We start from the raw sequence: 57,671 nt of genomic DNA on the forward strand, positions 1-57,671 counted from the left end.
AGTTGATGATGGGATTGTCGTCATCTCATTTGCATTTACCCAAGCAAGTACGATTTGCGCAGGTGTAGCGTCATGTTTTTTCGCTATATCCAATATCACATCATCTTTGAGGGCTTCACCTACGGCAAACGGCATATAGGCGGTAACATGGATATCATGTTGTCCACAAAAAGCGCGCAATTTAGTATTGGTAAGATACGGATGAACTTCAATTTGATTGGTGAAAATTTCTCTCGCGTCGAGCGTTTGCATCGCCTCTTTCAAGTTGGCAATGGTAAAGTTTGAAACACCAATGTGTTTTGCTAAACCAAGTTCTTTTACTTTTTTGAGCTCAGTTAAATATTCACTCATTTTTTCTCCATTACTCGGAGAAGGCCAGTGAATAAGTAATAAATCAACATAATCTAGTTGTAGCTTTTCAAGGCTTTGTTTAACACTATCAACAAACTTGGCTTTGTTTAGTTTGTCATTCCAGACCTTAGTAGTAATAAAAATTTCACTGCGGGGCACAGAGCTGTCTTTAATTGCTTTACCGACTTGCTCCTCATTACCATAAATTTGCGCTGTATCTATGTGTCTAAAACCAATATCAAGCGCCATTTGAACTGAATTGTAAGCTGTCTTTCCTTCTAGGCGAAATGTACCAATACCTAAATCTGGCATTTCAATAACATGTTGTGACATAACCTCTCCTTTTAAAGTAATTCGTTATAAGCTTACTTACTTCACTGAGGCCAAATTTTAGAGTTTCAAGGAGGGATTTAAAATAAGTTAACTTAACAGGAAATTATTCACCGTAAATAAGTACTTCCTAAATTGCTCAAGATTACCTATAAACATGTATATAGATAATACACACGCCCTCATTGGGAGTTTTATACTCTTCTATTTATTAAATTAGTCTAAGTGCTCATAGTGACCGCGGTACACTTCAAAGGTTTTCACTACCGTATGCTGCTCTTTAGTGAGATTATCAAACCAAGTATCAAAACGCTCATCATCATCCTGCTCACCCAGAGCAAGGTACTGTGCTAAGAGTTCAATTATCTCATTGTGACTGAAGCTTAAAGTATCGACATGGCTCGCAAGTGTTGAATGATCTTTATCACGAAGCGTATTCATTACATTTTGGTCCAATTGCTCAGTTTGAATTTCATCGTTCACTGCCTTACTCCTTCTTATTATATGAGCACACATACCTAGTTATAACAGCCTTATTAACAATAGCCAGCTTTTTGAATTCAAGTGGTCAGAGTTTGTTCAGACTGACTAAAATCAAACCACAAATATTAAATAAGAATTATTTTTATCTTGATCTTACCAGTTTGAACACTTATCATTTGATACATTATCACATAGCAAAAGGTTATATAATGAAACCGAATATACACCCTGATTACCAGTAAGTCGCCTTTCATGATACAGCAGCAGATAGCTACTTTATTATAGGTTCAACAATTAAAACATCGCGAACAGTAGAGCTTGAAGGCAAGACCTATCCCTATGTGCCTATCGATGTATCGAGTGACTCACACCCTTTTTATACTGGTAAACAAAAAGCTGTGGCAAGTGATGGTCGAGTTGCCGCATTTAATCGCCGATTTAAAAATTTAGCGAGCAAATAAAAAGAGAATTAAATGAAGGTATTAAGTTCATTAAAAAGCGCAAAAAATAGACCTGGGTGTCAAATCGTCAAACGTAAAGGGCGCGTGTACGTGATTAACAAAGAAAACCCACGCTTTAAAGCCGTACAAGGGAAAAAGAAAAAACGTTAAAAAGGTGCAAAGGCACCTTTTTTTATTTGCCAAATAGTAGCTCCCAAAAACCAGGTGGCTCATGAAGTTCATGGTATTTTTTTCGTAAAGTATCTATTTCTTTTAATGGTACTTTTGCCGCTAGTATTCCCTGCTTATTGGCGAGCCTTTTAGCATCTTCTGCTTTATGGATAACTTTATCGATACCCTCAATAGAAGCAGATTGATGCTGTTTAAAGTCAGCCGTTTTTGCTTTCTCTAATAGTTGAATAAACTCATCAATTGCGTGGTTGAACTCGCTCAACTCACTGGCTTGCACAGCATTTTTGTATGCTAACCCCATATTCTTCATGTTAGCTTCTAAATCGATGCCTTTAGCAAAGCTAGATAAAGAGGTAACTAAAAAAAGGGCACTCAAAACAACTCTCATACTACTTCCTATTAAAACTAACTTAGCGTTAATTATATCCTTTTTGGTCGATAGAAACGAATTTATACAGCCTTTTTTATAAGCCAAACAGCTAATCGAAACTTCTGCCAATAAGCGCTATACTCACTTCATTGTTGTATTGTTTTTAGTTGTTTATGGCAAAGGCCCTTTCTTTCTTATTTTGTTTATTTTGCATTCCCAGTGTTTTAGCACAGCATAAAGTTATTTTTATCAATCCGGGTTACGCCGATACCAATACCACAGGGCCTTTTTGGTTTGAAGTATCTGAGCTCATGCGCGATGCAGCAGATGATTTAGATATAGACTTAACAATTGAGTACGCTAATCGTAATCATATTTTAATGAAATCGCTTGTTGTTGAAGCGATAGACACTAAACCTGATATGCTGATTTTAGTGGATGAAAAAAGTGTACTCAGCCAACTACTATTAGATCTGCCAAAGTTTGATACCCCGATATACTTTTTACTAAATCGTCCTACTGATGATGAACTTGCAGCCTTAAGTAATAAAGGGCTTAATATTTCAGGCAGTGTTGTGCCAAACAATGTTCAAGCAGGAAAGTTGTTAGCTCAAAAGCTCGTAGAAAAAAATAACGGACAAGCTAACATTTATGCAATTCATGGTGACTATACAACTCACGCATCTATTGATAGACAACAAGGCATAACTGATTATATTTCAAAAGTAAATAACGCGAAATTGGTCGCACAAAGTGTTGCCAATTGGTCAGCAACGCAGGCTTACCGCCAAAGCACTGGCTTTTTAAATCACCAAAAACAAATAAACATTATTTGGAGTGCTAATGATGCGATTGCGCTTGGAGCGATTAGAGCACTTAATGACAATAAGATACGCGATAAAGTCTTAGTAGGCGCGATTAATTGGCCACTCAAGGCTGCGTCGGAAAAAATCGACATTTGTATCGGAGGGCATGTCACACTTGGTGCTCTAGCAATGGTAAACATATATGACATATTCCAACAACAGCCTTTGGAGCTACATCAAAACATTGCTATTTTTACGCCTCACACAGCTAGAACAGTCACGTTCGTTGAGCAAATTCATAGCAATAGTTTGGCGATAGATTTTAAGAAATTTAGTAAAACTGAGCAGAATTCTGAGCCGTTCTCCATAGCAGCACTCCTCCCCTAGCCTTTAAAAATAAGCTGTAAAGGGCATTTACAGCTTATAAACACTACTTATTACTTAGCCAAATAGCTTGATAAGGTGACAACACTATATTTTGCGTGTTTTCTTCTATAACTTGCCCTGAAATCAGATCTTTCCAGCTTTCAGTTTCAATCAGATTTAGATCTGCGAAGGTAAGGGTTTTTGATTCATCAGTAATGTTATAAATACAAAACATGCTCTGTGAACGATTAATACTTTGTCGCCAAAATCCAAATAGTCCATCGCTAATATGTAAGGTGTATTGCGTCGCATTAGGATGAAATGCGCTCTGTGCCTTACGAATAGTCATCAGGTTTTTCATTGCTTTAAACACGGTACGATGGTGAGTATTTTCATTACTAAGTTTTGCCAATAGCTCTGACTCTTGCCAGCGATGGCGGTTAATCGCTCGGTTATGTTGGCTATTTTCAAAACGCTCGTAATCGTTAGTAGTACCTAACAAGCTATGAATATACAGACCCGGAATACCTTCAAGCGCAAACATTATGGCATGCGCACATAAAAAGCGTTCAACCCCCCATTTGTCTGGTCCTCGATGCGTACCTTGTAATGCATCAAACAAAGCAATGTTCAATTCGTAAGGGGTATTGGTACCATCTGGTGCGGTTCGTAATGATACTTTACCACCATATTTAGCGGTCGTGCTGACCATTTCCGCTATTTGCGCTTGATCAAGTAAACCTTCAACAGGACGCAAACCAATACCATCGTGAGAGCCAATAAAGTTAAAGTAAGCTGTACCGTGCTGGGCTGGCGGCATACTCATCATCCAATGCTTCAATGCAGTGCTGTCACCACTGAGTAAAGTGTGCAATAACAGCGGTGGCAATGAAAAATTATAAATACAATGTGCTTCGTTAGCATTACCAAAATACGACAGGTTTTCTCGATTAGGTATGTTAGTTTCTGTGATAATGATCACGTTAGGTTCAACATGCTCAATTAGGGTGCGAAGCAACCTAATCACTTCGTGAGTTTCAGGTAAGTTGATGCAGCGGGTATTGAGCTTTTTCCATAGAAATGCCACGGCATCAAGGCGGAAAATACGTACGCCATTGTCTAAGTAATGACGAATAATGCCCACAAATTCATTAAGCACATCTGGGTTGGCAAAATCAAAGTCGACTTGGTCATGACTAAAGGTGCACCACACATGTTGCAAACCATCTTTAGTTTCAACTGCCTGTAAAAGAGGCGATGTGCGCGGGCGAACAACTTGAATAAGATCATCACTCGGACTCGCCGTTTTAAAATACCCTTTCCCAGGCTCTTTGCCTTGAATAAAGTTTTCAAACCAAACACTTCGACTTGAACAATGGTTGATCACTAAATCAGCCATCAACCTGACATCCTTCGAAATATCACGAATATGCTGCCAACTGCCTAACGCTTCATTCACTTGCACATAGTTCATCACCGCGAAGCCTTCATCTGAGCTATACGGGTAAAACGGCAAAATATGCAGGGCATTGAGTTCAGGCAAACATTGGTTCTTAACAAAGCGATGTAAGGTATACAAAGGCGGTTCTTCAGGCTTAGCTACCGCATCATCCGTATTAGCATGACGAATGATTGAATCACCGTAGGCAATTAAGATCATGTCTTGCTCATCCCAACGGTTTTTATGCGGCGTCGGGTCGCGGACAGGATCATCACCTTGCATGGTGTTGATTAGCCTGTTTGCGAGTTGTTCAAGGGTTGTTGGTAGTTCAACCTCGCCGTAGATACAGGTTAAATGCTGTATAACCCGTTGTTGTAAAAGCTCTAAAGTCACGCGCCTTCCCCATTAAATGTAATCTTTGTTATCAAGCTCTACGGCTTCTTCTAAGCGCGCAAACACATCTGGCATGGCAGAGGCAACACGGTTCCAGCTCGGCACAAAGGGGGCTTCCATTGGGTACTCTAGAAAGTGCTGACCCGCATTCATAATATTTTGCGCGAACATCTCAACAGCTTTTTCTTCTTGGTGAATATCGAGCGTTAAGCCATTCATGAGCGCATCGTTGTGATAGGTTTCAATAAAATCGAGTGCAATACGGTAATAGGTCGCTTTTAATGAGCGAATTGTTTCTGTTGTAAAGGTCACCCCTTGTGTAGCCAGCTTTCTAAATAAAGCTTTAGTGATATCAATCGACATTTTTGACAATCCGGTTGCTTGATTACTGAGCGATAGGTCTTGGTGTTTATGATCGTAATTATCGGCAATATCGACCTGACATAAACGGTTATGCGAGTAGTTTCGATACATCTCTGATAGCACACCAATTTCTAAGCCCCAATCACTTGGAATACGAATATCGTTGAGTACATCACGGCGAAACGAAAACTCCCCCGCTAGCGGATAACGAAACGAGTCCATATATTCTAAATAATCATTACTACCTAAAATTGTTTTAAATGAGCGCAATAACGGCGTTACCAGCAAACGTGACACGCGGCCATTAATTTTGCCCTCAGCGGTGCGCGGGTAAAACCCTTTACAAAATTCATAGTTAAAACGAGGGTGAGCAACAGGGTAAATTAAGCGTGCTAAAAGCGCTCTGTCGTAAGTCAAAATATCACAGTCATGAAGCGCAATTGACTCAACTTTTGACGTTGCCAACTTATAACCCATGCAATACCAAACATTGCGACCTTTACCTAGCTCTCGTGGTGCAACGCCCAGTTTTTGGAGTTCTTTATCGAGCGCTTGTAAACGCGGGCCATCATTCCAAAGTACTTTATGATGCTGATCAAGCTCAGCAAAAAACTGTAGTGCATGGCGATATTGGCTTTCGTCGGCGCGATCTAGGCCAATGGTAATTTGCGATAAATAAGGCACATGTTTGAGCTCAGCAATAATACTTTGCAAAGCGGGGCCTTCTAACTCACTGTAAAGCGACGGTAAAATCAGTCCCATTGGGCGTTGTTTTGAAAAGCCCAATAATTCTTTTTCTAGCTCTTCTACTGGGCGGTCAGCAATATTGTGTAAGGTCGTGATAATGCCATTTTGATAAAAATCAGCCATGAGATTGCTCCTGTTTTGCTGCAAAACGCGCTTTGATGATAGTTAACGCAGAAACTTCTTGAACCCAACCTGCTGGGGCTGGTTTTTCGCTGAGCTGCCAGGCTTTTTGTAATATTTGTGATTGCACCTGGCTGCCAGGATTATTGATTAGAATGGCGGTGTCGGCCGCTTTTAGCATGGCCACATCGTTTTGACTGTCGCCGAGGGCTATCACAGTAAATGGATTGCGATAGGCTTTTTTAAACTGATTTAACAGCCATTTTTGTGCAAGACCTTTATTGTTACCTTTGGTTAAATGAATAAAACGCCCGCCAACAAGCACTTCGTAGCCTGCTTGGCTCATAGCATCTATCAAGCCTTGCTTTTCTTCATCGTTGCCCGAGAAACAAACCGGATCTGAGTACTGGCGCTGTAAAGCCAGTTCACTTTTACCAACAGGTAGTCCTGTTAACTCGGCTATTTCTGGTGCACTAAATTGGCTAAATAAGCGCACACAATGACTGTAATCACTCGCATATTGCTTAAGATCTTCATGCAATTTATCGGTGCTTTGTGTCATAGCAAAGCGCCAATAACCTTTATATTCATCACAGCCAATCGGTTTTACTTTGAAAGTGTCTTTTGGGATATAAACGGCCGCGCCATTTTCAACAATAAAAGGATGATGATGATTTAAACCTTTTTGAATATCAGTAACTTCAGCAAAAGTTTTGCTGGTGTTAAAAATGACATTGACACCACTTTCATTCAACTTTGCCAAAAAAGGTTTGATTACCTCACACTCGTAACTATCGTGATCAAGTAATGTGCCGTCTAAGTCTGTAAAAATAAGTGGTTGTGCAATTTGGTCAGCCAGTAGTTCCATCTTGGTGATATCACGCTCGGTATCAAGCAATAATAACGCATCCACGCTGTGCGTAAGAGTGGCTAAGTTTTCACGCGTAATTCGTTCAAAATGAGAGATAAAACGCTTTAAACTCACTTCGTCAAAGGTGCCCTGCCCTTGGCCTTTTTTAGCAATTAACTTTTGCTCTTGCTCCAAGCGCCACGCATACACATCTTCAAATGAAGGCGCTTTTAACATAATGGTGTAATCAGCCATCGCGAATACATGTTGATATTCATTCGCTAAGCAACTATTGACACAACGGCGCCAAATGCCGTCGGCATCTTCTTGTTGTTCTAATTCATTAACTGGAGTTTGTAATTGATAAGGTTGCTGCGGTGTACTGGCTACACACCAGCCTTCAAAAAACACGATATCAATCGGCTTTTGGCTACTAGGCCATTGCTCTTTTGGCACTGGATCATCAGTTAGCTTATCAAATTGAGGTAATGGCACATCCACTTTACCTGCCAACAAGGCTGACAAGGTTTGCTCCATTAATTGCGTATCATGCGTCCCTGGTACCCCACGACTTGCAAACAAAGGATGAACGTCTTTAGCAAGCTCAGAGCGAGCATCGCGACTTAAATAAAAGTCATCGATTGATAATGACACGCTATTGAATTCGGTATTACTATTAACCCAGGTCACTAAAAAATCAGCGAGGGTTGTTTTACCTGAGCCTTGGCAGCCGTTGATAGCCACTAGCATAGGTTGGCCAGTTATTTTTGCACTTAAGATATCGTGCGCGAGGGGTATAAAAAACTGCTCACTTAAGTATTGATACTTCAGTGGTAACTGATGCTTCGCTAAAAACGGGGTAATATCCACAACATTTGCCTCTTGCATAATCGCTCCTACCAGTATGACATAGAGATAAATGCAGTTAGTAGACCAGTTTTATAATTCCTTATTTTTTAAATAGTTACAAAAAAAGCGCATATTTAACGCGCTTTTTTGGTGCAATATTCAAGCAGTTTCTAAATTCTAATCAGGTTGTTGCACTGCTTTGGGGAGAACAGCATTTAAGATAATCCCCAAGATTGCGCATAAGCTCACACCTTGCAAACTAAACTCGTTACCACCGATATGCATGCCACCAATACCAAACACTAAAATCAGTGCGATGATAGTCAGATTGCGAGGCGCGGTAAGGTCTTCACCCGATTTTACTAAGGTATTTAAACCAACCACGGCAATAGAGCCAAAGAGTAAAATCATAATGCCGCCCATCACAGGCACCGGAATAGTTTGTAAACCTGCACCCATTTTTGCTACAAAAGCGAGCACAATCGCAATAATAGCAGTCCAAAGCATCACCCGTGGATTGAAGTTACGGGTAAGCATTACCGCCCCCGTTACTTCAGAGTACGTTGTATTAGGTGGACCACCAAAAACCGATGCCGCGGAGGTAGCGAGGCCATCACCTAATAAAGTGCGATGTAAACCCGGTTTCTTCAAATAGTCTTTACCCGTTACTTGGCTAATTGCCATCATGTCGCCAATATGTTCTATGGCTGGCGCTATTGCCACAGGTACCATAAACAAAATAGCTTGCCACTTAAACTCAGGGTAGGTAAATGCCGGTACTGCAAACCAGTTCGCTTGAGTGACCGGATTAAATTCAACAATACCTATAAATAACGAAGCGAGGTAGCCTGCGACCACACCGGCAAGAATAGGAATGAGTTTAAATACACCTTTACCCCATACAGCAAAAATCAGCGTAACCAGTAATGATAAAGCTGAAACCCAAATAGCTTGCTCATAAGGGATTAATTGCGCACTGCCATCACCAGCTTTACCCATTGCCATGTTCACAGCGACTGGCGCTAAAGCTAAACCAATGACCATAATCACAGGGCCAACAACCACAGGCGGTAACACTTTATGCAGAGCATTTACGCCTTTAAACTTTACAATTAAACTAAGCGCAAAATAACAAAAGCCCGCCACCATTAAACCGCCCATTGTTGCAGGAATGCCCCACATTTGTACCGAGGCGATAATGGGTGCAATGAAAGCAAAAGACGATGCTAAAAAGATAGGAACTTGGCCTTTGGTAACCACATGAAACAGTAAAGTCCCTAAACCTGCGGTAAATAAAGCCACATTGGGATCAAGGCCTGTCAGTAAGGGCACAAGTACCAGTGCGCCAAATGCTACAAACAGCATTTGCGCGCCGGTAAGAATGGTTTTTAACGAAAATGGTTGATGATTTTCCACGTGAGCGCCTTACACTGTGCCAAAAATCTTGTCACCGGCATCTCCTAAGCCTGGAATGATATATCCTTTTTCGTTTAAGTGACTGTCTAATGATGCGGTGAAAATTTCAACATCAGGGTGTGCCGCAAGGGTTTTTTCTACGCCTTCGGGGGCTGCCACTAATACAATGACTTTAATATCTTTACAGCCTGCTTTTTTCAACATATCGATAGTGGCGATCATTGAGCCACCTGTTGCCAGCATTGGGTCAATAACAAGGCTTAAACGCTCATCAATTTTGCCAACTAACTTTTCAAAATAAGGCACTGGCTCAAGTGTTTCTTCGTTACGTTGAAGACCCACAACACTCACTTTTGCAGCGGGTAATAATTGCATCACGCCATCCATCATGCCAAGGCCGGCACGTAAAATTGGCACAACAGTAATTTTTTTACCTTTAATGTGCTCTACATCTAATGTTGAACCATCCCATCCTGTGATTTGCACGCTTTCTAGTGGTAGGTTTTTAGTTGCTTCGTAAGTAAGCAAAGTACCTACTTCAGACGCCAGCTCACGGAAACTTTTTGTACTAATACCTTCTGCACGCATAAGGCCAAGTTTGTGTTGAACTAACGGATGAGTAATTACATTAATAGACATAAGTAGAACCTAAATGAAATAAATTACGCCTATTTTAGCGTATAATAGCCCGCGCTACCGCAAAAAATGCGTTGTTATTGCATTAATTTCGTTAATAGGTCTAATATTAATCAAAAGGCCGAAATATTAATTTTTTTGCAACAAACTGGTGTGGCACAACATCACAATTTATTTAATTTTTAGGTATCAACGTAGCATGAAAATACATTCGCTCGTTTTTTTAATACTATTTAACCTCGCTTTTTTAAGTCCGACAGCTAATTCTGAGCCTTTAGAAATAAAAGTGATGGATGACTTTATTCCGCAAGCCAGTGGTAAGCCGAGAAATGAAGCAACAATTTTCTTACTCGAAGCTGTAAAAGAAATACAAGATGAAATAAACATCCAGTTTGTTCCCGCAAGCAGATTACGAGAGTGGAAACAACTCAGTATGCTTCCTGATGTTTGCTTATACAATAAGTTAAAAACGCCTGAACGAGAGGCTAACGCCCTATTTACTCGCCACCCAATTATGGCATTTCCTGCAAATAGGCTCATTGTATTTAATATGCCTACCTTACCTGATTCACTGTCACTGGAAAAAGCAATCAATGACTACGACCTCACAATTGGCATAACAAGTGGGCGCTCGTATTCCGTAGATATAGATACCTTTATTAAAAATAATGAAAAACACTTTTTTAAACTTGAAGGCGCAACCAATGCGAGTCGTTTGGGGCAGATGCTCTTTCAAAACAAAATAGATGCCATTATTGAATATAGAGACGTGTTTATAGACAGATATCAACGCGCTACTAGTACGGATAAAATACGTTATTTAACCATTGAGCCTGATCAAGCAGCTGTTTTTGGTTATATAGCATGTTCACCTTCGCCGCAAGGAAGACAAGCCATTGCGTTATTTGACCGTGCTCTTCAAAGTGAAAGAGTCAAAACTCTTATTAGCAAGCGGCTATCGGAGCTGTTTCCAGCTCCTGAGCAAAAAGTCATTATTGAGGCATTTAATAATGCTTATGTGCATTAATTAGCTAAAATGTGTTCCATTACCCAGCTTGTATGAAGTGCGGATTCCCCTGTCGATGGGTGTGGCGCCCCTTGGTCAAAAAACCTCGCTATATTTTCAACATGGAACTGTTGAATATGAACGGGGTTTTCGATGGAAAATTTACACTTACCAGCAAGGTTATTGAGCTCAATTGGTTTTTCATCAAATACACTAAAGCGTATTTCACCTTTGCTACCATAAATAACCACGTCATCGAAACGCTTAGCAGAGGCAAAATTCCAACTGCCAACACCTGTCACACCAGAACTGTGCTGCCAATGAGCCGTAACAGCATCAAATGCTGAGTACAACCCCTGTTGATTTGAACTAAAACCATGAACCCGAGTAAACTCGCCCAGTAAGTAAGCGAATAAGTCTAAGCCATGACTCGCTAAGTCATCAAAGTAGCCACCACGAGCAATACGTTTATCAGTGCGCCAATTATATTCACCAGACAAATCAAGCTCACTTGGCACTTTACTTAAGTGCCAACTTACATGGCGTACTTGGCCAATTTGGCCATTTTGAATAAGTTCTTTAACCTTATTAAACCGTGGTAAAGAGCGTCGATAGTAAGCGACAAATAATGGTTGCTTAGCATATTTAAATGCCTCAACAATTGCATAGCTCTCTTCGTAACTAGGAGCGAGTGGCTTTTCTATGCAGCAAGGTTTGCCTGCTTTGGCAACTTCGAGCGCCAATTCTTTATGACTATCGGGTGGCGTTGCTATATAAACAGCATCAACCATTTCATCGTTTATTAGCTCGCTGTTAGTTGCGAATACTTTGGGTACAGTATGGCGTGTAGCATAATCATGCGCTTTGTTTAAATCTCTGCGCGTAACGCCAATAAGTTCAATACCCTTTACTTGCTGATAAGCAGGGCCACTTTTTACCTCAGTTACCGCTCCACAGCCAATAATGGCAAAACGAATAGGCTTATTCATCGTATTCCTTATTTTTGTTCAGGTATTCATTGAATTGTTTTTGCATATAACCATTTATCTTTACATGCTGAGGGCTCCAACCTGCTAAAAACCGATAAAAATCAGCCCATGCATAACACCACAGTTCACGCCAACTACTGATCAAATCGTCTGCGTTTATAGTGCCCTGATACTGTTTAAGTGCTGTATTTAACTCTGCGAAATATCGATTTAGGTAGGTATGCGCATTTAACTTTAGTGCGCTCTCATTTAAACAACTTCCCAAAAAGTACATTACATCGATAACGCCAACCCCTTTTCCAACATATTGAAAGTCATAACCAAGTACATGATTAGTCTGTGAGTTGATAGCAAAATTAGCACGCTTTGCATCCCCATGTATTAGTGTTTGATATTTGCATTTATAAAGTGCGCAATCAATATGTACAGCTGCGGCTTTAAGAGGTGAGTCGGGCATTCGCGCGTATTCATCAGGACGCGTGGCTAAATGCCAATAACTGCCTCTGGGCCATAACCCCTCGCCTGGGGTTGATAAATGAAAAGCATGAAAGTGCGCTAACCATTTAAGTATTGCATGAATATGTTGAGTGTGGTCTTGAGCTTGCTGATAGCCAAACGCTGTAAAATCATCAAAAATTAAAGCAAATTGATTTTGCTTCTGTATCTGATTAAAACAAGGAATGGCGGCAGCTTGGTCTGGTAAAGATGAGCTGTATTGCTTATACCAATTGTATTCAACTAAATAAGATTGCTGCTTTCTGGCTAGGGCAAATTGACTTTGCTCAATTCGCGAGTGTTCAATGAAATCAGGCATAGAAATCAATTTAATGACCCGTGTTTCATCGTCTAATCGACAACGAATAATTTCGCCACAGCCGCTCCATAGAGTGCTAATCACATTAATAACTTCAATATCTTGATAGTTATTTTTTAATAAAGAATAAAATTCTGACATCAACAAACAATATAAAAATACACAGCCAGATTATGTCAGGCAAACCAATAAAAAAATAGGCCTGTTAAGGCCTATTCATTATGTGCTACCACGTGTAGTTTACAGTCAAACTAACGGTACGTGGATCACCCACAAATAACTGCCCGTAACCATAACCACCACTCCAGTGCTGTTTATCGAGTGCATTATCAACAAGCAATGCAGCACTCCAACTTGGTTTCTTGAAGTATATACCTGCTTGCAACAGTGTATACGATGGCAAAACAGCTTCGTCGGTTGTATTGCGCTTATCAACATAGCTTGCCCCCGCCGCTAACTGCCATGTATCGTTTAAGCTATATTTACTCCAGAGTGTGGCTGAATTTTTTGGTGCATTTTCTTTTTGTTTACCAATTAAAAGCGTATTCGTGTCTTCAGTTATTTCAGCCCTATTGTAGGCGTAATTAGCAATCACTAACCAATTATCAGAGAGCTGCCCATTAATATCGATTTCGAAACCTGTGGCTTGCTCCTCACCCCTTTGACGAAAAACTCGGTAACCTAATTGCTGTGAACGAGCAAAATCTTGTACTAACACATTCTGCTTTGTTATTTGATAGATGGACGTTGTTAGCAACACCTTTTCGTCAAATAACTTTGCCTTATAACCAATTTCGTAGAGGTAACTATCGATTGGTCCAAATGGCCCACCTTGCTCTTTGGTATTTAAAAATGTGGATGGGGGTTCAAAGCCAGTTACCCAACTGGCATAGACACTTGAGTCTTGAGTAAGATTATAAACAACACCTAAGCGAGGTAAGAAATCACTGTCTGAACTTTCATTGCCATTTAGATCTGTTAACTTATAATCTTCGCGACGTACACTGGCTAAAATTGACCAGTCATCGAATTTAATATGATCTTGAATGTAAAGGCCGTTACTTTTTAATCCACCACCAAATTCAAAACGGTCGCCTAAATTGTAACTTGCTATATCGGGTTGCTCATAGGTTGGATTTAAAATATCAAATGTACCTGCCGAGCGACTCATTCGTTGCGCATTGAGTTTATGGTTATCAATGTAATCGCCACCAATGACAATATTGTGCTCAACATCACCGATATAAACTTTGCCTGTTATGTAAGCAGTCACATTATCTGAATCGGCATCAATATCCCGGTCTGTATACCAAACATTAAATACGGAGTCTGATCCATCAACATATGTCGCTGCACGATGCTCAACCAGCTTTTGCTCACTATCTAAATGCATGTATTTAAAACCCAATGACCAGTAATCATTAAAATGATGGTCTAAAGTCACACTTGATGATAACGAGGTTGTATCTAGCTTATCCCCTGGCTGATTTGACGATAAAGATATAGGCACCTGAGATAAATCGGTCGCGTTACGTAAATTGGGTTGACCGCGGTCGAGTAACCCCTTGCTGTCAGAGTAAACCACCTCAACATTAATTTTAGTATCGTCGCTTAGTAAATATGTAAAACTGGGTGAGAGTAATAAACTCTCATTAAAAATATTATCTCTGAACGTTTCTGAATCTTCGTAGCCAGCATTAAATCGATAAAGCCAACGATCATTGCTAGCTACCTTGCCTGTTGTGTCTAATGCGACATATTTATCAGAATAACTACCAAAGCGAGCACTAATGCTATGGCGGCTTTCACCAAGCGGTTTTTTAGTTACTGTATTAACCGTGCCACCAGGGCTTGCATCACCAAATACAGCAGAAGCAGGCCCTTTAATTACTTCGACACGTTCAACATGAGCAATTAAGGTTTGATTCCAAAAGTTATTATGAGTACGCATACCATTGACGCGGCGATCGTCTTGGCTGCGAAACCCCCGAATTGTAATGTCATCATACACAGAGTATTCATTCGCGCCGCTAATAAAAGATGTAACATCGTTTAAGCGCATCATTGCTTGATCCTGTATCACCTCCTTGGTTACTGCGCTTACTGATTGTGGGATCTCAAGAATATCAGCAGCAGTGCGGGTAACTGAATAACTGTAATCAGAGAATGTTGTTTGCGCACTTCGCCCTAAAACCTCTATCACTTCAATATCAGAAAGTGCTTTTTTGCTTGGCTGCTTTTGAGTTTGCGACACGGCTTGTGTGGTAACAAATGCAGCTGATATTAGTAAAACCAATTTTTTAATTTTCATTTTCCTTCCTTGTACCTATAAAAGAGCAAGAGATTAATTAAAAATAATTATCATTTCAATTGTATTTTAGGTGTGTGAGAAAAAATGAAACCAAAAAATGAACTTAGTTAGTAATAACTTTTATAGAGGAAGTGTGGGAAGTCCAATGAGCAGCCGCGAACCTTTGATATCGGCTTGAGCTGCTACTTCTAGTTTGAACTCTCTACTATATGTAGACATAAAAGACCCCCCAGTGATTGGAATATTCAACTATTGGGGGTCACTTCACTATAAGACTTTGGACTCAATTAAGGTTACTTTAGCTGTGGTTTAGGTTTGCACAGATAAATGTAGCTCAAATACCTTGCATTACTATGTTTCAGAAAAATGTGTGAACTTTTTCAATGACGATATATCAGACAACTTTTTTTGAGATTGCTGATCTATTAATAAGATATTACTAGCTCTATCTTGGCTATCAAAAAAGCCGCCTGAATATTCCTGTAAGATACTAAAATCTTGATAATTCAAATAATTTAGAGGGTATAAGCCCTTAATTGCTCCTTGTTCTATGTCTTCTGGTTGTACTAACCACTTAGCTTCTTCACTTTCAACTGTTACCGATATACCGCCAAATAGTTTTTTTGCACTTTGTTTTCTGTAATAGGTAAATAGTCACTCCGCAAAACTCGACTATAACCATATACTAAATCCCCAGCACTTGAGATATCTTTAAACAGCTGCACTTCTTTTTTAAAGTTTAAATATGTGAATACCTTATTCACTGTCAAGATAGCCCTGCTTTTTACGTCATAAAATCCAAACTTTCTAAATGCTCAGCACACAACGTTACCTTCTTTTGAGAAAAACACTTTATTTCCTTTACTTCCTCATAATTTAAAGAAAATTGTACAACTTCAGAATCGCTATATTGCAGAAAAGTATCAAAGTTATCATACTATCTCAGTAAGCCATGTCACTTTAAAACAGCAGAGCAAGCTACTTGAGCCAGCGCCACTACATAGTGGCACTAACACAGATTGCACAGTCTGCTGCTAGTAAGTGCGCAGTTCTGCTGGGGTTGACTGCGCACTTAATAACTTTTAATTTTCCAAAAGCTTCAAACAATTAATTTTTGGTGAATCTACTAGCCTGAATTCAATAATATGGAGTAAATAGTTTCTAGTACCTCCATCTGATTTCCCTTTTCTGAAAGTCCCTGTCAATATTGCTTCCTGCTCAGTACATTCTGTAAAAAATTGCTCATTACCTTCGCCCTTTATTGAAACAAAAAGGAAGTGATCTCCAAAATTATCATAGTCATTTCTATTACTATAAATAGTGTCAAAACCGAAAAAACCCTCCACCGTTACTTGATGATCATTATACTTATCACGCTTATTGAGTAACTCATTAACAGAAAGAGCTCCTTGACTCTGACAACTTATTAAAACAAAAACAACGATTGAAAATACTAAAAATTTATTCATTTATTGTTTCATTTAGTTGATATTTGAATGCATAAAAACTTCTAACGCCTGAGAAAATAAAAATCAAGATTTTATTAATTCTATCTTTATACTTAAAATGGGATCACTCGGCCACAAACAGCTCGCAGCAAGAATCCTGAGAGCATAGTTTTATCTAGCCTGAGTTAGTCCCACGGCTCTAAAAAGTCTAAGCAATTATTGTTAGGTAAGTCTACCGGTCTAAATTCAGTAATATCAAATAAATAGTTACCCAATTCCCCCTTCAAATCCAATTTGGTATAAACACCTGTAATTAAAACATTTTTTGACTTGCAATGCTTATAGTACCCTTCTTTCCACTCACCAAGTATAGGAACTTTTAAAAACTCTGCGGTGAAGTTCTCATATGCATCTCTATTTTCATAGAAAATCCCAGCACTAAAAAAACCATTTATCGTGACTTTTTTGCCGTTTAACTCTTCAGCTCTTGAAATTACTTCATTGACTGTCAACTCTCCATAGCTTTTACAGCTAATAAAAGTCAGTAAAAAAGTTATAAGTATAATTTTTTTTGTCATTTGTTGCTCCTATCATTTTTTACATCTGAGTGAATAAATACTTCACTTCGTGAGTACATGGATGTTACATATACGGGAGCGTTCAGTCGTTTAGATAATCGCATATAATTTTCATATCGAGCTTTTACTGAACGCACTTTATAAGGGTTATATATAACGATTGCCTTCGCATTTTTAATTGGAACTGGTGATGCATCAATTAAATTCAAATGATTACTTCCAATAGCTTTTCCAGTTGGTACATCTGTACTGGGTCGAGAAGCGGTATACCCATCTCCATCTTGATAAATTGCAACTCCAACTTCCAACCCTAAACGAGCTCTATCTTTATTAGCTTTTGCCAATTCAATTTCTGCTGCAATATCTCCACTAGACCTAAGCAAAATTTTCTGGAATTCTTTATCTCCTGCATTTGGATCTTGGCTATACTTGCCAGTTTTACCTTCTGTAGGTCGTGATTGAATTCGAGTATCAAGAGGCTGGTCTTGAGAAGAGGCACTCATTTGGCCTATGCTATTGCCGCTATTTGAACCTTGAGTTCCTTCCTTGAGATTACCAATATCACTAATTGCTCCTTTATTCTTCGCTGTAATATTTATTGAAAAACTTCCATTCTTTTGTATCAGAGACTTAACTTTTTTAAAAGCAGCCTCAGTCATCTTAACTGCTACTTTCCCGCCACTCTCGGTTGTTACAACCGTATCTATGGGGCACGTCCCGCTAGAAGCACAGACTGCAGAATACCCTGTTGGGTCAGTTCCCGCTAAGGGGTTATTCATAATATATGAATAAGGGTTAATACTCTGGCTATTCGTTGGGCTTTGAATAACAGGGTCAACTGACATAAACCGACCAAGGTTATAATCGTACACCCGACCGTTCATATGAATAAGCTCAATATCATCCAAATGCTCGTGATCAGTAAAGCCACGTCGTGTTTTTGCATCTGCTAAGTCATTTAGCTTTGCGTTTCCAACCGGCATTAAGCCACCACTGGCTAAACGTGGTTTACCAAATGGGTCATAGTTGCGTTGAGTACTCACATAACCATTATAGTCTGTGATTATGCGCGCACTTTGTAAACGGTCTCTATGTGTGTAACGATTCTAATGCTTCTATTCTCTATTTAGCTTACTCAGATTGCGTATATTTTTACGGGAAGTTTAGGCAATAAAAAACCCGTGCTAAGCACGGGTTTTCGAAGATAAAGTCCTAATACTGCTCAGGACTTGCATTGTTGAATTACTCGTTTACCACACTTTTAAGTGGGTTAACTGGCTTTGCATTGTCATCAAGCAAGTTCATATCAAAGTCGAACTCATCAACACGAATCGCTTTTTCACGTTTCTTGTTGTAGTCAATCAATTTTGCATACTCTTCTTCGTTAATAACACTTGCCACAAGTGCATTATCAAGTGTTTCTGCAAAACGAACGCCCGGCTTGATTGTTTTAGCACGCAGTGCTTTTTTAACTTTTGCAAGTAAATCAAGGCATGCCATTTTCGCTTTGTACGCTTGCTCATTGATGTAATGACCATCACCTTCAATTGGTTTAACCAAATGAGTGATTTGCGCTTTAAATGCGGTATCCATTTGCGCTTGAGTCGCAAGTTCACGGATTAAATCATCGCTGATTTTAGGCATTTTCATTGAGTAGTTCATCGTAATGAAACGCATAAACTTACGAGTACCACTTGCAGGGAAGTTATCTAAAAACTTATGCAATGCTTCTTCTGCGCTTTGTAGTGCAAAGCGAGTCGCATAATGGAAGTAAGGTGCGGCTTGCTCACGTTCACTGCTTGCTACTTTTTGCTCGTAGTATTTAATCGACGCCATCGCTGCGTATAAGAAACTCATTACGTCACCTAAACGTGCAGATAACATTTCTGCTTGTTTAAGCTTGCCGCCAAGTACTAATAATGAGAAGTCAGCGTAAACTGCAAGTTTTGCAGATAGTTTATGTGCTGCTTTTTCGTATTCACGTACTTCTGGTAATGACGATTTAGCACCCGCAGTAAACGGTAATACACCTAAGCGGAAAGCACGCAAACTGTTAGATACGCTGTAGCCCACTGTTTTACGTAAGATGCTGTTGAATTCTTTATCTGCATTTTTGTCTTCGCTGTGGATAGACTCAACCATAGTTTGTAGATATGGGTGACAACGCATTACACCTTGACCAAAAATCATTAGATTACGAGTAAGAATGTTTGCACCTTCAACCGTGATTGCGATTGGTTGTGCAACATAACCACTTGCTAATGTGTTTTGTGGACCATTTTGAATCGCTTTACCCGCTTGAATATCCATTGCTGAATCAAGCACGTTACGACCAATTTCTGTCATATGGTATTTAGCAATTGCAGTGACTACAGATGGTTTTAAGCCCATGCCTAAACCTTCTGTTGTTAATACACGCATCGCTTCTTGAAGATACGTTTTACCCGCAATATCAGCGAGCTTTTCTTGGATACCTTCGAATTGACCAATCGCAAGACCGAACTGCTCACGGACTGCTGCGTACTCAGAAGCACCTTTAAATGCAACTTGCGATGAGCTAACACCTAGTGCCGGTAACGAGATACCACGGCCTGCACCTAAACAGCTAACCAGCATTTGCCAGCCACGACCGATATTCTTTTGACCACCAATGATGAAGTCCATTGGTACAAATACTTTTTCGCCGCGTGTCGTACCATTATAAAAACGGATACCCATAGGATCATGACGATTTCCAAGTTCAACACCTGGGTGATCTTTAGGAATAAGCGCACAGGTAATACCTAGGTTTTCTTTGCCACCGAGTAAACCATCAGGGTCAACGACTTTGAATGCTAAACCTAACACTGTCGCAATTGGCGCAAGTGTGATGTAGCGTTTGTCCCAAGTAATTTCTAAACCTAACACTTCTTCGCCATTGAACTGGCCACGTTTAACAACACCGATATCTGGAATGCCACCCGCATCTGAACCCGCTTCTGGGCTAGTTAGTGCGAAACATGGAATATCACGACCATTAGCAAGGCGTGGTAAGTAGTGATCTTGTTGCTCTTTAGTACCAAAGTGCAGTAATAGCTCACCTGGGCCTAATGAATTAGGAACCATCACGGTTACCGCAACCGCAGAACTCTTTGTCGCGATAGTCGCAACGATTGTTGAGTTTGCGTAAGGGCTGAATTCTAAACCGCCGAATGATTTAGGAATGATAAGCGAGAAAAAGCGCTCTTTTTTCAAGAAATCAAGAATGTAATCAGGTAGATGAACACCGTTTTGAATTTCAGAATCATCAATCATTGATAATAATTCTTTCACTGGACCATCTAAGAATGCTTGCTCTTCAGCACTCAGCTTAGCAGCTGGAACATCACGAAGTGCATCGAAATCAGGTTTACCTTGGTAGATTGAACCTTCTAACCAAACATCACCCGCATCTAACGCTTCTTGTTCTGTAATTGAAATACTAGGTAATACTTTTTTTAATTTTGTACGTAAGCTCATAATAAACTCATCCGACCAGATAGCAATACCTACATTACGTCATAAATTGAACAATAGATCAATTGGTCCAACCAGTTTTTTTAACATTTTTTTATATTTAATTTTCTTAATTATGCTAAGCACTTGAATATATTAAACTTACACGTGTACGCTCAACTGGCGTTTTTTATCCCGAAAATGTTAACAACTAAAGTATGAATACAAAAAAGCCCAACTAAAAAAGTTGGGCCGAAGATTAGGTTTGCAGTTATAACTAAAGTTCATCCTCAATCGGAAACAGCGATATAAACCAAACTTGAAAACGCCGCCACGATGAGGTTTGTGGTTCTTTTTCAAACTGTTTGTTGTTTACTGTATCAAGCCAAATTAGCTGGTCATCGTTTGGATTCTTCAATTCTACTTTCCAAGCATAGTCTGGCATTTTTTTATCAACCCAGTGCGCTAAAAAATGACTGAGTTTTTTACTATTAATTAATACGCCCATTTCAGTATTTAGGTCAAAAGAGCGCGGATCGAGATTCATAGTACCAACGAAAATTTTCTTATCATCGACCGTCATCGTTTTTGCATGAAGGCTTGCCTGTGATGAGCCCGTCACCTTACGCCCTGCTTTGCGTTTAATAGCAACTAAGTCGCTAGGTTTTAATTCCCAAAGTTTAACGCCACCACGAATTAAATCTGCACGATACTTCTTGTAACCCGCATGCACAGCAGAAACATCAGTCGCTGCTAATGAGTTAGTCAGTACGGTAACATCTACCCCTTTTTTTACCCAACTGGTTAGCAACTCAACGCCCTGTTCTTTAGGGATAAAATATGGTGAGACTATAATTGCTTTATGCTCTGGTTGGCCCATCTCTTTGAATAAAGATGGCGACATATTAGCTGATTTTTCACTCACATCATTGAGCAGCTTATCAGGGTGGTCGAAGAATAAAGTCGACTCTTGCCAATCAAACTGGATCTCATCGTTTTGTAAACGCTTCACAAACTCACTTTCACGAAGTTGCTCTACATAGTTGCTGTCTTGGTTTTGCAAAACATAGGCTCGTAAGCTTTCTGTGATATTAACAAGAGATTGTTCATCACGACTACCATGCAAATCTTCAACGGGGTACGATAATTGATGATTCCAATATAAATCAAACGCTTTTGATGCTTTGGGTACAATGTCACCTGCGCTCATTACGTCTAAATCAATAAACTCTGAGTGATCTTCCGCGGAAAAATATGCATTACCAATATTTCTGCCGCCAGTAATAAAAACTTTATTATCAACAATAAAGCTTTTGTTATGCATTCGTCTTGAAAGCAGGCTGTAATTACTCACAAAACCCAATGCTCTAAAGCGGCGATTAGGAAACGGGTTAAACAATCTCACTTCGATATTGGGATGGACAGCCAACGCTGCTAAATCAATTTCACTATCGGCTTGAGATAAGTCATCAAGTAGTAATCTTACTCTTACGCCGCGATCAGCCGCTTTGAGTAAAAAAGCGGTGAATAAAATTGTTGTTTGCTGCCTGTGATATAAATAATACTGCACATCAATGGTGTGCTCTGCAGAATCAATGAGCGCCAACCTTGCGACAAAGGCATCGACTCCATCTACTAAAGGATAAAACCCTGATAAACCAGGATGAACATTCCCCACTGCATCTCCTATTGTACTGGGTGTATCAGCTTTAATAGCATAACTTGGTTGGATAGACTCTCGAGAAGGTAATTGCGCACAGCCTGCCACTATCATAAAAAAAATTGCACAAAAAAGATATTTGGGAGAGTCAATTATCATGGCTTCCTACCCGTGACTGTGTGATACACACATTGCTTTGACATAACCCTAATAAATGAGGAGGTTAAAAGCAAATAAAACGCGTACGAAGTAATAAAGATAAGGCAGAAAGGTAAGAAAAATAGTTAAATAAACACGTTTAAGAGCAAGTAATTATGCTACTTGCTCTGTGATGTCTGCGATTTCAATGAGTTTACGGTTAAGAATCTTTTTACAGCAACCGCAACATTTACCACATTGGCTACCCACTTGTAGCTCTTTTGACAGATCGCGCATCGTCATTGCGCCATCATCAATAGTTTGTTCGATTTTTTTATCAGTCACACCATGGCATAAACAGATATACATGAATGCAAACCACTCTCATTTCTCTTGATGGTCAGCATATTAATCTAAACGGTAATAGTTCGCAATAGTGTTTTAGTGAAAATTTGTATAACTTTCATACTGGAACTTCCTAAATGGCATACAGCTGAAAAATTTCTTCTTATATTTTGAGTGGTTAGTTGATGACGAGTACACAAAAAAATTTTCAACGTTTAGATATGTTTTAGCTTATGAAAAAAGAGGTAATCAGGTTTTGTAAAGGATATAACGAATAGCTAAGCTAGAGTGAACAACTTTGAATGACAAAGCATACTCACTTTCAAGGGAGCAGTGTTAAGATAATAAACTCTTTATAAATAACAAACGATAGTTAACACTTTAGTTGATAATAAAACTCTGTTTTTGCTATTTTATCTCAAATGCTTGATTTTTAAACGAGGACACATGGAAGCGCCTACTATTGAATTAACACGCGACAATTTTAAATCCATCTTTTTTCAGACTTTAATAAAAACAAAAGTGCAGCCTGAGATACCGATTTTAAGATGTGCTGTGCCCTTACCTAATGCACAAAGATTAAAAGCAAAAATAATCACAGCTGCTGTATTCATTATTGCATGTCTACTTGTTTGGCAAACACAATCCGGTGCGGTCGCTATTGGCGCCGCGATCATTACCTATCTTAGTTACTTTTTAATTCAGATGTTTATTGCCAATAAACGTTACTTTATTCAAGAGTCCCCACTATGCGAAATTAAAATTAACCAAGAACAAATTTACTTACCAGCTCTTTTATTTGATGACAGAAAAGCACGGACACTTGAAAGAGAGGATTTACTTAATGTTGAAGCCGTATGGAATTTCACACGCTCCAAAAGCGGCTACGATATTAACGACCCAGAGCCAAGACGAGCCTACCTATTTTCTGTTATTTTCAAAACTCGTTATGGTAACTCGATCCCTTTAAATGACTGGAGTATAGAGCATCCTGAACTATTCAAAACACTTGTTGAATATAATTACCCAGTAACCATGATAAGAACAGCCAAACGCGGGTCACCTATAACGATTCACACTAAATGGTTCTTCCTATTTGTTTTTATGTGTATTCTCATACATTCACTTATAAAGTATGTTATTTAGCGAACGTATGAATATGCAATTGGCAAAGCAACTACAAATTACCAGTACTCTGCCTATAGTTATAGCGATAAAATTTTGTAGCTTGATGCTGAAACAATGCTTTCTAACAAAACATATCTGAAAAGACTACCACTTAACTTTAAAACTTATGCTTTATTATTGAACAGCATACCAGAGTGAGTACTGGACGTAGGTGCGAATAAAGAGTTAATCATCGTAGAAACATTCCTTTTTACTGTAAGCTGAACTGCATTGATTTCTTCATCAAGCTGTTTATTAAGTTCAAATAAATCATTTTCTCGTTGTTCTGGAGCTAGCTCTTCGTTACTTTTTAAACTATTAATCTTATTTTGTAACTCCTTTATTTTAGCTACTAGCTCTTGTTGTGTTTGTGATGTTTTCGATTTAGCCTCTACTTCAGGATCAGAATCGACATCAGTTGCTTGTTGTTTTGAGTTTTGAAGGTTTGTTGCTTTTTCACTTGCTGGGTTTAGCTCATTTTTATTCTGCTGGTCCAATTTTTTATTTTGCTGATCCAATAATGGCTCTGTTAGTAATGAAGATGTGTATGAAGTTAACTGCATAGTTTTCCTATCGCGAATTTTTTGACGTTTAACTAAGAAATTAAAAAACTAATGCATAACCCGTACCTATATCAAAACCTATCAGCACTAAATTAAACTGCTATAACTGTTCAAATTATCTTTGCATGTAATTGCTATCTAACTCTTACTTCTTAAATTCGTCAAAAATCAATCCTAAAGGGGTGTGTTTTAACTTTTTAATAACCTTTTGTGATCGCTTTTTAAACACCTGTCGTAAGCCTTATTGAAATGGACACGTCGTACCGTCCGAACATACAAAGATATAAGGAAGAACGATGAAATACATACTCTTGGTAAGCAGCTTACTTCTAGTCACTGCTTGTAGTGATGATGACGACGATAATGAAGTGATTACCCCTCCCCCAGTACAAGAATTCAGTCCCAGCCAAACCTACTCTGTCACTTTGAGCGGCAAGCAAGAAGTACCAATGAATAACTCAATGCAAACCGCCACAGCAACCGTAGAGCTTGATGAAAGTTTAATGCAATTTCGTGCAACGCTAGATGCAAGCTCAGTAGAAGGGTTTAGTGCTGCGCACATTCATGATGGTGATTTGGGTGAGAATGGCGACGTTGCATTCGCTTTTGAAGCAACAAGTGAAGGTATGTATGAAGTGGCTATTACCGACCTTGATGAAAGCTCGATCGCTGATTTAATGGACGGGGATTGGTATATCAACCTCCACACTGAAGCATTTGCAGACGGCGAGCTCCGCGCACAAATAGTGCCAGATACAACGAGCATCATCACTTTCGCCTTAAATGGTAATCAGCAAGTTCCTATGAACGACACCGATGCGATGGGTTACGGTTACGCATCTTACGATAGTGCAAGTACAGAACTTAAACTTCGCGCAGTCACTATGGGTCTAGATGATGCAACAGCAGCGCACATCCACACAGGCAAATTAGGTTCAAATGGTGATGTGTTTGTGGTTTTAGAACAAGACGATGAAATTATGACTGATTGGGTTGTGCCTGAGGGAACCACCATTGACAGTGATACTCTTGCGGTGCTCTTAGATGGTGGACATTATGTGAACATTCACACCCCTGAATTTGCGAATGGCGAAATTCGCGGACAAATCCTGACTGATAATTACGCTGTGGCAACATTTGATCTTAGTGGTAAGCAAGAAGTGCCTATGGTAAACACCATGGCCAGTGGTGATGGCTACGCATTAGTAGACACAACTGACTACAGCGTAGAACTCACGGTTGTTACTTCAAACTTAGACGATGCAACTGCAGCACATATCCACACAGGTCGAATTGGCACTAATGGTGATGTACTCGTCGCTCTTGAACAATCAATGGGTGACAGTAACGTTTGGATGACTCCTGCAAATACCATGATAAATGCTGACATTTTTGCGGTGCTTGCTTCTGGTGGTCATTATGTAAATGTTCATACACCTGCTAATGCTGGCGGAGAACTACGAGGCCAAATACTTACCAACAACTTCGCGTTCACAAGCTTTACACTCAATGGTGAGCAAGAAGTACCTGCTGTTACCACCAATGCTAGTGGTGAAGCGTATGCTCTTATTAATATGAATAATTACGACCTCGAGCTTCGTGTAAACACAACAGGTGTAGATGACGCAACAGGCGCTCATATTCACACAGGTCGAATTGGCACTAATGGTGATGTACTTGTTGCACTTGAGCAGTCAACAACTGATGCCGGCACCTGGGTAACACCTGCCAATACAATGATAAACGCAGATATTTTTGCGGTACTTGCATCAGGTGGTCATTATGTAAATGTTCATACACCTGCTAATACAAGTGGTGAAATCAGAGGCCAAATTCTGACAGATAATTATCAATTAGTGACTTTCCCATTAACTGGCATGCAAGAAGTACCCGCAGTCGATACCATGGCGTCAGGCAGTGGTTATGCACTAGTCAATATGGATAATTACCACTTAGAGTTAAGAGCATTAACAGAGGGCGTAAGTGATGCAACTGCTGCGCACATCCACACTGGCCGCATTGGTATGAACGGTGATGTACTTGCGGCGTTAGAACAGTCAAGCGATAACATTAACCTATGGCAAACACCTGAAAACATCTTGATAGATGCAGATACTTTTGCAGTACTTTCATCAGGTGGCCACTACGTTAATGTGCACACGCCGGCTAATCCTAGCGGTGAGCTACGTGGGCAAATTTTAACTGATAACTATGTATTTGTGACCTTCCCGCTAAGCGGTGCACAAGAAGTACCAAGTGTTGTGACAAGCGCATCAGGTGATGGCTATGCATTAGTGAACACCCATGATTACAGTGTTGAACTACAAGTACTCACCTCAGGTGTGAGCGACGCCAGCGCAGCGCATATTCATACCGGTGTGACAGGTGAAAATGGCCCGGTATTGGTTGGCCTTGTGCAAGATAGCGATGATATGAATCGCTGGATGAGCAACGCTGGCTTGATGATTGATGCCGACACCTTTTCAGTACTCGCCTCTGGCGGTCATTATGTAAATGTACATACACCTGCTAACCCGAGTGGGGAAATTAGAGGCCAGATCCAGTAATCTATTCCTAATCCTGCTAATCCTAGTTGTTCTGAGGCCAATGTGATTTTGGCCTCTTTTTTTGTATCTGTTTGCTTAAAAGTTAAACTTAACCAATCTTACAATAACACCCTTTGGCATTAGAATTAACGAACTGACTATTAAAACCAGCACGTAAATTTTTAATTACCAACTCAACAAAACCGTTCTGACTCGAGCATGCTAAGCCTTTTGATAATGGCCCTGCATATGCCAACTCTTGATTATCTGAAATAAGTACCGCAGCCGGTTGCGCGGGTATAAGTGAAGACAAAGCCATACTCGGGGCTAGTTTTACTACTTTCACTCCCTGCTCGATAGCGTAGTCTGTTAAGCTCTGAATGTGCGCTTGTGAGCGCGCGGAACAGACACAGGTGTTTTCATCCACAATATACAAAGTATCGCCTTCGACTGCATTAAGCCCAACGGTATTTTGAAACAATGACAGCCAGTTTGGTTGCGACAGCGTGTTATCGGGGTCAAATGTTTCTGTTTGCTGGGTGTAAGCAAAAACTAAAGTAGCAAGCACAGTAACAACCCATAAAAGGGTCGCCACTGTTAATCTTATGCTATTTGAATTTAGCAATACCCTGCTCCAGCACATCAATACTGACATCAATTAACTGCACACGATCGGTTAGCTTTTCAATCATATGGTTATCATTGTCTTGATTAGCAATTAAGGCTTGTGAGTTCTCGGCAATTGCACGGGTGTTACCCGCTTGGTTTTGCACTACATGCGCAACCGATTGTGAGCTAGTGGCAGCACTATTTACTTGCTCCGTCATTTCAGTGATTTGTTGCTTCATTTGTGTGCTAATTGCCGATAGTTGCTCAATCAGAGTGATACTCCCTTGCATTGACTGAGTCGATGAAGCACTATTTTGCATCAAACTTTCAAGGGTTGTCGTTATTTTATCTGTGGTGTGTTTACTACGCGTTGCAAGGTTTCTAACTTCATCTGCGACCACAGCAAAACCGCGCCCCTGCTCACCGGCACGAGCCGCTTCAATAGCCGCGTTTAAAGCAAGGAGGTTGGTTTGCTCAGCAATCGATGAAATCTCATTCAGTAAGTCTGAGATATGGCTACATGCACTTACTAATAGTGCAATATTTTGATCTGCCTCTTTAAGGTTACTAGCAAGCTCAGCGGTTTTGTTGTCTGTATTCGCCACCTCATTTAATGCCTCGCTCGCACTTAAATGAAGCTTTTCAAACTGGGTTTGTAGTTCATTACTTTCTTGCTCAACATGGGCAAAGCCTTCAGCAACGCGCTCACCTGATTGTGCAATATCAGCCGATAACTGCTCTCGGTGCTGTGCTTGTTGGTGCAGTTCATCATGTACTTCAAGCAATTGTTTAGACTGATTTTTTAAAACACTACTTTGACTTTGTACATCACCAATTACACTTGAAACAAAACCAAGAAGACGATTGAAGCCCGCCACCGCTTCACTGTGACTCTCATCGGCTCTTAGACTAATATTAATACTGTTTTCATCCGCCATAATTTGCTCTGTAGTATTACTTAACGAGAGCCCTGCACTGCGTTCACGGTGCAATGTTTTAGCGATGTAGCCCGCAACAATAGCTTCAACAATGGCATATACAGCATGGATAAGTACGGTACTAAAATACAATCTGTCAGGGTCAAAAACATATAAACCCATTTCATTGATTTGTAAAAAATAAAAACTTAAATGATGAACGGCAACAAACGCAAGTGCAGTAATAAACACTCGCCACTCAACAAACATGATTAGCACAGCCATCAATATAAAAATTTCAAAGTGAACTTCAATAAGTCCATAGCTTTGTTGGATGTGTAAAAACGAAAACATCATGCAGCCAGCTGCAACCACATGAGCGGTCAATTTACTACTTGGGAAGCGGTACAGCATCCAAAGCGGCAAAGACAGCAAAAGTAAGCCTGTGACCACACCGGTTAACAAGGTTGAGTAGATAAACCCTAATACCAAAGACTCTACAAATAAAAGAAGAAACAAATAGGTAAAAAGGCGGCGCACACTTGTCATAGTTAAAGCCTTAATTATTAAATTATTTACAAAAATACAATTAACCGAGCCTATACGGTTTGATGCGTATCATGGTTCACTTTATTAATGGCAATAATGCTCTAAATTGTTCAGTTCCTGCTTTTTCTAACCATTGAAATAACACACTTTCGGTACAGGTTATTATAGCTCCAGCCTGCGTAAGTTGCTTTGTTGCTATGTTTTTATGGTGTGAGTTGCGCGATGCAATAGCGTCATCCACAATGAATAATTTAAAATCGGCAGTTAATAAATCTAAACACGTTTGTAAAACACAAACATGCGCTTCTGTCCCTGCAACAACAATTTGGGGACGATTAAAGCGCGATAGCGACTCTATAAAGTTTGGCTCTAAACAGGCACTAAAATGTATTTTTTCTATATTACAGCTTGTTGCCATAAAGTGGGCAAGCGATGGGTCGGTTGCACCCAGTTTTTCAGGATTTTGCTCCGTAAAAACCACTGGAATATCAAAAAGAGATGCCCCTTTTAAAAGCTTTTCGGTATTATTAACAACCTCTGCAAACTCGCTAATAACAGGAGAAAGCCCTGCTTGTTCATCAATGATAAGTAAAATCGTTTGCGTTTTTTGACATATAAATGGATGACGCATAAAAGGCCTTGGGTCATTTTTAATTAATGTATTTATAGCACATAGATACATTTGTGTGCCTTAATTAACATTATGCTAAATTATCTTTTCTTACACGTTAATTACGTGCATATTTGTGCTATATTTTACTAAAAGTTTTGTGCAAATAATCATTTAGGGTTCAACATTCGGTGCCTAAACACTTTCTCCTAATTTTCATTTTTACTCTGTTAGTATTCCCTAACGTTGCGAATGCGCAAAATTATGCTTTGCAAATTCAGCGACTTTCAACAGATGAAGGCTTAACTCAAGGCTCTGTTACTAAAGTTGTTCAAGATGATCTCGGTTTTATATGGATTGGTACTTACCAAGGTTTAAATCGTTATGACGGTTACCAGGTATCTCCATTTTCAGGAGAGCACATACTCGATCAGCGACAAATTGCCTTCATGGCAAAGACTAACAATGGAAAACTATTTGTAAGTACCGAGTTTTCAGGGGCTTTTTTAATTGACCCAAAATCTTTGCATGTTGAAAAAATCTATTCAGGAAAACTAAACCCTGAAGATAATTTTTTCTCACCTATATTGGCTTTCGATGAAAGTGATAACGATTACTTTTTCGCTATAAACCAACACGTTTACTCCTACCACAAGCAATCAAAAAAGTTTTTACATGAATTCTCGATAAATAAAGAGGAACATTTTGTTCGCTCTCTGAAACTCTATGAAAACTCTCTATTTATAGGTACCTCAAATGGGCTGTTTTCTAAGAATCTCGCTGATGAGCATATTTCGTATATTCCATTGGCAAGTCAAAAAACCATCAACGATGACAACAAAAACGTTAAATTTTTGCATATCGATAAACAGCTAGGACTTCTCGTCGGAACGGTGGAAGGAATGTATAACATCCCTTTTAACAACAAAGAGTTACTTGAATATGACAAAGCGAGGTTACTCATTCCAAAGCTCAATATATGGGATTATACCGACAGCCCTTTTGGTGAATATATAGTGACCGAAAAAGGCTTATTTGAATTTAATCGACAAACACTAGACGCTGAATTTGTTTTACGTTTCGACCAAAGCAAATTCAACATGACCGATAACACTATACCAGATGTCATGGTTGATAAAACGGGTCTGCTTTGGCTTGCGTCACGTTCGCAAGGGGTATTCACTTGGTCTACTTTGGCCAAGCGCTTTAAACATATCCAGTTGAAGAATGAACAAAGTTATTACGACAATAACATTTGGTCAATTATCCAAGATGACAATAATACCCTTTGGATTGGTACCGATAACGGCTTAATGAAATACAACCAGTTAACTAAAAAAACTACTGCGTACTTAGTTAACAATGATGAAAAAGCATTTCATGGTGAGCATGGTATTTATGGTATTAGCAAAGCACAACTAGATGATAATAACCGTTACCTATGGCTGATGAAGTATGTTGGATTGACGCTGTTTGACAAAAAAACAGGCAAGACAATACCCATTAACGGCAGTGAAAAAACAAAGGCATTTTTATCTACAGAGCCTAGTTGGGGTTTTCACGTTATAAAACCTGACCAATTTGCCTTTATAACGAATGACGAGTTTTACACTTATAACGGTAAAACTGGCGAATTAAATGTCATTAAAGGGCTTAAAGAGCAAGTAGATATAATCAATGCAAATTCATTTTTAAAGCCTTTCCCCAATTATCCTGATGAGTATGTGCTTAACCTGTCGGGTAAGCTCTATCGTTACAATGAATCCACCCAAAAGTTAACGCTAATATATAAAGTAGAAAACTATAACCCTTTAGCTTTCTTTCTAATAGATGACTGGGTCATCGATCACAATAATATGTTATGGCTAGCTTCATCACATGAAGGTTTAATAGGCTTAGACGCTGAAACCTATGAAGTTAAGCATCGTTTTGGGCAAGCATCTGGCTTACAGGCTAAATCAGTTTTTGGGCTTCAAATAGATCGTTTTGGGTTTTTATGGTTTAGCTCTCAAAACGGTTTATATCGTTTAGATTTGAGCTCATTTACGTTAGATCGCTATTTTATACGAGACGGTCTATCCGTTAACGAGTTTAATATAGATGCAGATACAACACTCGCTAATGGGCAAATAGCATTTGGTTCAACCCGTGGCGTCTTACTTGTCTCGCCAGAAGATTTTCTTTCTTCGCCAGTCAGTACGCAGAAAAACGCAACTGAAATTACCAGTGTTTCACTCTTATCAAGAGAGCTTAACTATCACCCCTATAAATACGCTGATAATGCGCTGCAACTCACCGCAGATGATATAGGCTTAGAGGTCACTTTTTCTAACTTTGACACATTAAATAAAGACACCACACGATATAAAGTGACTTTAGAAGGCCCTACGTCATTACAATACGACAAACTAACGACTAATAAGGTACTTTTTACAAAGCTTCCTCCTGGTGATTATGTGTTGTCGGTTTCATCTACTTCAGAGCTCACTAAAGCTGACACTGCAACCCGCCAGTTAAGGTTCAACGTGGCATATGCAATGTGGTCCTCTCCGTTTGCAATCGCTTGCTACACAGTGATTGTTTTGGCTATTTTATTTATTATTTTTTGGCAGTATCGTGCTCGTCAGCAAACAATCCGAAAAGCGCATGATGAGATCGTAAAATCCCAGCAACAAACTGAGCTTGCACTAAGTAGTAATAACAGTGGTGTATGGGAAGCTAACCTTAAAAATATGACTATACACCATAACCGTATAGCGGCTGAATTAGGTTATAAAGAATACGAGGATACAATTAAACTCACTGAATTTTTAAACCTGATTCACCCTCATGATCGACGCTTATTCATCAATCAATGGGACTCTTTTTCTAAACAGCTCAATCAACAACAGTGGAATGTAACCTACCGTCTAAGACACAAAGCAGGTCAATGGTTATGGTATCAAGATCTTGGCCGTGTCGTTGCAGCGGATGAAAATAATACACCGCTGAAAATATCAGGAATATATAGCAATATTACTGAGCAAAAAGCAAATGCACAGCAAGCCGCCGTGCTTGGGGAAGCCTTCGGTCAAATAAATGATTGGCTACTTATTTTAGATAATCAATTAAAGCCTTTTTCAGCTAATGCCAGTTTCAGCGAAGCCTTTGCCACACCGAATAACATTGCAGACTTGAGCTTAAAAGACTTCTTAGGTGCGATAGGAAAAGCGCACTACGTTGAGTTTTTGACTGTTTTAAAAACCCTCAAACCCAAACAAAACTGGAAGACAGAGGCATTTATCCGCACCTTAAAAAGTCCCGCTCACCCAGTACACATAAGTGTTACAGCCGTAGCAAAAGATCAGCAAACAATTAATTACTACGTTATCGTAATATCAGATCTAACAGAGCAAAAACGTGCCGAAGATGAGCTTAGATACCTAGCTAACTATGACCCTTTAACAGGCTTACCTAATCGTACGTTAATGCATTCTAAAATAAATATCTGTATTAATGAGGCCAGCAAAGAGAATAAATTAGCCGCTCTGTTGTTTATCGACCTAGATAAATTTAAACCTGTCAATGACTCTTTTGGTCATGCGGTGGGCGATCAGTTACTGTGCAACATCACCAGAAGAGTGAGTTTAATTTTACCTGACAATGCAATAATAGGCAGGCAAAGTGGTGATGAATTTTTAGTGCTAGTGCAAGACTTACACTCGCCTCAAAGCTTAAGTACCTTAGTTAAATCACTCACCGATGAACTAGGTAATAAAGTGGTTATTGAAGATTTTTCTATCAATATATCGGCCAGCATCGGGGTTGCTCTGTATCCATTTGATGCAACAACTGCGGATGACTTAATTCGCAACGCTGATATTGCAATGATGCATGCAAAACAGTCTGGCCGTAACAACTTTAAATATTTCACAGAGCAAATGAATAACCAGCTCACTAAAAAGTTGTTACTCGAAAACGCACTAAAAGATGCTTTTAAAGATGACGAGCTATTTAATAACTATCAGCCGATTGTTAATGCTAGGAATAAAACCATCAACGGTGTTGAGCTTTTAATGCGCTGGAAAAACGAGCAAGGATTTGTCTCCCCCGCCGAATTTATTCCTATCGCTGAAGAAATCGGTTTAATTGATGTCTTAACAGAGCAAGCACTTGAGCGCGCATTAACCGAGCTCAAGCCCCTTTTACGTGCGAACCCTCGCTTTTATTTGTCGTTAAATTTATCACCGATGCATATTTTGAAGTCAAACCTTACAGAGCGTCTGTTGATGATACTGAATAATCATTTGATAAAACCAATTCAGCTGCGCTTGGAGATCACTGAGAGCACCTTACTTGAGGATAAAATAAAAGCATCAAAGCAGTTACAAAAATTAAAAAATGCGGGTTTTAAACTGTTACTGGATGACTTCGGGACAGGCTATTCTTCATTAACCTATTTAAGCCAATTTCCTATCGATGTTATAAAAATAGATCAAAGCTTTGTGCGTAACATTGGCCAAGATAAAAGTAACGAGTCAATCATCAAAACCATTCATGCGCTATCGACAAATTTAGGGCTTTATTGTATTGCTGAAGGTGTCGAAACCACAGAACAAATTAAGTTCTTAGAGAAGATGGGTTGTGAAGATCTACAAGGATATTATTTTGCTAAGCCCATGCTGATCGATGAGCTTAACAAGGAGTCTACCATCCAAGCTATTATTAGCCGTCTAAACGCGCTTTAAACCACTTATTTAGACAATTATATAGCTCATCTTTATTAATAGGCTTAGAAATAAAATCATCCATTCCTGCTTCAATGCAACGCTTTTGATCATCTTCAAAAGCGTTTGCGGTAATCGCAATTATAACAGCTCGCCCATAGCGTTCTGGCGCTAATTTAATCGCTTGAGTGCACTGATAACCGTCCATATTTGGCATCTGACAGTCCATTAAAATAATGTCAGCCACAAAGCTCTCTAAGGCTTTAAGTGCTTCTACACCATCACTCGCTTGTTGAATTGTACACTGAGTTTCATGCATCATTTTATTGAGTACCAGTTGATTAACTGGATTATCCTCAACTATCAGTACATTGACACCTGCTAGCTCTGGCTTCTGAACAGATTGATTATCTACAAGCGTGGATTCACTTATTTGAGCAGGTACACAAAGTGTAAACACACTGCCCTTACCTTGTTCACTTTGAAGTTTCAGCTCACCTTTCATTAACTCTATAATACGCTTTGAAATCGCTAAACCAAGCCCAGTACCACCGTACTTTCGGGTTGTAGAAATATCAGCCTGAGTAAACTCAGTGAAAAGTATAGCTTGCTGGTCTGGCGAAATACCAATGCCCGTGTCACGAATACATACTTCAATTATTCCATCTTTGTAACGACTGGATAAAGTAATTTCACCTGAATCGGTAAACTTACCCGCATTACTTAAAATATTATTAATAACTTGGCTGAAGCGAAGCGGATCTAAGCTAACGTAATCGGGAATGTCTTTTGATATATCAAGTTCAAACGAAACGTTAGGCTTCACACACGTATTACTAAACACTTGCGCTAACTTATATAACAGCTTTTTCACCTCTACAGCACGATATTCTAATTTTAGTGCTCCAGCTTCAATTTTTGAAAAGTCTAAAATATCGTTAAGTATCAATAATAAATTGTTGGCACTTTGATGCACCATTGCCAGCTCTTCGCGTTCTTTTTCTGGTAAGGTTTGATTATCAAGAAGCAACTGCGTCATGCCTAAAATACCATTTAACGGCGTCCTTATCTCGTGGCTCATATTGGCTAAAAATTGCGATTTTGTTTTATTGGCATGATTTGCAGTTTTAACGGCCTCTACCAACTCATTTGTTTTATCACTAACTTGGCGTTCCAATTGTGCATTAAAGTCCTTAAGCTTGCTGTTAAGGTGCTCATTTTCATGGTTTACTTGACGTAGGCGGCTAAAGCTCAGTGTTAGTTTATTAGCTAAATTAGCAAACTGTGATTGCAACCTGCTTACTTCAAGCCAAGTATTAGGCAAATATGCATCTGTATTTGCCTGCTCAGGTTCAAATTTATCAATTTGTTCAGCTAACTTTGAAATAGGCGCAACCAACCAGCGGCTAAGCTGGGTTATAAAAATACTGGTCAATAAGATAATAAATACAATCATTACAATTGACTGCCCCCAAGCATGCACTGCAACATTGTTAGCATACTTGCGATTAAGCATAGTCAACACCACCCAGTTGTGCTCTGATGATCGTGCTTGACGAACATAAAACTGCTGCTCACTATCAGGGTTAAGCACCTTAAAGCGAGTCTCATCTGCAAACCCGCTCAACTCATTGTCTTTAATTTCCTGTAATTCAATAAAGTCATCTAAGGAGCTGTAAACCACTTTATTCATTGAATCTAACACGACTAACTCACCTTGATGGCTGAATAAACTAGGTCGTAACTTTGAAAAGTAATCAAACATCAATGAGCCTTCAACAATTCCTGTAAAGGTATCTTTAATATAGATAGGAGCAGAAACAGCCACGATAGGAAGCGCACCAAACCCACGTCCTTTAAAAATAGAAGACACATACCCAAGCCTATGGTTAGGAGCATTAAAAAAGTAGTCTCTATCTGAAACATTTGGTTGGATCTTAGATTGCTCTAGACTAATTGCTAAAGATTTAGGATAAAAATGAGTCACATCAGCAACTGCATTTGTAATGATTTGCGTTCTAAAATCAGGATATAACTGCGCCATGTTCTCTAACATTGCTTGTTTAGGAGCGCCTAAAGCAATACTTTTTGCAGTTAAAAGAACACCTTTTTTATGGTGCTCTAAGTGAGTATCTATGGTCTGCGATATTTCTTGTGCTTTTTCATAAAGTTGAGAATTGATCTCATACTCAATGCGTGAATAGTGATTATTGGTTAATACTATAGACGTTAAAATAACGACCAAAATAATGAGTAAAGTTACTATATAGTTGAGTATTTTATATAACGAAGAATAGTATTTATACCATGAGTAACGGCTAAAGAAGAAGCTCAATAAATCAATGACAGACAAGTAAATCGCTGCATTGAGGCTGTATTTTGCCAAGGCTATGGCAATAGTCAAAATTGGCAAGCCCAATGTGAAATGACCAAAACTCCAAAGTAAGGGCAAGCCGACTATAAACCAAAATATCATACCGCGCAGGAACACAGGTCGGGCTTTACTTAAACAAAAAACGTGCAAAAAGATAAGTTCAAGAGCAAATACAACTGAGGGCCATGCATGCCCCCAACGATAAAAAATAAAGCCAGTGCTTATCACAAATGTGATAAGCGCAAATCGCCAACCAAATAGCAGTAAACTTAGGATGACAAAAAATTGCCCTAACAAAAATTCGGAGCTATCTAAGAAAAAGATAGGAAGTAGATTGGTAACACCCGCAACAGCTCCTAACAACACAGCTGCAAAAAAGCTAAAATATGGCGGTTTATGGACTAGCAAAGGCGGTACCCTATCTTATAGTGATACCTTTAAATTAAAAGAAAAAAAGGTAATTTGCCACCTTAATTAATAGGGTGGCATTCATGGCTTTCAATTTGTAAGACACTTTTCGCAACTTTAAAGCGCGAAAGTAAAAGCTTTTCGACTTTTAGGCGACACGCTTCATCATGTTTTTCTACTGTACAGTGCTGTTTTAACACGACATGCGCGCCGACAATGACAGTGTTATCCTGACGAACAACCGTTACATTATGCACATTTTGAACATGCTCAATTGAAGCTATGCTTTTTTCAACCTCAGCCACATTAGGCAGTTTACTATTATTTTCAACTAGGCCTTTAATGCAACGTATTATTACTTTGACACCCGTGAATAAAACGAAAGAGGCAATTAACATGCTCGAAATAATATCGATTTCAGCCCAGCCAGTAAGGTAAATCAAAATTCCTGCAAAAAAAGTTGAAACCGTTGAAATTAAATCAAAAAACGAGTGAAGAAACACCGCGTATACATTAATGCTCGCTTTGCGCCCTTTGTAAAGAACCCAAGCTGCGGCACCATGAAATAAAAAGCCAATAGCTGAAATAACAGACATTAGATAGCTATTAATTTCGAGATGATTACCTTCATTATGGTGTAGGTATCGCTCACCACCTTCGTATAAAATAACCAAACTAATACTTAAGTACAGAATACCATTGATTAAACCGCCTGTTAGTTCTGCACGTTGATAACCATCATTAAAGTTTTTGGCAAAATGTATCGCCATTGACGACGCTATTAACGCGATAAATAAAGAACTATTATGGACAAACAAATGCCCCGCATCAGCAAGCACTGCTAACGAGTTTGAAAAATACGCACCAATGATCTGAATTACCATAAACGAGCAAGTAATGGCTAAAGCAATTAGCAAGCGACGTCTAGATGCTTGGTGAGTCGTAATATCTGTCATGAAGAAGAGATAAACCTATTCGCTGGAAAAAGAGTAATGATATACAGTCTCAATTGTAATACGTGACGCCACTAAACGCACTAAAAACTTATTTATCTCTTACGCTGCGCATGTTTTTAGCTTTCTGATTGAGAGAAAAGAAAATTTTATATCAATATTTTGTTAAAAATTGTAACCTTATACCGTGTATTGGTTTTAGGTCGTTTTTTAATGAGTTCAATTGAGCAAACATGGCAGACTCTCGCAGCATTACCGATAGCTATCATCATGTTTGATCAGCAACACAATCGTTTCTATTTTAACTTACCGGCACAGTCGCTATTCTCAATTGAAGAGCAACTAAGCTCAGATGAACTCAACCTAACTCATCTTGCACTTAATAACGCGCTAAGTAGCGAATCACTAGGCATTACCGACTTATTGCCAAGTTCGTACAACAAATATCCCTTGTTTGTAACCCTCACCAACCGACGTACTCAGTCAGCCAAACTGCTCGACCTAAAATTTGCAACACTTTGTGATTCCCTTTATATCACTGTGTGTGAACCTCGTACATTACCTAGCCAAGCCCAAAGCCAAGACTTCGATGAGCTGATTTCTCAGATTTCAACAGAACTTATCGATATCCAAAACGAAAATATGAGTCAGCAAATAGAAAAGGCACTGCAAACAATAGGCTTAAACTGCCATGCTGACCGTACTTACATTTTTGAATTTAGTGATGACGGATTATCGATGAGTAACACCTACGAGTGGGTAAACGATGGTATTACGCCCTTTAAAGAGCACCTACAGAATATCCCAAAAGATTCTTTACCTTATTTTTTTCAGCAAATGCACACTCAGCATATTTTTAACGCATCAAACACCGCTGAATTACCCCCTGAAGCCAGCGCAGAGAAAATGGAGTTCACTAACGAGGGAATTCAATCTGTTATATGTATTGGCTTAGTCGTCGAAAAAACATTATTTGGCTTCATCGGTTGTGACTGCGTTAATAAAGCCCGTCAATGGTCTCAAACAGATTTGTTAAGAATAAAACTCGTCGGCGACATGATCACAAATGCATTAAAAAATATGCAATATAAAAATAAACTTGAAAAGATACAAAAGCTGTTACTTGCTGCAAATAAAGAGTTGCATGAGCAAGCTCATAGAGACAGTCTGACCGAAATTGCTAATCGTCGACAACTCGATACTACCCTACAACAAGAATTAAAACGCTGTGCCCGCAGCAGACTCTCGTTAAGCTTAATTCTGTGTGATATTGACTCATTTAAATTGTATAACGATACGCTAGGTCATCAACAAGGTGATCAAGCATTAAAGCGCGTTGCTAAAACCCTTGAAGAAAATTGTCAGCGTCCAGGAGACTTAGCAGCCAGATACGGTGGTGAAGAGTTCGCTATTATTCTCCCCGCTACTAATAAGCAAGAAGCCTTTTTATTCTGCCAAAAGTTACAGCTAGCGATTAAACGACTCGCAATTAAACACCCTAATTCTAAAGTGAACCCGTTACTAACATTAAGCTTTGGTATTTACTCATGCCAACCTAATGCGCACAACGTAGCTGATCATACGCTTATTATGGCCGACAAAGCACTTTACCGAGCAAAGCAAAATGGCCGTAACCGCATAGAAGAAATGGCTGAGTAATTTAACTTTGAGTTTTAAATTTTTTTACACTTTAAACTGGTTTGCTTATTATTCTTTTTATACCGATACGCTTAATTAAGCGAGCTATTTTCAGGCAATCAAAGCTCGTAGGTAACAAGGCAAAATTGCGTTCTTTAAATTGTGCTGTGCAATTGCTCCTACATTGCTGTATCTCCTGCATCCATACAACCCAAAATGAGAACTTTTTAACGCAGATAGCGAAAGGTTAACCCCATAAAACAATTAAATATTACTGCGAATTTGGTTTTAATTCTTGCCTGTATGTCTTTGGTGACACGCCATACCAACGATTAAATGCATGATAAAATGCGCTCACTTCTGAGTAACCACATAAAAACGCTATTTCAGTGAGTGATAAGTCTGTTTCAACTAAAAGTGTGGTGCTTCTTTGTTGTCTTAAGTTCGCCAGTTCTTGGCTGAAGTTAGTTCCTTCTTTAGCAAGACGCCGTTGCAAGGTTTTTTCACTCATATTGAGCGCCTTTGCCATATCTTTACAGCCAAACTCCCCTAGGGTTAAATGCTCTTCAAGTAAAATACGCAAAACATGACTGACATTACTTTGTGTAGCAACTTTGATTTGACCCGCAATAAATGGCTGCGCATCGGTTTGCTCACAAAAAAATAAGCTGTGAGTTTTGGCTCCATACTCGACAGGGCAATTAAAATGTTCATTTATTTCAGCAAGATGCTCTTTTCGCTGTAAACAAATACGCGATGGATGCCAGTTTTTTCCTTTTACAGTACGTGCTATTTTCAAACAAAATGCCATTGGTGCCTCATAACTTAACAATGACATATCACGCTCACCATCACTGAAATTAAAGCGCAATTCATACTCAGCACCATGATCAATTAACGACACATTATGCGTATCCCCCATCAACTTTTGATAGCGTAAAATAAGCCGAAAGGCACTGAGTAATTGCGTTGACTGAATAATCGCCATCCCTACCACAGGTATGGCTCGCACATTCATAGTACTACCAACATATATGCCTAAATGAATATCAGGCAACATCGCCTGAGCTTGCTTCCAAAGCGTACTTACACTAGCTTGCGGATAACGAGCTGTTTGGCTGCTTAGATCATTCAGCGATATATGGGCTTGTGAAAATAGCGCATTGATGGGTAAACCTTGCCACTTGAATGACTCAGCCATGGCGCGTAGCCACCAGCTTGATAAGGTACGCATACGTGTCTCTAACAAACAATTTAATGACCTATAATATCAAGTAAGTTAGAAAACAAAAGCCTATTGTTAACCTGTAATTAACAACGGAGACAACAATATGGGCACCGTCGCAAGTAAACGCGAGTTCGCAAACTTTAAAGAGTTTTACCCTTACTACTTACAAGAACACAAAAATAAGGTATGTCGACGCTTACACTTCATTGGCAGCTGGTTTGTGTTGGCTATCTTGTTTGCTGCACTTTACCAACAGCAATACAGTTGGCTCATTTTCTGCCCGCTAATCGGCTACGGTTTTGCTTGGGTAGGTCACTTCTTTTTTGAAAAAAACCGCCCTGCCACGTTTACTCACCCTTTTTATAGCTTTATTGGCGACTGGGTGATGTTTAAAGACATTATTGTTCGTAAGGTCCCATTTTAGGAAGTAACTATGACTATAAAACACACAGTATCAGAGCAATAATGGCAAGCTCGCCATATTAATTGCCAGTAATAATGATGGGTTATGGCTATTCCTAGCGCTACATATAGCATAGTTATGTTCGTAACAGGCTATGTGTTTTGTATCTTGTTTAATGCCCATCCGAATATACAAACTCCTATTTTGGGAAAACGCTAAAACTGATCACCTGCCTCTACTCATGCACCTAATTTGGGGTGCATTTACATAAATAAAGCCACATCAATTTTTTCAATATATTTATCTATTTATTTAAGTGCTTACGTTTTTTAGCTATTTAGCTTTAGCGTATTTAAGTAAATACAATTTTTACAACTAGAGCCAAAACTCTATTTTGTTTTTAGCCTGTGTTTGCTATGGTTTGGGTATAAACAGTTTGAAAGCAAGGTAGCTATTATGACAATTAACAAAGCTCTGGTTGTAGAAGGCGGCGCTATGCGTGGTATTTTTGCTACAGGGGTACTTGATGCCTTTTTAGAAGCGCACTATCAACCTTTCAAACAATGTTATGGTGTATCGGCGGGAGCAACAAATATTGCAGCTTACTTATGTGCTCAATACAAACGTAACCATGCCGTTATTACTGATTATTCATGCCGTCCAGAGTTCATTGATTTTGTTCGTTTTATTAAAGGTGGCCATTTATTTGATTTAGATTGGCTATGGCAAGAAACCATGCGAGATATTCGTCTCGATTTAGAAACCTTTGAGAAGCAAGCTGCTGAGTTTTATATTGTTGCCACCAACATAAACACTGGAAAAGCAGAATACCTAAAAGGTCATGCTCAGTCCCTCGAAGAGCAATTAAAAGCATCCTGTGCTTTGCCTATTGCTTATCGCCAATACCCAAGAGTTGACAATCTACAGCTTGCTGATGGCGGTGTTGCTGACTCTATTCCCGTTCGAAAAGCTTATGAGATGGGTAATAAAGATATCACGGTTATTCTCTCTCAACCTTTAGGCTACAAGAAAAAACCATCAAAAGCCCCTTGGCTTGTAAAACGCCTGTACAAAGACAACCCCGCGCTTGCTATGGCCACGTTACATCGTGCCGAAAACTACAATCAGAGCATTGATTTTATAATGAATCCACCTAGTGATTGCCATATTAATATTATTGCTCCGCCACCTACATTTGCTGTCGGCCGCACCACCAAGTCGTTTGCCAAATTATCATCGGGATACAATATGGGCATTGATGCAGGGCAACAATTTTTAACTCAAGCGGCTTAAAAATAAAATCAAAGCCATACAAATTAACCTAGCTTAGTCATATTTTGCGAGGCTGAGCTTACACTTAAGCCATATCATATATAAGGGGCTTAATTAGATGACGTTCCAAAAAGTAAAACTCTAAAAATAGAAGGGTTAGAAGAGATTAAATGAAAAAAATACTGCTTTTAGTATTAACCATGTTATTTCTCTGTGCTTGCGATGCTCAACAAATTGACCTTGATGTACCGAAAAAACCAAGTGCAGTACCAAATAAAGCATTTTGGGTGGGCGGTTTGGATGGCGGCGTATTTGTCTTAATTGCAAAAAATAAAAATTTAGAGCCAGATGCATACGTTGCCAAAATATATTATGCATCCGGAGATATTGCTTATGAGGGAGGAATGAGACTATCCCCTAGAGGAAGTACTGCCATAGACCACATTAACCCCGCGATTTTTCAAGGTTGGGATGGCGATACTTTGTACATTGAAGGCAATAAGCAACTTAAAGCTCAAAACTAAAATTAGTACTTGAAGCTTTAGTTACCACCATCTTGTACACCGTCGATTCAACCACTTTCACATTTACTATTGCAAAAACTTGATTAAATACATTTCTCTATTAGCTTTAATAATACGTCCTTATTAAAGTTTGCATTCCTACCATGTTAAATAACTACACCGTTCGTACGCGATTAGCCGTTTTGGCTTTGTTACCGGTTACTGTTTTTGTGATCACTTCATTTTTTGCAATGTCTATAATGTCGAATATGGTCAAAGGGATAGACAGCTTATATGATGACAGGGTCGTCCCTCTTGAGCAGATAAAGTCAGTGTCTGACAACTATGCAGTTAATATTGTTGATTTATTTCATAAATACCGCGCGAATCAAATAGCTAAAAATGAGTTTTTGACTTCAGTTACTGAAGCAAAGAATATCGCTGATAGAAAATGGCAAAGTTACCTAAGTACAAAACTTACGACGGAAGAGACGCGGCTCGTTAGCGTTGTAGAAAAGCGCTTAACTGTGGTCCAACAAAAACTAACGGCTTTATTGAACCAAGTTAAAAATGATGAGTTTAAGGCAATCCCTTCAGATACATTCGTCAAAGAGTTATATGATGTATTTGATCCACTAAGTGCCAGCTACCAAGGGTTAATTGATTTGCAAATTACTGAGGCAAGTAAATTCAGAATGTCTGCAGACAAAGATTTTAGCCAAGTCAGTATTGCGATGACAGCATCCATTACAATACTTATTATTCTCTTATTATTTATAGCCTTTATTATTTATCGTTCGATTCATAATCCACTACTCTCGCTCAGTGAAACAATTGGTTCCATCTCTGAAAATGCCGACTTACGACTACGCGCACAGCCTCATGGCAGCGACGAAATAGCGCAAGCCGCACACCATTTTAATGCCATGATGGAACGCATTCACGCCCTTGTAAACGATGTAACAAGCGCAACGCTCACTCTCTCTTCTGCGGCAGAACAGATGAACTCAATCAGCGACCAAGTTGCCAGCACAGCCACTGAACAAGAGCACCAGTCTGCGATGATAGCGACCGCCATTACGCAAATGAGTAGTGCAATTGAACAAGTCGCGGCAAATGCATTGGCAACATCAGAAAAAGCATCTCACACAGATCATACTGCAAAGCTTGGACAAAAGTCGGTGCAAGAGAATATTGACGCAATCAATCATTTATCACATATCGTCAATGCCAACACCCAACTTATCAATGAGTTAAACACACAATCAACCGATATCAATCAAGTTGTTATGATGATTCAGGGTGTAGCTGAGCAAACTAATTTACTTGCTCTTAATGCAGCAATAGAAGCGGCACGAGCCGGTGAGTCTGGTCGAGGCTTTGCTGTCGTTGCTGACGAGGTAAGGCAATTAGCTCACAATACACAAAAAGCAACCGCAAGTATCAATGACATGATCACTAAGTTACAATCTATGGCACAACAAGCTGTTAGTGCGATGGGGAACGCAGATGACAGTGCAAAGCAAAGTGTTGAATATGCAGAACGATCATCACAACTTTTAGCCGAAATAACACAAGAGATGGCCCAAATAGCTGAGATGAATAATCAGGTTTCGACTGCAACCGATGAACAAACCACTGTCGCTAATGAACTAAGTTGTAATATTAACGAGTTTAGTAGTAGTATTTCATTGGTAAGCGAAAGCTCTCAGCAAAATGCGCAAGCAAGCCAAGAATTGGCGTCATTAGCATCGCGCTTACAGCAACAAGTACATGTTTTTAAAGTGTAAATTTAAATAATTTAGTAATCTTAACAAAAGTATAGCCATGAACAGAGCCATTTTATTGTGTATTTTTTATTTTGCTCTGTTCAACTTTTCAGTCACAGCTCACGAAAGGCTTGTTATTCAACTCGCCAAACCCAATTATACCGATGCTACTAAAAACCAATATATCCATGCAATTTTAGAAAAAAGCTTTGCCGTAATGGGTGCTGATGTCGCCTTAATGTATAACGTTAAACCCATGAACAATAAGCGAATTATAGAGCAGTTAAGTCATAATAAGGCGATTACTCTTGCATGGTTATCAATGCCTAATGAACAACCTCACGCGCTTATTAGAACATCAATTCCCTTGTACAAAGGGCTGCATGGAAAACGCTTATTAATTATTCGCAAACAAGACCAAGAAACCTTCAAACACATTACCCACCTTAACGAACTAAAACCATTTGTAGGTTTACAGCAACAAAGCTGGTCTGATTACACTATTTTAAAAGCGAATGGATTGAAAGTTAATGGCGAGTTAGACTACCAAGGAATGCTCAAAGCCTTAGAAGTGGGCCTTGGGGATTACTTCCCCCGCTCGGTGTTGGCTATCGAGTCAGAATTTAACAAATTAAATTCGTTTGATTTTGCTATTGCGCCGCAAATTATGCTGCAATACCCAAGTCACTATTATTTTTATTTAAGTAAAGAGAACGTTGAAGTTAGAGATCTTCTTGAGCAAGGCATGCAAAAACTCGCAAAATCGGGCGAGCTTGAAGCACTCTTCATACAGTATTTTGGTGATGTAGAAAAGCAATTCAAGCTCAATCAGCGACACGCAATAATTCTCACTAATATGGAGTGACAATAATGCTCAAAAAATTACTGATGTTGATAGCTGTCATTATCATTTTTGCAGCCGGTTTTTTCACTGGCATATACAGCTTACCTATTTTGACTGAAGCACCCGCTCCTAGCTCAAGCACCCTAACGCAACACAAAAACCGTGCTTTATTCAGTGGTGAATTTAAACCTAACTTAGCGGGGTCTGATCGTTTTCACTATGGAAACGGCACAGTCTACTTAACGAATGATGCCATTTCAATGCAAGGTGAGCTATCACCTGGCCCTGATTACCAATTGTATTTTTCGCGCAATTTTATTGATAACGAAGCCGATTTCTTAGCACAAAAAGGCACCATGCAACGTGTTGCAGCCGTGCGTTCGTTTAATGGTTTTAAAGTGCAAATACCGCAAAGTATTAATATTTCTGATTACAATACGGTGATTATTTGGTGTGAAAGTTTTGAAGAATTTATTACTGCAGCGCAGTATCAATAGCTGTATTAATAAAAAGCAAAGCCGCCTTTGGAGAGGGCGGCTTTAAAACGGCAGCTATGGGTGTAAAGCTGCCTAATCAAGAGGCATTATTAATACAACTAATTAAGCTGCATCTTCCGTGCTTTGAGTCTCATCGCTGTGGCGAATTAAGTAATCAAATGCACCTAAACTTGCCGTTGCACCACTGCCCATCGCAATAATGATTTGTTTAAATGGCGTTGTTGTGGCATCACCTGCCGCATAAACACCCGGTAATGATGTTGCACCCTTGCTATCAATCTCGATTTCACCAAAGCGAGTCAATGATAGCTCTGAATCTTTTAACCATTCAGTGTTTGGCACCAAGCCGATTTGCACAAAGATACCTGCAAGCTCAAGTGATTTTTCATCGCCAGAGATGCGGTCAATATAGCTTAAGCCTGTTACTCGTTTACCATCACCAATAACTTCTGTCGTTTGCGCATTTTTGATAATAGTAATGTTGTTTAAACTATTTGCTTTACGAATAAGGACTTCGTCAGCACGTAAGGTATCGGCAAACTCCAGCACGGTGACATGTTCAACAATGTTTGCAAGGTCGATTGCAGCTTCAATACCTGAGTTACCACCACCGATAACCGCTACCGCTTTGCCTTTAAATAACGGACCATCACAGTGAGGACAGTAAGCAACGCCATGACCGCGATACTCTTTCTCGCCTGGTACATTCATTTCACGCCAGCGAGCCCCCGTTGCTAATACCACTGATTTAGCATTTAAAACTGCACCATTTTCTAGGGTGATTTGATAATTACCTTGCTTAGTCAATGATGCCGCACGTTGATTTTGCATCACATCAACATCGTATTCTTTTACGTGCTCTTCAAGTTGTGCAACTAATTTAGGGCCTTCGGTCGCTTTAGTTGATATAAAGTTTTCAATGGCTAAGGTGTCTGATACCTGACCACCAAAACGCTCAGCAACCACACCTGTGTTCAAGCCTTTACGTGCTGAATAAATCGCCGCAGAAGCCCCTGCCGGACCACCACCCACAACAAGTACATCGAATAACGCTTTGTCGTTCAGTGCTTCGGCTTGGCGTGCAGCCGCTTTGGTATCCACTTTGTTTAAAATGTCGGTCAGGTTTACAGCACCTTGACTAAATAACTCGCCATTTAAGTAAACAGCGGGTACTGCCAACACATTACGCTCGTTCACTTCGTCTTGGAACAAGGCGCCGTCAATCATAGTAGCCGTAATATTTTCATTGTGCGCTGCCATTAAGTTAAGTGCTTGCACAACTTGCGGGCATGTTTGACAACTTAATGAAATGTATACTTCAAAGTTAAGCGGCCCAGGTAATGATTTAATTTGTTCAATTTCAGTCTCTGATGCCTTGCTTGGATGACCACCTGTGTGAAGAAGTGCAAGGATCAAGCTGGTGAATTCGTGGCCCATCGGCACACCCGCAAATGTAATTTGCGTATTGTTTATAGGTGAAGACACCACCATAGACGGGCGACGCACGTCTTGGTTAGGGTTATCTCGCACCGAAAATTTGTCGCTTAACGAAGCTAAATCGTTTGCTAAGCTTTTAAGTTCTGTTGATTTATTGCTGTCATCCAAGGCGATAAGCAGCTCAACAGGGCTGGTAATAGAAGCAAAGTGGCTTGTTAATTGGTTTTTGATATTCGTATCTAACATGGCTTAGCCCTTGAGTTCAGAATAAATAATCTAGAATAAATTTAGGGATAACTGCCCATCACCCGCTAATGTGCTTAATGTGAGTTGTGATGGGCAATTAAGATTGCATTGGGATAGCAAAGCAAAACTTTGCTATCGTTTAATGCTATGGCAAATTAGATTTTGCCAACTAGGTCTAGTGAAGGAGCAAGTGTCTCTTCACCTGGCTGCCATGATGCAGGACATACTTCACCATCGTGGTCAGCAATGTACTGTGCAGCTTGTACTTTACGTACTAACTCTTTCGCGCTACGGCCGATACCTAAGTCGTGAGTTTCGATTACTTTGATTTCGCCTTCAGGGTTCATTACAAATGTACCGCGAAGAGCAAGACCTTCGTCTTCGATCATCACACCGAAGTTACGTGTAATGCGACCTGTAGGGTCACCAATCATTGGAAATTTGATTTTACCAATTGTGTCAGACGTATCGTGCCATGCTTTATGAGTGAAGTGCGTGTCAGTTGATACTGAGTAAACTTCAACACCCATTTCTTGCAGTTGCTCATAAAAGTCAGCAACATCACCAAGCTCTGTAGGGCAGACGAAAGTAAAATCTGCTGGGTAGAAGAAGAAGATTGACCACTTACCTAGCACGTCTTTTTCAGTTAGCTCAACAAAGTCACCGTTGTGGTAAGCTGTTGCATTGAATGGTTGTAATTTTGTGTTAATTAATGAAGTGCTCATATTTTTCCTCATTGATGTATTTAAAAAGTTTAATTAACGCAGCCTTGCGTCTGCTTGATTAATACAATAGAGGTGTGAGCGAACAAAATAAAATTGATTGTTTAGATTAAAACGATTGATTTTTCAGATTAAACTACAAAAACATAAAAAATAATTATAATTCAAATAGTTAGATAATAAATAGCTTTGTTACTTCTGTGTAAAATCAGTAAAACCCACACCCATTCTCAGAATCCAGCATCAATGGGTAATGGATCGTTAAAGAAATCTTAATGATTAATGATGTCTGCCATGCCAAGGTCTGCCTCTCCAATGCTTGTTGGTAATGTAGTTTATTGTTGTCGTTGATACATAGTTTGGCTGGTCACAATTTCGTTATTGTGGTTAGCCCAAACTTTGAAATGGACAGCCATTTGCTATTAATAATACCGATAAGAGTTTATACCCAAACCTTCACTCAGTCTAAGTCGCTAAGCAAATGTTACACAGCTTGGATAGACAAAAATCAATGGTGATCCTAGGCTTACAATCTAGACTAACCTCTATCATGAGCCGTTATTTGCCTAGTTGGATAATGGGTTCTGTAATGGATCGCCTCATCAAACAACAATTAATAAAAACAACACGCTAAGGAATACCCATGAACACACATGATAATCTCGCGCAATTAATTGAGCATACGTGTAAAACTTATGCCAGTCTCCCCGCTTATAATAGTGATGATAAAACAATCACTTATGCCCAAGTAGAACAACAATCTCGTTACTTAGCACAGTGGTTTCAACAACTAAGTGGCTTAGTTACAGGGGATCGAATCGCCATTCAACTGCCTAACATTGTTGACTACCCTATCGTTACCTACGCAGCATTTCGTGCAGGGTTAATTGTTGTAAATACCAACCCACTTTATACTGCCCGTGAAATGCTACACCAGTTTAATGATGCAGGCGTAAAAGCGGTTGTTATTCTTGATGCCCTCACCGATAAATTAGCCACCATTATCGATGGCACATCACTGGAAACAGTTATTGTTGCAGCCGCTGTTGCTGAACCGACACTGCAAGAAGGTCAGTTTTCGTTAAATGAACTCATTCGCCTAGGTGAAAGACTCGCACCACTCAACGCTCATCAGGCAAGTCGCGATGATATTGCAGTTTTACAATACACGGGTGGTACAACAGGCATAGCCAAAGCTGCGATGCTAAGCCATGGCAATATTTTAGCCAATGCAGAGCAAATGAATGAGCGCTTTGACGACATTTTAAAGCCAGGTGTAGAAACAGGTATTTGCCCGCTACCGCTTTATCATATTTACGCCTTTACTGTGAATATGGTTGGCCTGTTTGCCATGGGGCAATTTAATGTACTGATTCCAAACCCTCGTGATTTAGATGCCTTAGTAAAGCAAATCGAACCGTTTGAAATTAATTACTTTTCAGGCATTAACACCTTATTTATTGGTTTGTGTATGCACCCAAGGTTTAAGACACTGAATTTTTCGAATCTAAAAATGACAGTGTCAGGCGGCGCAGCCCTTACACATGCTGCTGCCGATGCATGGATGAGCACCACAGGTTGCACTATTACTGAAGGCTATGGCTTATCAGAAACCTCACCTGTTGCGACACTCAACGACTTTAAAAAAGAAGAAATTGGTAGTATTGGCCGCCCACTATCGAACACCACTGTCGAAATTTGGGATGAAAACGACGAGCCGGTTGCTGACGGTGAGTCTGGCGAGATAGTTGTTAAAGGTCCGCAGGTGATGATGGGTTACTGGCAACGCCAAGATGAGACTGATAAATGTATGAAACATGGTTTTTTCAAAACCGGTGATGTAGGTCTGAAACTACCAAGTGGTAATTACAAGATTATAGACCGTCTAAAAGACATGATTATTGTCTCTGGTTTTAATGTTTACCCTAACGAAGTTGAAAATGTGCTGTGTCAGCACCCTGCTATCTGCGAAGCGGCCGTTATTGGTGCGAAAGATGAAAAAACCGGTGAGCGTGTATGCGCCTACATTACCTTAAAAGAGCATATTGATGAGCAACAAGTGAGTGACTATTGCCGCGAAAACTTAAGTGCTTATAAAGTGCCTAAATCAATCATTTTTATGGAGGAGCTGCCTAAGTCAACGGTAGGCAAAATTTTACGTCGTGAGTTACGCCAATAACAAAGCGATCGTTTTAGCCGCATAACTGGTATAAAATAGTTAAAAGATAAAAGCATACCGTTAGGTATGCTTTTTAATTTAAGCGGTTTTAAGGTCATTATGGAAAAGTTTATTAATCACATTCAACTCGGTTACTTAGGTTTACTGCCGTTTTTAGGCTGCGTAGGCTGGCCACTCATAGCAGGGAGTAATGCTGTCAACTTAGACTTTTTCACTTATTATAGCATTGCTATTTTAGCCTTTATGGCTGGTAACTTATGGCATGCTGGCCAACAGACGCATGCTGATGCAATTAAAGCCGTTGTTCCTATCTTACCGATTGGCTTTTTAAGTTTTTTACCTGCGACCTGGACACTTGCTTGGCTCGCTGCGAGTTTTTGGTTAGTGCTGTTATTTGAAAAAAGCTCACCGCAGTGGCAAACCTATCATGTTGATTACCAAAAGATGCGATTCGTTTTAACCTCAGTGGTATTTGTATGTCATATATTTGTGATCGGCATAAGCATCTATCCTGAGTAGCCCTTTTCTTGCGTTTGCGGTAACATCCGCGGCTCAGATTTTTAAGGACTTGCTATGATAGATCAACTACGCGCCAAGCTAGACCACCTTGGCGAAAATTACGTTGAAAAAGGTGCTCACTTCAAAATTAAAGTGATCCCATTTTTTTGTGCGATTCACATCAAAAAAGACCACAAAAACCAAGGTTCTTTAAAGCTATATTCAAATCAGCTGATTGAAATATTTTTAGCAACCATGTTTTTGCTATTCGGATTAATGCTTTTTGATACAGATGCGGGCTTTACGCATGGTCCTATTCATATCGTTATTGCCGTTTTGATTAGTTTTAACTTAATCTTTAAGCAAATTGCCATTGAAGGTTTAAAAACTCGCTTAGCCCTTTGCCCTGAAATTGCAGTTGAAACACCGCCAGAACAAGGCAAATAACAGCATGTTTTTAAACCCTAGTTGGCGCATTTTAACGGTAGGCGATGGTGACTTGTCTTTTTCGCATGCTTTAGCGAGTCATTTAAAACCCAAAAAGCTTGTTGCTTCAACCTATGATGATGCAAAAACCGTAGAACAAAAATATGCCGACAATGCACTTAGCGCCTTGCAACAACTCGATATACAAACACTCACCGAGTTCGATGTAACAAAACCTAAGTCGTGGCAGCGCTTAGGTGGTGAATGTTTCGATGTGGTTATTTTTCAATTTCCACTTATACCTGCGTTTGTAGGTGAAGCCGCATTTAAAGCAAATACAAAACACGGTGGTATGAATGTGCTAAACCGTGCCTTACTGCATCGCTACTTAGACTACGCTAGCCAGTTCGCATTAGATAAAAACGGCCCAATGCTATGTTACATCACCTCTAAGGATGTAAAGCCCTATCGCGAATGGAATATTGAAGGCAGCTTAAATCAAGGGCTCGATTGTCAATACTTGGGGCAAATGCCATTTGATATTAACCTGTTCCCTGGCTATAAGATTCGCAATGTTGACCGCGATAAGCACGTTAAAGACACCAGTGGCATTACCTATGTCTTTAGCGAAAAAACGGACACCGAGATTGCCTCTAAGCTTGCTTTACCTGCTTATTTAGGTGATAAACACTGTGCATTATGCCGCGTTGGTCCTTATATGGCACAAGAAGATGAAGACAAACATTTGTTAAGCAAAAAGCATAAGCAAATGGAAAAATTTGAACAGGATTGGCAAGCATGGCTTGCACAAAACAACGAGGAGTAACCATGAACTTTGTGATTGTCGGTACCAATTTTATAAGCGACACACTACTCAGTGCAGCCAAACAAATTGAAGACTTCTCCTTATATGGTGTGTGCTCTCGAGAGCAGCAAACAGGCAAGGCTTTTCTTGCAAAACACGACATTACTGACGCTAAAGTGTTCACCAATATTGAGCAAGTATGCCAAGACCCATTGGTAGACGCTGTCTATATAGCAGCACCAAATAGCTTACACAAACACTACGCTGTCATGTGTTTAGAAGCCGGTAAACACGTTTTAGGTGAAAAGCCTTCGGCTGCAAATAGCACAGAACTTGAGGCCATTATTCAAGCGGCAAAAACACATCAATGCCTATACATGGAAGCGATGATGACCACGCATTTACCAAATTTTGCACGCTTAAAAAATGCCCTCACAAAAATTGGCGTACCGCGCAAATATATTGGTCAATATAGTCAATACTCATCACGTTACGATAAATATAAAAATGGCGAGCGGCCAAATACTTTCTTGCCAGAATTTGCTAATGGTGCACTGGTCGATTTAGGCATTTATCCGCTGTATATTTTACTCGCTTTATGGGGCGCGCCTCAAAGTGTAAAAGCCAGTGGTGTGTTGCTTGAAACGGGTGTTGATGGCGCTGGCGATGTGTTATTGAATTACGCCGATAAACAAGCAGTGATCAGCTACTCTAAAATCTCGCAAGGTGATAATTTTACTGAAATTCAAGGTGAAAAAGGCCGTATCCGTATCGAAGCAGTATCACTATTAAGACGTATGCAGTTTATTGGTAATGATGGCACGGTTGAAGAGCTCTCAGAACCATTTGATGAACACTTTATGCGCCACGAAGTGAAGCACTTTATTAATGCAGTAAAAGCAGGGCAGATTGAGTCGAGTGTAAATACACATACTTTATCAAAACAGGTTATGGCTGTGCTTGATGAAGCAAGAGCTCAATTAGGTGTTGTGTACCCTGCTGATAAATATAACTAAACTTTCATTTAGGCTTTATAGCTTTTAGTAAGCATTAAGTTTGAAATTATATTTTATTATTGTGATCGTGTTTACTCTCATTATTTTTGCACTATGGTTAATAATAACCGTTGTAAATAAATGAGAGTTTACCTTTGTCTATTAGGTATTTATTAAGAGCTGTTTTTGCAGCAACGATTACCCTAGCAGCTGGACTATTAATCATTATCCTAATGCTAAAGTCAGGTCAAACAGACAGCCAACAGGCAGCACAACAAAGGTATCAATTAAGTCACCTCGCTAAATTATCGTCGTCTAACTCTATCAAGTTAACAGAACTTGCTCGACAGTATGTTGTTACTCTGGAAAGCCAGTATAAACAACAATACTTTGAACTGGTTGGGCAAATACAAGGAGATATAGCTTGGCTCAATGGCGAAAAGAAAAGCTATTTAGCAAGGTTACAAGCCTATAATGTCGATAAATCTGATTTAGCATTACTCGCAGAGTCAAACGAGCTTTCCCTAAAATTGGTCAAAACAGAAGAGCAGGCATTCGCTCTAGTAGATCACCTTGTAGGGCAAGATCCTCATGTAATCAGTGAGAAAGACAAAAGCCAATGGATTGACGCTATCGCATTACTTACCGATGAAAATTACATGGCTGAAGTGGACAAAATCCAACAACCTGTCAGTGCATTTTTGTCTTCAATTGAGCGAAAAAGTGCCGAACAAGTCACACAAAACAATGATAAGGTTTCAACGTTCAGTATTATCAGCATTGCTTTTGTTATTGCAATTATATGCACTTTAATACTTTGCTATATTCAGCTAGAGAAAAAAGTGATTAAGGCCACACAAGGGCTGATTAGTGAGGCAAACCGAATTTCACAAGGCGATTTATCACGCTATATTGACCATGTCAGCAATGATGAAATTGGTAAGCTTGCTGCCAGCTTTAACTTGATGGTTGATAAACTTTCAAACCTTTTAAAAGAGATTAACAGTCTTTCTGATCAAGCACAGATTTCAGCAGCTAACCTCGATAGCGTATCTCAGCAAGCAAAAATACTTAATGATAGACAAAGCCAAGCTATCGAAGTTATATCTAGCTCCGTTTATGAAAACTCCACAGCTGTGAAAGAAGTATCGCAAAACTGTGCAGAAGCAGCGCAAAGTGCAACAGCTGCTAATAACAAAACGCAAGAAGGCTTAGCCATTGTCGATAAAGGGATAAAGTCTGTTGAGTCCGTTGCCGCAACACTCAATCAATCATTGAATGACCTCAATAACTTAGAGTCATCAGTCAAAGAAGTGACCGTAATTCTGAGTGTGATCAGTAACATTGCAGAACAAACTAATTTATTAGCCCTTAATGCTGCAATCGAAGCTGCTAGAGCCGGCGAACAAGGTAGAGGATTTGCCGTTGTAGCCGATGAAGTGCGCACACTGGCGAGCCGAACTCAAAGCTCGACGCTTGAGATTCAAGATAAAATTGATTCGCTGCAAGCCGCGAGTAATGCCGTAACAAATCGCATACGCTCAAGCGATTCACAGATCAAAGAAGCTGTTGTTAATTCTGAAAATGTGGGGCTTATGCTTGAAGAAATAAGTACCCAAGCTCATTCAATTTCAGATGCAAACTTAACAATAGCGTCGGCTTCTGAGCAGCAATCTCAAGTCACTGAAGATATTGCTCAGCGTTTGAATGATGTTCAAGAAACAAGTAAAGAAGCTCAAATGCAAACTGAAAAAATTTCTGTTTCATCAAGTGAGCTTTCTAAGCTAGCCAGTAGCTTAAATGCACAAATAAACCGTTTCAAATTAAACTAGCCAGCCAATGAGACTGGGTGACTAGTTTAATACCATTTAAAATCGATAGGTAACTGAAGCCCCTAAAGTTTGTGGGTTCACAACACCCACATAACCTTGCGGGTAACGACCACTGGCAGGCTCTCTTGCTGTGTACTCTTGCTCATCGAATGCATTATTAATAAATGCGCTCATCAACCATTGCTCAGTATCGTAAGTAATCGTTAAACGAGTAAGGGTATAATCGCCCGCAACGCGCTCTTCTGTGTTTGTTAAGTCACCATAAAACTCATCAACATAATTAGCGCTCAAATTAACTTTTAGGCTGTCTGTAAACCAATGCGATAAACCTAAGCTTGCTGTTAATTCTGGCGCTGAGTTAAGGTCATTATCCACAGCTTCAGGAAATGCTGACGATTCATCGATTTTAGTTTTTAATAATCCTAAACCACCATGTAATTGCCATTGGTCGCCCAACATACTGTATGCTTCAAGCTCTAAGCCGTAGCTGTGTGCATCTTCAATATTAGTAATTCTCCGTGCCGCGCTCAGTGCCTGATAACCGTTAAAGTTGTTATAAAACACATTAGCACTAATATTTAGATCGCCATTATTTAAAACACTACGGGAGCCAATTTCATAGGTGTTTACCGTCTCTTCATCGTAGTAGTAATAATCTTCAGCAGTAAAGTCTAATGCGCCACCACCGGCGTTGTAACCTCTGCGAGCACTTGCAAATAACGTTGTTTCTTCGGTAATTTTGTATTGCAGCGCAAGCTTAGGTAAACGTAGAATATGCGAGTCATCTAATTGCTCAACAAGCATGTCACCGCGAAATGCCATATTGAAGTTACGTACTTGCTCTTCACGCTCAATACGCAGCCCTGCTGTTAAAGTAAGTTGGCTATTCAAGTTAAAGCTTGATTCACCGTAAATTGCCGTTGATTTGCTGCTATCATCACCGAAGTAATAGGTAGCCCCTACACTCTCAAAATCTTGATCACGGTCAAAATAAGCAAGCCCGACAAAACCTGAGTAAAAATCACTATTTAAGCCAAAGTTTAATTTAGTATCTAGGGTTACATTTGATTCATCCATCGAAACATCTGATTCAGCACTTTGTTGCGGCTCATAGGCATCAAATGCCCATTTGTAATCCATATAGGCAACGAGCACATCCAGCGAGAAGTTTTCATTAATTTTGTAGTCAACATTGACCTGTGTTGTATCTGATTCAGTATCCAGAATACGTTGAAATAGCGGTATATAATCGGTTGGCTCAGCAGCTTCAAAGTATTTACGTCCAGCGTTACCCTCTTCGTTGTATGTTGAATAGGTTAGTTGTACAGATAAATCCTCGAATGGGGTATAAAGGAGCTTGGCACGGGTGCTACTAGTATCCAGCTTGTTTAGTTCTTGATCTGTTGGGTTTGTGTCGTACACCGGTGGGTTAGAGAAAGTCTCGCCATCAATATATTGCGTTGATAAGCGAAATGCTAACACATCTTCAACGAGTGCCCCCGATATAACCGCCGCCGTATCAAAATAATTATCTTGATTACGATAACCAACGCGCACTGCACCCTCAAATTCTTGCGTTGGTGCTTTAGTTTTCATGTAGACCGCACCAGCAATACTATTTCGGCCATTGCTTGTAGATTGCGGGCCTCGGTATACTTCAATCTGCTCCATATCCCAAAGACCAGTATCACCCGTAAGATCTGCAACAAAGGGCTGGCTTACCCCATCAATTAATGTTGAGACACGCGCTTTCGAACCACCACTAAACGAGTTAAAACCTGTTGCACCGCCATTGCCAGACACACCCCGCATATCCGGAACTGCGCCAGTTAAAACAACCACATTAGCCATCTCTGAAAGTGCTTCTGATATAGATGCAAGCTGACCATTTTCAATTAATGACGTATCAACAACAGCAACTGATGACATGGTTTCTTTCAATGATTTTTCAGTTTTTTCACCGGTGACAACAATCGTATCCATCGATTTTCGATTACTTTCGTCATCAGCTAATACGGCTGTATTAGTAACAAGTAATGAAGCTGTAATCACAGCTGAT

The 57,671-nt window shown here is 39.6% G+C and carries 46 protein-coding genes and 1 pseudogene (2 of these 47 cut by a window edge); 20 read left to right on the forward strand and 27 right to left on the reverse strand.

Translation table 11 applies throughout. The annotated features are described in order from the left end of the window. Together dkgB and L3Q70_RS19040 are read right to left on the reverse strand one after the other, a co-directional pair. Window positions 1-684, reverse strand: the 5' portion of a protein-coding gene (gene dkgB / locus L3Q70_RS19035) for a 2,5-didehydrogluconate reductase DkgB (protein ID WP_237115341.1). The gene continues 132 nt to the left of window position 1, outside the view; only the first 684 of its 816 coding nucleotides appear in the window; its start codon is at window positions 682-684; its stop codon lies beyond the left edge, outside the window. 213 nt (window positions 685-897) lie between these two features. Next, the gene (locus L3Q70_RS19040; RefSeq protein WP_062567145.1) at window positions 898-1,164 is read right to left on the reverse strand and encodes a hypothetical protein; all 267 of its coding nucleotides are present in this window, start codon (window positions 1,162-1,164) and stop codon (window positions 898-900) included. Between the two features lie 209 nt (window positions 1,165-1,373). Between L3Q70_RS19040 and L3Q70_RS19045 the strand changes: the two are divergent. Beyond that, window positions 1,374-1,625, forward strand: a pseudogene (locus L3Q70_RS19045) (type B 50S ribosomal protein L31). Window positions 1,626-1,637: 12 nt separating this feature from the next. Further along, window positions 1,638-1,775, forward strand: coding sequence for a type B 50S ribosomal protein L36 (gene ykgO / locus L3Q70_RS19050; protein ID WP_062567147.1), 138 nt, complete (start codon window positions 1,638-1,640; stop codon window positions 1,773-1,775). A 22-nt stretch (window positions 1,776-1,797) separates the two neighbouring features. On the opposite strand, the gene L3Q70_RS19055 is transcribed toward ykgO, so the two are convergent. After that, window positions 1,798-2,184: a cytochrome b562 gene (locus L3Q70_RS19055; RefSeq protein ID WP_062567148.1), complete on the reverse strand. Its 387-nt coding sequence runs from the start codon at window positions 2,182-2,184 to the stop codon at window positions 1,798-1,800. A gap of 155 nt (window positions 2,185-2,339) precedes the next feature. Here L3Q70_RS19055 and L3Q70_RS19060 point away from each other — a divergent pair, with 155 nt between their 5' ends. Next, window positions 2,340-3,359, forward strand: a complete 1,020-nt coding sequence (locus L3Q70_RS19060) for a substrate-binding domain-containing protein (protein ID WP_237115342.1) — start codon at window positions 2,340-2,342, stop codon at window positions 3,357-3,359. Window positions 3,360-3,402: 43 nt separating this feature from the next. Here L3Q70_RS19060 and L3Q70_RS19065 read toward each other — a convergent pair whose 3' ends face one another. The 5 genes from L3Q70_RS19065 to upp form a co-directional block, all read right to left on the reverse strand. Continuing rightward, a complete protein-coding gene (locus L3Q70_RS19065) occupies window positions 3,403-5,172 on the reverse strand; it encodes a sugar phosphorylase (RefSeq protein ID WP_237115343.1) in 1,770 nt (589 codons plus the stop codon). Between the two features lie 12 nt (window positions 5,173-5,184). Beyond that, the gene (locus L3Q70_RS19070; RefSeq protein ID WP_237115344.1) at window positions 5,185-6,405 is read right to left on the reverse strand and encodes a glycosyl transferase; all 1,221 of its coding nucleotides are present in this window, start codon (window positions 6,403-6,405) and stop codon (window positions 5,185-5,187) included. Beyond that, entirely contained in the window at window positions 6,398-8,140 is a 1,743-nt protein-coding gene (locus L3Q70_RS19075; protein ID WP_062567152.1) for an HAD-IIB family hydrolase, read from the reverse strand. The genes L3Q70_RS19070 and L3Q70_RS19075 overlap by 8 nt, the downstream gene beginning before the upstream one ends. A 138-nt stretch (window positions 8,141-8,278) precedes the next feature. After that, entirely contained in the window at window positions 8,279-9,517 is a 1,239-nt protein-coding gene (locus tag L3Q70_RS19080) for a uracil-xanthine permease family protein (protein ID WP_237115345.1), read from the reverse strand. Between the two features lie 9 nt (window positions 9,518-9,526). Next, window positions 9,527-10,156 (reverse strand): uracil phosphoribosyltransferase, encoded by a 630-nt coding sequence (upp, locus tag L3Q70_RS19085; protein ID WP_062567154.1) that lies wholly within the window; start codon window positions 10,154-10,156, stop codon window positions 9,527-9,529. 196 nt (window positions 10,157-10,352) lie between these two features. On the opposite strand from upp, the gene L3Q70_RS19090 reads away from it, so the two are divergent. Further along, complete coding sequence (locus L3Q70_RS19090; protein WP_237115346.1) at window positions 10,353-11,180, forward strand: ABC transporter substrate-binding protein; 828 nt, start codon at window positions 10,353-10,355, stop codon at window positions 11,178-11,180. Here the strand turns inward: L3Q70_RS19090 and L3Q70_RS19095 are convergent. The 9 genes from L3Q70_RS19095 to L3Q70_RS19135 form a co-directional block, all read right to left on the reverse strand. Beyond that, on the reverse strand, window positions 11,177-12,148 hold the full coding sequence (locus L3Q70_RS19095; protein ID WP_062567156.1) for a Gfo/Idh/MocA family oxidoreductase: 972 nt from the start codon (window positions 12,146-12,148) through the stop codon (window positions 11,177-11,179). The genes L3Q70_RS19090 and L3Q70_RS19095 overlap by 4 nt on opposite strands. Next, entirely contained in the window at window positions 12,141-13,103 is a 963-nt protein-coding gene (locus L3Q70_RS19100) for an ecdysteroid 22-kinase family protein (protein ID WP_237115347.1), read from the reverse strand. The genes L3Q70_RS19095 and L3Q70_RS19100 overlap by 8 nt, the downstream gene beginning before the upstream one ends. A gap of 85 nt (window positions 13,104-13,188) precedes the next feature. After that, window positions 13,189-15,273 (reverse strand): TonB-dependent siderophore receptor, encoded by a 2,085-nt coding sequence (locus L3Q70_RS19105; protein WP_237115348.1) that lies wholly within the window; start codon window positions 15,271-15,273, stop codon window positions 13,189-13,191. 1,082 nt (window positions 15,274-16,355) lie between these two features. Then, window positions 16,356-16,742 (reverse strand): hypothetical protein, encoded by a 387-nt coding sequence (locus L3Q70_RS19110; protein ID WP_237115349.1) that lies wholly within the window; start codon window positions 16,740-16,742, stop codon window positions 16,356-16,358. 164 nt (window positions 16,743-16,906) lie between these two features. After that, complete coding sequence (locus tag L3Q70_RS19115; protein WP_237115350.1) at window positions 16,907-17,299, reverse strand: hypothetical protein; 393 nt, start codon at window positions 17,297-17,299, stop codon at window positions 16,907-16,909. Continuing rightward, on the reverse strand, window positions 17,296-18,342 hold the full coding sequence (locus tag L3Q70_RS20410) for an RHS repeat-associated core domain-containing protein (RefSeq protein WP_346657790.1): 1,047 nt from the start codon (window positions 18,340-18,342) through the stop codon (window positions 17,296-17,298). Before L3Q70_RS20410 ends, L3Q70_RS19115 begins: the two co-directional genes overlap by 4 nt. 199 nt (window positions 18,343-18,541) lie before the next feature. Beyond that, the gene (locus tag L3Q70_RS19125; protein ID WP_237115351.1) at window positions 18,542-20,797 is read right to left on the reverse strand and encodes an acyl-CoA dehydrogenase; all 2,256 of its coding nucleotides are present in this window, start codon (window positions 20,795-20,797) and stop codon (window positions 18,542-18,544) included. A 253-nt stretch (window positions 20,798-21,050) separates the two neighbouring features. Further along, a complete protein-coding gene (locus tag L3Q70_RS19130; protein WP_237115352.1) occupies window positions 21,051-22,592 on the reverse strand; it encodes a phospholipase D family protein in 1,542 nt (513 codons plus the stop codon). A 153-nt stretch (window positions 22,593-22,745) separates the two neighbouring features. Then, the gene (locus tag L3Q70_RS19135) at window positions 22,746-22,940 is read right to left on the reverse strand and encodes a (2Fe-2S)-binding protein (protein WP_054554573.1); all 195 of its coding nucleotides are present in this window, start codon (window positions 22,938-22,940) and stop codon (window positions 22,746-22,748) included. A gap of 531 nt (window positions 22,941-23,471) precedes the next feature. Here L3Q70_RS19135 and L3Q70_RS19140 point away from each other — a divergent pair. Next, window positions 23,472-24,062 (forward strand): hypothetical protein, encoded by a 591-nt coding sequence (locus L3Q70_RS19140; RefSeq protein ID WP_237115353.1) that lies wholly within the window; start codon window positions 23,472-23,474, stop codon window positions 24,060-24,062. A 146-nt stretch (window positions 24,063-24,208) separates the two neighbouring features. Here L3Q70_RS19140 and L3Q70_RS19145 read toward each other — a convergent pair whose 3' ends face one another. After that, window positions 24,209-24,646: a hypothetical protein gene (locus tag L3Q70_RS19145; protein ID WP_237115354.1), complete on the reverse strand. Its 438-nt coding sequence runs from the start codon at window positions 24,644-24,646 to the stop codon at window positions 24,209-24,211. Window positions 24,647-24,942: 296 nt separating this feature from the next. On the opposite strand from L3Q70_RS19145, the gene L3Q70_RS19150 reads away from it, so the two are divergent. Further along, window positions 24,943-27,213: a CHRD domain-containing protein gene (locus tag L3Q70_RS19150; RefSeq protein ID WP_237115355.1), complete on the forward strand. Its 2,271-nt coding sequence runs from the start codon at window positions 24,943-24,945 to the stop codon at window positions 27,211-27,213. Window positions 27,214-27,301: 88 nt separating this feature from the next. Here the strand turns inward: L3Q70_RS19150 and L3Q70_RS19155 are convergent, their stop codons facing one another. The 3 genes from L3Q70_RS19155 to L3Q70_RS19165 form a co-directional block, all read right to left on the reverse strand. After that, window positions 27,302-27,787: a DUF6436 domain-containing protein gene (locus L3Q70_RS19155; RefSeq protein WP_062567560.1), complete on the reverse strand. Its 486-nt coding sequence runs from the start codon at window positions 27,785-27,787 to the stop codon at window positions 27,302-27,304. A gap of 13 nt (window positions 27,788-27,800) precedes the next feature. Next, a complete protein-coding gene (locus L3Q70_RS19160; protein WP_237115356.1) occupies window positions 27,801-29,267 on the reverse strand; it encodes a methyl-accepting chemotaxis protein in 1,467 nt (488 codons plus the stop codon). Between the two features lie 76 nt (window positions 29,268-29,343). After that, window positions 29,344-29,898, reverse strand: coding sequence for an isochorismatase family protein (locus tag L3Q70_RS19165; protein WP_167346329.1), 555 nt, complete (start codon window positions 29,896-29,898; stop codon window positions 29,344-29,346). Between the two features lie 170 nt (window positions 29,899-30,068). Here L3Q70_RS19165 and L3Q70_RS19170 point away from each other — a divergent pair, with 170 nt between their 5' ends. After that, entirely contained in the window at window positions 30,069-34,604 is a 4,536-nt protein-coding gene (locus L3Q70_RS19170; RefSeq protein WP_237115357.1) for an EAL domain-containing protein, read from the forward strand. On the opposite strand, the gene L3Q70_RS19175 is transcribed toward L3Q70_RS19170, so the two are convergent. Together L3Q70_RS19175 and L3Q70_RS19180 are read right to left on the reverse strand one after the other, a co-directional pair. Then, window positions 34,582-37,365 carry a response regulator gene (locus L3Q70_RS19175; protein WP_237115358.1) on the reverse strand — a complete coding sequence of 928 codons (2,784 nt, stop codon included), beginning with the start codon at window positions 37,363-37,365 and terminating at the stop codon, window positions 34,582-34,584. The genes L3Q70_RS19170 and L3Q70_RS19175 overlap by 23 nt on opposite strands. 62 nt (window positions 37,366-37,427) lie before the next feature. Then, complete coding sequence (locus L3Q70_RS19180; protein ID WP_062567564.1) at window positions 37,428-38,321, reverse strand: cation diffusion facilitator family transporter; 894 nt, start codon at window positions 38,319-38,321, stop codon at window positions 37,428-37,430. A gap of 210 nt (window positions 38,322-38,531) precedes the next feature. On the opposite strand from L3Q70_RS19180, the gene L3Q70_RS19185 reads away from it, so the two are divergent. After that, entirely contained in the window at window positions 38,532-39,977 is a 1,446-nt protein-coding gene (locus tag L3Q70_RS19185) for a sensor domain-containing diguanylate cyclase (protein WP_237115359.1), read from the forward strand. 250 nt (window positions 39,978-40,227) lie between these two features. Here L3Q70_RS19185 and L3Q70_RS19190 read toward each other — a convergent pair whose 3' ends face one another. Beyond that, window positions 40,228-41,190: an AraC family transcriptional regulator gene (locus tag L3Q70_RS19190; RefSeq protein WP_237115360.1), complete on the reverse strand. Its 963-nt coding sequence runs from the start codon at window positions 41,188-41,190 to the stop codon at window positions 40,228-40,230. Window positions 41,191-41,287: 97 nt separating this feature from the next. Here L3Q70_RS19190 and L3Q70_RS19195 point away from each other — a divergent pair, with 97 nt between their 5' ends. The 6 genes from L3Q70_RS19195 to L3Q70_RS19220 all read left to right on the forward strand — a co-directional run bounded on the left by L3Q70_RS19195 (window position 41,288) and on the right by L3Q70_RS19220 (window position 46,472). After that, entirely contained in the window at window positions 41,288-41,608 is a 321-nt protein-coding gene (locus L3Q70_RS19195) for a DUF962 domain-containing protein (RefSeq protein ID WP_062567566.1), read from the forward strand. Between the two features lie 435 nt (window positions 41,609-42,043). Then, on the forward strand, window positions 42,044-42,880 hold the full coding sequence (locus tag L3Q70_RS19200) for a patatin family protein (protein ID WP_062567567.1): 837 nt from the start codon (window positions 42,044-42,046) through the stop codon (window positions 42,878-42,880). Between the two features lie 149 nt (window positions 42,881-43,029). Continuing rightward, the gene (locus L3Q70_RS19205) at window positions 43,030-43,383 is read left to right on the forward strand and encodes a hypothetical protein (RefSeq protein WP_237115361.1); all 354 of its coding nucleotides are present in this window, start codon (window positions 43,030-43,032) and stop codon (window positions 43,381-43,383) included. 143 nt (window positions 43,384-43,526) lie between these two features. Then, window positions 43,527-45,152 carry a methyl-accepting chemotaxis protein gene (locus tag L3Q70_RS19210; RefSeq protein ID WP_062567569.1) on the forward strand — a complete coding sequence of 542 codons (1,626 nt, stop codon included), beginning with the start codon at window positions 43,527-43,529 and terminating at the stop codon, window positions 45,150-45,152. A gap of 37 nt (window positions 45,153-45,189) precedes the next feature. Further along, the gene (locus L3Q70_RS19215; protein WP_237115362.1) at window positions 45,190-45,996 is read left to right on the forward strand and encodes a transporter substrate-binding domain-containing protein; all 807 of its coding nucleotides are present in this window, start codon (window positions 45,190-45,192) and stop codon (window positions 45,994-45,996) included. Window positions 45,997-46,001: 5 nt separating this feature from the next. Next, window positions 46,002-46,472, forward strand: coding sequence for a DM13 domain-containing protein (locus L3Q70_RS19220; protein ID WP_237115363.1), 471 nt, complete (start codon window positions 46,002-46,004; stop codon window positions 46,470-46,472). A gap of 102 nt (window positions 46,473-46,574) precedes the next feature. Here L3Q70_RS19220 and ahpF read toward each other — a convergent pair whose 3' ends face one another. After that, the gene (gene ahpF, locus L3Q70_RS19225; protein WP_237115364.1) at window positions 46,575-48,155 is read right to left on the reverse strand and encodes an alkyl hydroperoxide reductase subunit F; all 1,581 of its coding nucleotides are present in this window, start codon (window positions 48,153-48,155) and stop codon (window positions 46,575-46,577) included. Window positions 48,156-48,310: 155 nt separating this feature from the next. Then, window positions 48,311-48,880, reverse strand: coding sequence for an alkyl hydroperoxide reductase subunit C (gene ahpC, locus L3Q70_RS19230; RefSeq protein ID WP_062567573.1), 570 nt, complete (start codon window positions 48,878-48,880; stop codon window positions 48,311-48,313). A 640-nt stretch (window positions 48,881-49,520) separates the two neighbouring features. On the opposite strand from ahpC, the gene L3Q70_RS19235 reads away from it, so the two are divergent. The 6 genes from L3Q70_RS19235 (at window position 49,521) to L3Q70_RS19260 (ending at window position 55,612) form a co-directional block, all read left to right on the forward strand. Further along, the gene (locus L3Q70_RS19235) at window positions 49,521-51,056 is read left to right on the forward strand and encodes an AMP-binding protein (RefSeq protein ID WP_237115365.1); all 1,536 of its coding nucleotides are present in this window, start codon (window positions 49,521-49,523) and stop codon (window positions 51,054-51,056) included. 99 nt (window positions 51,057-51,155) lie between these two features. Continuing rightward, window positions 51,156-51,575 carry a DUF3429 domain-containing protein gene (locus tag L3Q70_RS19240; RefSeq protein WP_237115366.1) on the forward strand — a complete coding sequence of 140 codons (420 nt, stop codon included), beginning with the start codon at window positions 51,156-51,158 and terminating at the stop codon, window positions 51,573-51,575. 54 nt (window positions 51,576-51,629) lie between these two features. Then, window positions 51,630-52,001, forward strand: a complete 372-nt coding sequence (locus L3Q70_RS19245) for a hypothetical protein (protein WP_062567576.1) — start codon at window positions 51,630-51,632, stop codon at window positions 51,999-52,001. A gap of 4 nt (window positions 52,002-52,005) precedes the next feature. After that, window positions 52,006-52,806 (forward strand): class I SAM-dependent methyltransferase, encoded by an 801-nt coding sequence (locus tag L3Q70_RS19250; RefSeq protein ID WP_237115367.1) that lies wholly within the window; start codon window positions 52,006-52,008, stop codon window positions 52,804-52,806. Window positions 52,807-52,808: 2 nt separating this feature from the next. Then, complete coding sequence (locus L3Q70_RS19255) at window positions 52,809-53,801, forward strand: Gfo/Idh/MocA family oxidoreductase (RefSeq protein WP_237115368.1); 993 nt, start codon at window positions 52,809-52,811, stop codon at window positions 53,799-53,801. A gap of 134 nt (window positions 53,802-53,935) precedes the next feature. Further along, a complete protein-coding gene (locus L3Q70_RS19260; protein ID WP_237115369.1) occupies window positions 53,936-55,612 on the forward strand; it encodes a methyl-accepting chemotaxis protein in 1,677 nt (558 codons plus the stop codon). 36 nt (window positions 55,613-55,648) lie between these two features. Here L3Q70_RS19260 and L3Q70_RS19265 read toward each other — a convergent pair whose 3' ends face one another. Then, window positions 55,649-57,671 carry the 3' portion of a TonB-dependent receptor gene (locus L3Q70_RS19265; protein ID WP_237115370.1) on the reverse strand. 29 nt of this gene lie beyond the right edge of the window, so 2,023 of the gene's 2,052 nt are visible here — the last part of the coding sequence; its start codon lies beyond the right edge, outside the window — the gene reads right to left on this strand; its stop codon occupies window positions 55,649-55,651.

Origin of the sequence: Pseudoalteromonas sp. CF6-2, from assembly GCF_021729425.1 — a bacterium.
Classification (GTDB): Bacteria; Pseudomonadota; Gammaproteobacteria; order Enterobacterales; family Alteromonadaceae; genus Pseudoalteromonas; species Pseudoalteromonas arabiensis.

Coding starts and splice junctions, on each gene's coding strand:
- ahpC (WP_062567573.1), bottom strand. CDS start 48,880: ATGAGCACTTCATTAATTAACACAAAATTACAACCATTCAATGCAACA.
- L3Q70_RS19240 (WP_237115366.1), top strand. CDS start 51,156: ATGGAAAAGTTTATTAATCACATTCAACTCGGTTACTTAGGTTTACTG.
- L3Q70_RS19195 (WP_062567566.1), top strand. CDS start 41,288: ATGGGCACCGTCGCAAGTAAACGCGAGTTCGCAAACTTTAAAGAGTTT.
- ykgO (WP_062567147.1), top strand. CDS start 1,638: ATGAAGGTATTAAGTTCATTAAAAAGCGCAAAAAATAGACCTGGGTGT.
- L3Q70_RS19145 (WP_237115354.1), bottom strand. CDS start 24,646: ATGCAGTTAACTTCATACACATCTTCATTACTAACAGAGCCATTATTG.
- L3Q70_RS19245 (WP_062567576.1), top strand. CDS start 51,630: ATGATAGATCAACTACGCGCCAAGCTAGACCACCTTGGCGAAAATTAC.
- L3Q70_RS19235 (WP_237115365.1), top strand. CDS start 49,521: ATGAACACACATGATAATCTCGCGCAATTAATTGAGCATACGTGTAAA.
- L3Q70_RS19210 (WP_062567569.1), top strand. CDS start 43,527: ATGTTAAATAACTACACCGTTCGTACGCGATTAGCCGTTTTGGCTTTG.
- L3Q70_RS19220 (WP_237115363.1), top strand. CDS start 46,002: ATGCTCAAAAAATTACTGATGTTGATAGCTGTCATTATCATTTTTGCA.
- L3Q70_RS19150 (WP_237115355.1), top strand. CDS start 24,943: ATGAAATACATACTCTTGGTAAGCAGCTTACTTCTAGTCACTGCTTGT.
- L3Q70_RS19125 (WP_237115351.1), bottom strand. CDS start 20,797: ATGAGCTTACGTACAAAATTAAAAAAAGTATTACCTAGTATTTCAATT.
- L3Q70_RS19180 (WP_062567564.1), bottom strand. CDS start 38,321: ATGACAGATATTACGACTCACCAAGCATCTAGACGTCGCTTGCTAATT.
- L3Q70_RS19165 (WP_167346329.1), bottom strand. CDS start 29,898: ATGCGTCATCCATTTATATGTCAAAAAACGCAAACGATTTTACTTATC.
- L3Q70_RS19255 (WP_237115368.1), top strand. CDS start 52,809: ATGAACTTTGTGATTGTCGGTACCAATTTTATAAGCGACACACTACTC.
- L3Q70_RS19205 (WP_237115361.1), top strand. CDS start 43,030: ATGAAAAAAATACTGCTTTTAGTATTAACCATGTTATTTCTCTGTGCT.
- L3Q70_RS19070 (WP_237115344.1), bottom strand. CDS start 6,405: ATGGCTGATTTTTATCAAAATGGCATTATCACGACCTTACACAATATT.
- L3Q70_RS19115 (WP_237115350.1), bottom strand. CDS start 17,299: ATGACAAAAAAAATTATACTTATAACTTTTTTACTGACTTTTATTAGC.
- L3Q70_RS19075 (WP_062567152.1), bottom strand. CDS start 8,140: ATGCAAGAGGCAAATGTTGTGGATATTACCCCGTTTTTAGCGAAGCAT.
- L3Q70_RS19100 (WP_237115347.1), bottom strand. CDS start 13,103: ATGTCAGAATTTTATTCTTTATTAAAAAATAACTATCAAGATATTGAA.
- L3Q70_RS19055 (WP_062567148.1), bottom strand. CDS start 2,184: ATGAGAGTTGTTTTGAGTGCCCTTTTTTTAGTTACCTCTTTATCTAGC.
- ahpF (WP_237115364.1), bottom strand. CDS start 48,155: ATGTTAGATACGAATATCAAAAACCAATTAACAAGCCACTTTGCTTCT.
- L3Q70_RS19200 (WP_062567567.1), top strand. CDS start 42,044: ATGACAATTAACAAAGCTCTGGTTGTAGAAGGCGGCGCTATGCGTGGT.
- L3Q70_RS19060 (WP_237115342.1), top strand. CDS start 2,340: ATGGCAAAGGCCCTTTCTTTCTTATTTTGTTTATTTTGCATTCCCAGT.
- L3Q70_RS19185 (WP_237115359.1), top strand. CDS start 38,532: ATGAGTTCAATTGAGCAAACATGGCAGACTCTCGCAGCATTACCGATA.
- L3Q70_RS19105 (WP_237115348.1), bottom strand. CDS start 15,273: ATGAAAATTAAAAAATTGGTTTTACTAATATCAGCTGCATTTGTTACC.
- L3Q70_RS19215 (WP_237115362.1), top strand. CDS start 45,190: ATGAACAGAGCCATTTTATTGTGTATTTTTTATTTTGCTCTGTTCAAC.
- L3Q70_RS19160 (WP_237115356.1), bottom strand. CDS start 29,267: ATGACAAGTGTGCGCCGCCTTTTTACCTATTTGTTTCTTCTTTTATTT.
- upp (WP_062567154.1), bottom strand. CDS start 10,156: ATGTCTATTAATGTAATTACTCATCCGTTAGTTCAACACAAACTTGGC.
- L3Q70_RS19110 (WP_237115349.1), bottom strand. CDS start 16,742: ATGAATAAATTTTTAGTATTTTCAATCGTTGTTTTTGTTTTAATAAGT.
- L3Q70_RS19135 (WP_054554573.1), bottom strand. CDS start 22,940: ATGTATATCTGTTTATGCCATGGTGTGACTGATAAAAAAATCGAACAA.
- L3Q70_RS19095 (WP_062567156.1), bottom strand. CDS start 12,148: ATGAATAAGCCTATTCGTTTTGCCATTATTGGCTGTGGAGCGGTAACT.
- L3Q70_RS19090 (WP_237115346.1), top strand. CDS start 10,353: ATGAAAATACATTCGCTCGTTTTTTTAATACTATTTAACCTCGCTTTT.
- L3Q70_RS19190 (WP_237115360.1), bottom strand. CDS start 41,190: ATGCGTACCTTATCAAGCTGGTGGCTACGCGCCATGGCTGAGTCATTC.
- L3Q70_RS19130 (WP_237115352.1), bottom strand. CDS start 22,592: ATGATAATTGACTCTCCCAAATATCTTTTTTGTGCAATTTTTTTTATG.
- L3Q70_RS19250 (WP_237115367.1), top strand. CDS start 52,006: ATGTTTTTAAACCCTAGTTGGCGCATTTTAACGGTAGGCGATGGTGAC.